The sequence below is a fragment of the Salinivibrio sp. MA351 genome, from assembly GCF_001996065.1.
In the GTDB taxonomy this organism is placed as follows: domain Bacteria; phylum Pseudomonadota; class Gammaproteobacteria; order Enterobacterales; family Vibrionaceae; genus Salinivibrio; species Salinivibrio costicola.
The window spans coordinates 1-57,157 of record NZ_MUFG01000020.1; the positions used below are offsets into that span (position 1 = coordinate 1).

A 57,157-nucleotide genomic window follows, 5' to 3' on the forward strand; every position below is an offset into this window, starting at 1 on the left:
ATTCTCGACGAGTGCCCACACAGATTGCATAGGTCAAATTGTTAAAGAGCGTTGACTGTRCGAAGCTGCGCTTCGCTTGGTCAGGGCTGCGTATCTTACGCGCCTTACCGTTAAAGTCAAGAAGAAATTTTATCTTTTATTTTCAACCCTCAGGCTGGAAACAAAACCTCTTTTTGACTCCCCTAACGCTTGGCGTTAAGTGGACGGCTATCTTAATCTTTTAAAAACTCACGTCAAGCGTTTATTTTTATTTGATTTTTTACGTCAACATGGCGCTGAGCGCTTGCCCTGTGTGCCGTGTCGATGGAGGCGCATTATAGGGAAGCTGATCAGATTGGCAACCCCTTTTTAGTGGTTTTTTAGAAAAAAACTGTCACTCGCTGTTTTTTTGCTCGCTAGGGTGTAAAACTGGTACCAAAGTCAGCGTTATCTGACATTGTATAGCGATATAAAGAGGGATTTGTGATGGCAAAACAGTTGCGCGCTTATAAAGGCATGATGCCTCAGCTGGGCGAACGCGTCTATATTGATGAATCCAGTGTATTGGCTGGCGATATTACGCTAGGGGATGATGTGAGTATTTGGCCGCTGGTTGCGGCACGTGGTGACGTGAACCATATCCAGATTGGCGCACGGACCAATGTGCAAGATGGTTCAGTCCTTCATGTCACCCATAAAAATGCCGAAAACCCACAAGGTTACCCGTTGATCATTGGCAAAGAGGTGACAATCGGCCACAAGGTCATGTTACACGGCTGCCGGATTGGCAACCGAGTCCTCGTGGGAATGGGGACGATTATTCTTGATAACGCTGTCATAGAAGATGAAGTGCTGATTGGCGCTGGCAGTTTAGTCCCGCCCGGAAAACGCTTAGAGAGCGGCTACCTGTATGTTGGCTCACCGGTCAAACAGGTCCGCCCCCTCACTGACAAAGAGCGTGCTTATTTTGCCCGCTCAGCGCAAAATTATGTCGACACCAAAGACATCTACCGCTGCGAGCACTAGATCACCAAGCTGCCATCGGGTTCAAACGCTTCTGATTCGATGGCCGCTTCCATTTGCTCTTCAATATCAAACCAAACCTGTTCGACGATCGCCTGCGCATTATCCGTGTCCACCGCACAGCCGGCGAGCGCAGATAAGGTGGTAAAGCGGACAGCGCATATTAGCAATGCACCATTAAGTTGGCCGTAGAAACAAACACGCGCCTTTGCGGTATCGACCTGCGCTTCGTCCGCAGCCAGAATAAGGGATTGATTCATCGACTAAGTGCCTCTCTTAACTGCTCGCGCACACGTTCGGTTTGCGGCCGACAGCCACGCCATACAGCAAAGCTTTCCGCCGCTTGTTCCACCAGCATGCCCAAGCCGTCTAAACATCGCTCTGCTCCTTGGCGTTGCGCCCATTGGTTGCTGGTTGTACAGCCAGCTTGATACACCATGTCATAGACAGTGGTCGCTGGACCAATCGCTCCTTGCGGGAGAGGGGGATGGCTTTGATGTAAGCTCGCCGAGGTCGCATTAATGATCACATCAACGGGCACCGCCATGGGTTTATCCACGGCATGACTGATGATCGGTCCGGCCTCGCCAAATGCAGCGGCTAATTGCTGGGCTTTTTGCTCGGTGCGATTCACTATCATCAACAATGCTGGCTCTTGCTCCAGTAAAGGAAGCAACACACCCCGTGCGGCACCGCCTGCTCCCACAACCATAATGCGCTTATCGCGCAGTGCCACATGGTGGTAGTGTAAGTCAGTTACCAAACCTGCCCCATCCGTATTATCACCCAGTAGGGAACCATCGCTTTGCTTAACCAGCGTATTCACGGCACCGGCGCGGCGGGCACGATCTGTCAGTGTGTCAGCCCAGTCATACGCTTGCTGTTTAAAAGGCACGGTCACATTAGCGCCACGCCCTCCTTGCGCAAAAAAAGCCTGCATGGTGGTCACAAAGCCTTCAAGCGGCGCCTCAATGGCTTGATAGTCGATGTCTTGTTGGGTTTGCGTCGCAAATGCGGCGTGGATCTGCGGCGACTTACTGTGGCCAATCGGGTGGCCTACCACGCAATAACGATCGGTCATCCGTTACCACTCCCTCGGTTTAAGGTAATCGCGATAGAGTCTCGCTTCCGGCGCATCGTCATCAGGTGACCAGTTATATTCCCAGCGTGCCATCGGCGGCATCGACATCAGAATAGATTCGGTACGCCCACCACTTTGTAAGCCAAATAGCGTGCCTCTGTCATACACCAAGTTAAACTCGACATAGCGTCCGCGGCGATAAAGCTGAAAATCGCGTTCTCGCTCACCATAAGGCATGGCTTTGCGGCGCTGTACTATCGGCAGGTAGGCATCGATAAAGCCTTTTCCAACCGCTTGGGTGTAGGCAAAGCACTGTTTGAATGGCCATTGGTTCAAATCATCAAAGAAAAGCCCGCCGACGCCACGGGTTTCATCGCGATGGGGCAGATAAAAATAGCGATCGCACCATGCTTTGTGATCAGCGTACACGCTATCACCAAAGGGCGCGCACAAGGCTTTGGCGGTCCGATGCCAGTGCTGGCAGTCTTCCTCGAACGGATAGAAAGGTGTTAGGTCAAAGCCGCCGCCAAACCACCACACAGGATCTGCACCTTCTTTTTCGGCAATGAAAAACCGCACGTTTGCGTGCGAGGTCGGCACGTACGGGTTATGAGGATGGATCACTAACGACACCCCCATGGCCTCAAAACAGCGCCCGGCAAGCTCTGGACGGTGCGCGGTCGCCGAGGCAGGCATTTGATCGCCAAATACGTGCGAGAAGTTCACTCCCGCTTGCTCAAATACTTGGCCCTGACGCAGGACGCGACTGCGGCCACCGCCCCCTTTCTCACGCTCCCACGCATCTTCAATAAAACGCGCTTGACCATCTTCTTGCGCAAGCTGTTGGCAAATATCATCTTGAAGCTGGAGGAAAAAAGCCTTCACGGCTTGCTTATCAATTGTCGACTGACCGTGTGCCACGCTCACATCCTTTGTTACTGAGACTATGTGCTTACTTTACCTGATCCACGCACTGGGATCTTGACGGAATTTCATCCCCCACCGCTGACGCAAACGTTTTCCTTGCGATGAAATCTGGGTATAATTCGCGTCACGCTCAGCTTATCTTATTCACGCTTGTCATCAAGAAGGACGTATTATGACTGTCGGTATCATCATGGGCTCGCAATCCGATTGGCCTACCATGACACATGCAGCGGCTATGTTGGATCACTTTGCCATCCCTTACGAAACCCGTATTGTCTCTGCCCACCGCACACCACAGTTACTTGCCGACTACGCCCAACAAGCGGCCGAGCGCGGGATTAAAGTGATTATTGCCGGCGCCGGTGGCGCCGCCCATCTGCCTGGGATGACCGCCGCACACACCAGCCTGCCGGTGCTCGGCGTTCCGGTCCAGTCAAAAGCATTAAAGGGAATGGACTCATTACTTTCTATTGCTCAAATGCCAAAGGGCGTGGCAGTGGGCACGCTCGCTATTGGTGACGCAGGCGCCGCGAATGCAGGCCTCCTTGCAGCACAAATTCTCGCAACGGCCGACCCTGATTTGATGGCAAAAGTGGATGCGTTTCGCCAAGCGCAAACTGAGGCCGTTCTCGCTCAACCCAACCCACAAGGGTAAGGCCATGAATATTCTGGTGTTAGGCGCGGGACAACTGGCCCGGATGATGGCTTTAGCCGGCGCGCCGCTCAATCTTATCGTCAGTGCTTATGATGTGCGCAGCGGCGACATTATCCATCCTTTAACCCAGCAACCACTCGGTCAAGGGCTCGATACCGCGATAGCCGGCGCGGATATTATCACCGCTGAATTTGAACATATTTCTGCCAACATTTTGCATCAATGCGAGCAAAGCGGGAAGTTACGCCCCAGTGCGCAGGCAATTTTAACCGGTGGCGACCGTCAAATAGAAAAAGCCTTATTGATGCAAGCTGGGGTGGCTAACGCGCCATACCGAGTGGTACATACACAGGCGGATTTAGAAAAGGCGGTCGATGCTCTGGGCGCGCCCTTGGTGTTGAAAAGCACGCTCGATGGTTATGACGGCAAAGGGCAATGGCGCTATCGTGATGGTGATGATCTCAGCGCATTATGGGCCGAATTGGACGCCTTTCTTGCCGCGCCCGAGCAGCGCGATGGTCAAGCGATCATTGCTGAGGCCATGATCCCTTTTGAGCGTGAAGTGTCACTAATTGGTGTACGTGGTGCCAATGGCGAATTTGCCAGCTACAGCCTAACCCAAAACCATCACCACAACGGCGTACTGACTTTGTCGGTGGCACGGCCTGACGAACAGGATTTGCAGTTACAAGCGGCTGAAATGGTGAAAAAGATTGCCGACACACTCAATTATGTGGGTGTGCTCGCGGTCGAATTTTTTGATGTTGACGGTCGCTTGCTGGTGAACGAAATCGCACCTCGAGTCCATAACTCGGGCCACTGGACCCAGCAAGGTAGCGCCTGTTGTCAGTTTGAAAACCACTTGCGTGCGGTCAGCGGCTTACCGCTTGGCGCTACCCGTTTAGTTCAGCCCGCTGCGATGATCAATATTTTGGGTCAAGGTAGTGTCCCGCTTGCGACCTATCGCGACGCCCATGTGCATTGGTACAACAAAACGCCTCTCCCAGGGCGCAAAGTGGGCCATATCAATGTCACGGCCACCTCGAACGCCGAGCTTGCCACCACGTTAGCGAGCCTCGCCAGCTACCTGCCCGGCGACACCTTTCACGGTTTACAGTCCGCCGCGTTAGCACTGGCCGCACAAGCCGATTAATCCTCACTCTCCGACTCTGCAGCCGATTCATCTTGAATCGCGCTGCAGGGCTTATCGGCACATTGATGCACGGTTTTCCCACCTTTTTTACGCTCGACCAAGAGTGCAAAACCACATGCCTCGCAGGTACCGGCTATCGGTTGTGCATTCACGGCAAAATGGCACTTAGGGTACTGATCACAGGCAAAAAAGCGCTTTCCGTAACGCGAGGTGCGCTCCACCAGCTCACCTTTGTGGCAGGCTGGGCAGGTTAGAGTGGTGTGATCGGGTTCATCTGGTTTTTCGATATGCGTGCATTGCGGGAACTGATCGCAGCCAATAAACATGCCGAATCGACCTTGACGCAGCACCAACTCTCCCTGCTGACACGCCGGACAGGTCACGCCAAGCGCTTTCACCACATGGCCATCACCATGGTGTAACGCTTTAGTATAGTGGCAGTCTGGATAGGCCGTACAGGCCAGAAACGGGCCTCGTTTGCCCGATTTAAACGCAAGAGCGCTGCCACATTCCGGGCAGCGCTCCTGGGTCTTCGGGGTGTTATCTGTATTCATTCACACCTTTACTGTTATTGATAAGCGTTAATGCACGTACCCCTCTTGTGCGTCGTACAGCATGTCTTCCATTTGCGTATACGCGCGCTCATTACCTGGCACGTTAAACAGCACCATTAGGATCACCCATTTTAGATCATCCAAACCAAACTCTTGCGTTTCTAACTCCATCACCCGATCGATCACCATCTCACGCGTTTCTGGTGACAGCACTCCAGCTTGTTCTAAAAACAATAAAAAACCTCGGCTTTCTTGATCGAGAAAACGGGTTTCTTGCTCGGTGAATACACGAATCGAGCTCTGTGCACTGCCTGTTAGATAGGGCTGTTTATCCGCGTTTTGTAACTGAGCTAATTTTTCCAGCCAGTTTAGGGCCTTATAAATATCATCTTGATGAAAACCCGCACGGGACAATTCATCCGCTAACTCGTCCTGATCGATAATGACCTCGACATCACTGTGGATGTAGGTTTCAAACAGGTACATAAGAATGTCCATCATGGCTAGCCCCTCCTCGTTCTGACATAGCCACCGGGTACTGCTGCTACAAGCCCCTGGAGTTCTAAGTCTAACAACTGCATCATGATTTCGTGAACCGGTTGGTTGCAGCGCTCAGCTAGTACGTCGACACACGTCGCGTTAGTCCCTACGTTAGCCAACAGCGTGGGAAATGGCAATCCTTGATCGGCATCTAACTTGGGCGCATCACTAAATAATTCGCTTTGTTGGCTCACTGCAAACTGAACCAAACTGTCTACTTCACTTAAAATATCATCCACACTGTCCGTCAAGGTTGCGCCCTGCTTGATCAATTGATGGCATCCACGCGCTTGGACCTGATCGATTGGGCCTGGGATCGCAAACACCCCTCGATTTTGCTCAAGTGCGTAGCGCGCGGTAATCAATGAGCCACTTTGCGGTGCAGCCTCCACCACTAATACGCCCGCTGATAAGCCACTGATCAGACGGTTACGACGAGGAAAGTGTTCCGCCCGTGGCGGCGCATCTGGCCAGAACTCGGACACCAACGCCCCTTGCGTAATAATTTGGCTGGCTAAGTCACGGTGACGTGCAGGATAAATACGCCCTAGCCCGCTGCCGAGCACCGCCAATGTTTGTCCATTGCCGTCTAAGGCACCTTTATGCGCCCGCCCATCAATGCCCAAGGCTAAACCGCTGGTAATGGTCAACCCGTAGTCGGCCAACTGTTTGGCAAAGTGATAAGCCGTCGTCAATCCAGACTGGGTGGCATGACGACTGCCAACCATGGCGAGCTGGGGCTTGGCTAAGGCGCTGGGATCACCTTGAACATAGAGAATGAGAGGCGCGCTAGCGATTTCTTTTAGCAAAGAGGGATAAGCGGGATGATCAAAACACAATAAGTGGCAATCGGGCGCCTCGGCCCAGCGCAAGCTCGCATTGATTAACGCCTGATTTGGGCTGCATATCGCCTGGCATTGATCCTCACTTAATCCAATCGCGGCCAACGCCTGCTGAGATTGCTGATGGATAGCCTCGACCGGCCATGTCGATAAGAGTTTTCGACGTTGCCCGGCCCGTAGCCGTGGCACTTGAGCCAAGGTTAACCACGCGTATAACGTCTCATCTTTCATGACTGATCCGAGCGCTTGAAGGCGGAATCGCCTGCATACCCGCTTTAATCGGCTGAGTGGCTTGCTGTACGACAGCCAAACTCATCCATGGATAGGAGCGGATAACCATCAGCTCACCGACTTTGACGTTCGGTAATACAGTGACCTCACGTGGGGTTTTATCGGCTTGTACTTGATACTGGTACTCACCTGGCTGATTCACGACCTGTTTTCCAGGTTGAGTGACTTCAAATACTTGCCCGGCCGAAACCTGCGCCTTTGCCCCTTTATCCAGAACGACTAACTGCCCTTGAGCCACGTATTCACTGCCGTAAAGGTGACCCAATAAGGTCGCTTTGGTTTTCGCTGGATAAGGCCAGAATGGCGCCTGAACACGGTCGGGGGCCGGCAATAGGACGTCATTGGGTCGTATCTCTTGATTGACCTGAGTCAGTGTCATCACGCTATAGTTCGACGCCACGTCGGTGATTGAACCATTGGCCACGTGCGTCAAGCTAACCATTTGTGGGCGATTATCAGCCGTTTGATCTGCGCGTTGATGCGAAAAGGTGTGCGCGACCCGATATACCTGCCAATCGATCGCGTGTAATGCGGCATCGATATACACAGTGTCTGCCGCCGATAAAAGGCGACGCCCCTCAGGCGAGCCCAACACCCTGGGTAACGCGACTAATCGTGCTTTCTCAATCAAGGTATCTTGTGCTAGGTGGGGTAAGAGTAAGGGCGCAACACTGGGCACAGGCGATGCCGGTTCGTCTGCGGCTATCGTGTGAGAGGCTTGGTATGTTAGATGCGGTTTCCCTTGTTGCCACTTAAGCGTCAACGTATCGCCCGGGTAGATAAGGTGTGGATCCTTTATACTTGGGTTGTCGTACCATACCTTTGGCCAACGCCAAGGGTCAGCAAAAAAGGTGGCGGCAATATCCCAAAGCGTATCGCCACGCTCAACGGTATAACGTGTTTCACTCTTTTGTGCCGCCACACTGAACGGGAGTAGCGCTGTCAATAGGACTGCCATAGCAAGCCTACACAGTTTCTTTGTCATCGTCGTCTTCCTTGTCAGACAGAACGCGCTGATGCTGTCAATTGGCTGGCAAAATGTCTAGAATTAACCCAATTATCCCGTGCCGCATTCGGCACAGTTCAATTTTTGCGAGACGTTATGGCTTTACTGAACGTATTAACATTTCCAGATGAGCGCCTTCGCACCGTTGCGAAACCGGTGGATACCGTTACCCCTGAGATCCAGAAAATGGCCGATGACATGATTGAAACCATGTACGACCAAGACGGTATCGGTCTTGCCGCTACTCAGGTTGATTTTCACCAACGCATGGTCGTGATCGATGTATCAGAAACGCGTGACGAGCCTATGGTGCTGATCAACCCTGAAATTATCGAAAAGCGCGGTGAAGACGGTATTGAAGAAGGGTGCCTCTCTGTGCCGAGCTCACGTGCCTTAGTGCCTCGAGCAGCCGAAGTGACGGTCAAAGCACTCGATCGTGACGGCAATCCATTTCAGTTCGATGCAGACGACTTACTGGCGATTTGTATTCAACACGAGCTTGACCACTTAGAAGGCAAGCTATTCGTTGATTATCTATCACCATTGAAGCGCCAACGCATCAAACAAAAAATGGAAAAACTCAAACGCGCTAACCAAAAAGTAAGCTGAGGTCACTTTGAGCAAACCGCTGCGTATAGTATTTGCGGGCACGCCGGACTTTGCCGCGCGCCATTTACAAGCCTTGCTCGACAGTGAGCATGAGGTCATTGCGGTCTATAGCCGCGAAGATAAACCAGCAGGACGGGGCAAAAAGCTCACGGCGAGCCCAGTTAAACAACTGGCGATTGAACATGCACTCCCGGTATACCAGCCTCGCACGTTGCGTGACGAAACGGCACAGGCCGAGTTAGCCGCGCTCGATGCCGACGTTCTGGTGGTGGTCGCCTATGGACTTATTTTGCCGAAAGCCGTGTTAACGATCCCAAGGTTGGGCTGCGTTAATGTGCATGGCTCAATTTTGCCACGTTGGCGGGGTGCCGCACCGATTGAGCGAGCGGTCTGGGCAGGCGACAACGAAACCGGCGTCACCATCATGCAGATGGATGAAGGGCTCGATACCGGTGACATGTTAAAAATCGCCACCTTACCGATTGATGACAAAGAAACCAGCGGCAGTCTGTATGAGCGCTTGGCTGAGCTGGGTCCACAGGCACTGATTGATTGCCTCAATGATATGGCCAACGGCATTATATTGGCTGAACCGCAAAATGACGCCAAAGCCAATTACGCCGAAAAGCTAACCAAGCAAGAAGCTCATATCGATTGGCATCAAGACGCGGCGTTTATCGAACGCTGTGTACGCGCATTCAATCCTCGCCCGGTGAGTTTTTTCACCTTAGGTGAGCAAAATATCAAAGTGTGGGGCGCGAACGCACTCGATATTGATGTTGATGCTGCGCCGGGGACCGTCATTAACACTGATAAACACGGTATTCAAATTGCGACCGGCAAAGGTGTTCTTCAGCTGACACACCTACAGCCACCGGGCAAGAAAGCCATGCAGGCTCACGAGCTGCTCAATGCGCGTCGCGAGTGGTTTGAAACCGGCACCCAATTAGTATAAAGGGTGCGTTTGTGTAGCAACATCGTTTAAGGCCAGTACGCTGGCCTTTTTTAATGTAACAGGCGACGCTATCGTCTGATGCCATTTTGGCCTTTTAATGGGTAAACATATGAATGTAAGAGCCGCGGCTGCCCGCGTTCTATATCAAGTGGTCGATCAAGGCCAATCCCTCTCGCAGCAACTGCCATTTGCGCAGCAGCACATCGCACCACGGGATGCGGCGTTACTGCAAGAGATCTGCTACGGCACCTTACGTTGGTTGCCGCGTTTAGAGCATATCGTGCAAGCTTTGATGGACAAACCATTAAAAGGTAAGCAACGTGTGTTTCATCACCTGTTACTCGTTGGCCTCTATCAACTCGGCTATATGCGTATTCCGGCCCATGCCGCGGTGGCGGAAACAGTCAACGCGACCAAAACACTCAAGCGTCCGCAGTTACGTGGCCTTATTAATGCGATATTGCGTAACTATCAACGCGATCAAGCCTCGCTCGATGATGCCAGTCAAGCCGAGTCCGCCGGGCAACACTGCCATCCCAGCTGGTTATTAACGCGTCTTCAACAGGCCTACCCAAACCAGTGGCAAGAGATTATCGCGGCGAACCATCAAAAAGCCCCCATGTGGTTGCGCGTAAACCGCCAGCATCATACTCAGGCAAGTTACCTTGCTGAACTGCAAGCAGCTGGTATCGCTGGTTCTCCGCACACCCAAGCTTTGGACGCAATCAAGCTCGACGCACCGTGCGACGTAACACGTTTGCCAGGCTTTACCCAAGGTTGGGTATCGGTACAAGATGCCGCCGCACAACTCGCTGTCGACTACCTCCTGCCCGATTCAGCAGAGCACATTCTCGACTGCTGTGCCGCCCCCGGTGGCAAAACCTGTCATATTCTTGAACATCAGCCTGATGCGATCGTCACTGCCATTGATGCCGATGAAAATCGCTTGTCGCGGATCAAAGAGAACCTATCGCGCTTAGGGCTTAATGCTGAGGTGAAACACGCCGATGCTCGCTTGCCGAGCGCTTGGCACACGGGCCCAGCATTTGATCGCATTTTGCTGGATGCGCCCTGCTCGGCCACAGGTGTGATCCGTCGCCATCCGGACATTAAATGGCTAAGACGCGATAGCGATATTCAAGCCTTGGTCACGTTACAAGCGGAGATTTTAGACGCAATGTGGCAGCAATTGGCGCCAGGCGGTACGCTGGTCTACGCGACCTGCTCGGTATTACCGGATGAAAACGCGACACAAATTCGCGCCTTTTTAACTCGCGAGCCAACAGCAATATTGCGCACCGGCACCCACGACCAGCCAGGACGACAAATTCTCCCCGGAGAACACGACATGGACGGCTTCTATTACGCATGCCTAAAAAAGCCAACCGGCAAGTAACGAGGCAGGGAGTAACAACAACATGAAAATCATTATCTTGGGTGCAGGCCAAGTCGGCGGTACCTTGGCAGAAAATCTGGTCGGAGAAAACAATGACATCACCATTGTTGACCGCGCCCCAGAACGGCTTCGCGAACTGCAAGATAAATACGACTTACGTGTTGTACACGGGTTTGCCAGCCATCCGTCGACCTTGCAAGAGGCTGGCGCGCAAGATGCGGATATGCTGGTTGCCGTAACCAACTCCGATGAAACAAACATGATCGCTTGTCAGGTCGCTTTTACCCGCTTTAACACACCCAATCGTGTTGCTCGGATCCGAAGTCCTGAATATCTCGCGGTAAAAGAGCAACTGTTTAACAGTGACGCCTGTCCGGTTGACCACCTTATCGCCCCAGAGGAGCTGGTGACGCATTATATTCGTCGCTTAATTGAATACCCAGGCGCGTTACAAGTGGTCAGCTTTGCCGACAAAAAAGTGGGCCTGGTGGCCGTTAAGGCCTATTACGGCGGGCCTTTGGTCGGCAAAGCGCTCTCAGCACTGCGCGAGCACATGCCGCATGTCGATACCCGTGTTGCCGCTATCTTTCGGCGTGACCGCCCGATTCGCCCCCAAGGCACGACCATTATCGAAGCCGATGATGAAGTCTTTTTCGTCGCCGCCAGCAACCATATCCGCTCAGTGATGAGTGAACTGCAGCGCCTCGAAAAGCCTTACAAACGCATCATGATTGTGGGTGGGGGGAATATTGGTGCTGGCCTAGCCATGGCACTTGAGCGCCAGTACAGCGTGAAGTTAATTGAGCGCAATCCAGCTCGTGCTGAACACCTGGCTGAGCTATTAGAAGAAACCACCGTTTTTTGTGGCGATGCGTCTGACCAGGAATTACTCAGCGAAGAGCACATTGAGCAGATTGATGTCTTTATCGCGGTCACCAACGAAGATGAAGCCAATATTATGTCGGCAATGCTCGCTAAACGCCTAGGGGCAAAAAAAGTCATGGTGCTGATTCAACGCGGTGCTTATGTCGACTTGGTTCAAGGTGGGGTGATTGATATTGCCATCTCCCCCCAACAAGCGACGATTTCGGCGTTGCTCACCCATGTACGCCGCGCCGATATTGTCAATGTGTCGTCATTACGACGCGGCGCCGCTGAAGCAATTGAAGCAATTGCTCACGGTGATGCGTCAACGTCCAAAGTGGTTGGCCGGGCAATTGGCGAGATAAAGTTACCACCGGGCACGACCATAGGTGCGGTTGTACGAGGCGATGAAGTATTGATTGCCCATGATAAAACCGTGATCCAGCAAGATGATCATGTGGTGCTATTCTTGGTGAATAAAAAATACATTCCGGATGTTGAGCGCCTATTCCAACCCAGCCCGTTCTTTCTTTAACACCCGTTCTTGCGCCAACACAAGCCTGCAGACATCCGTGTCTGCAGGCTCACGCTTTTTACCTCAACGCTGCCACTCCTGTCACTTTGGGTATACACTGAACAAAGTGCCTATCTATGTTGCTTAGCAGAAAGGACCGCCATGTCAGACGATCAATTTCAACAATCGACCGTATTTCTCAAAAAAGCGGTCCCTTTGATGATGAAATATAAGGTGCCCACGACACCGACCAACTACGCGCTATGGTACACCTACGTCGCCAATACCGATCCAAAGCTCACTGCTGACGTCGATACTACCGTCCATGAGCATGGCACGTGCAGTCCTCTTCAAAGCGACATCTTGTATCAAAAGCATATGGCGGATAAACACAGCCAGAACATTGGCAGCCTTAAGCAAAGCCTTGAGTCAATGATGACGGAGATGAGTCATTCGATGTCTGACACGCTTCAGGACACAGACGCGTTTCACTCGGTACTCGACAAAACATTCGAACAGCTGTCTCGCGTTGAAAACGAAGGGTTGTCCATTGATGAAACCATCGCCGTTGTCCGTAATGTAGTGAAAGACTCGCAAGCTCTGACTCAATCGACCCGCTACTTTAAACACCAACTGAGTGATGCCCAGCAAGAAATTGCCCAACTAAAACAAAACCTCGCAGAGATGACCGAGCAAGCCACCCATGATGGCTTAACCGGCCTGCTCAATCGGGCCGCCTTTGAGCGCGAGCTCAATGCGTACACCGAAAACGCACAAACCTGGCCGTTTGCTTTAGTCCTCGTCGACCTCGATCACTTTAAACAACTTAACGATACATACGGTCACGTGCTCGGCGATATCGCTTTGAAGCAGGTCGCCAAGCGATTACTCGACTACTGCCGAGAAGGCGTACAAGCGTTCCGCTACGGCGGCGAAGAGTTTGCGCTACTGTTACCTAAAAGACGCCTCAACAGCGCAAAACGGACCGCTGAAACGCTACGTGCCGCTATCGATAGAATGGTGATAAAAGACCGGCGTCGTGGCCAAACATTGGATCATATTACCGTGTCTATGGGCGTCGCAGAGTACGACGAGCATGCTCGCGAATCTGGCGCCGATCTCATTTACCGTGCTGATCAACAACTCTACAAGGCCAAAAACCTCGGGCGTAATCGTGTGATGCCGATAAATTAACTCTCGCCTGAGAGGAATTTGATCTTGGCTAAGTATTCACCGCTCGCCGTCGGGCAAAATGGTATTTTTTACGTGCCACATTAAGGATACCACCATGCACTGCCATCGTATCAACGAGTTGCTCGATCTACTGAACCAATCTTGGCAACAAACGCCCGATCACTCGCTCATGACCATGCTCAATCTGATTGCCCAAGAGGCCGGTCATCGCGATGACTTAACAACGCTATCGGACGACACCTTGATCTATCAACTCAAAATGCGACTAGAAGATAGCAACGCGCCTATTCCTGGCCTTGCAAAAGACAATGAAGACGACTTTAAAGCCGCTATTTTACGGGCGAGAGGCATTACCCCAACAAAAGAGTGAGTCAGTGGCCCTCGCTAATCGTCTGTTATAGCTGGAATTCGTTCAGTTTGTGGCTGTATCGCAAACTATGACTCTGGTAGCGTATTCACGGCGTTTGCTGCGCTACAATCACAGGCACAATGATAATTAGGGCCTGGCAATGCACCATGGACCCGCTATCCCAAGGAAAGCCAATGTCATGAGCGATAAAAAAATTAACGTCAAAGACGTGACTGCAAAAGAATACAATCCCAAAACCCATAAAGGTAACGACGATCGCTTTAATCCGAGTAATCGCATTTATGTGCGCGCGGTGAAAGGCTATTACCAGCGAATGCGCCGTTACATGGGCTGGTTCTTTATGCTGCTGTTTCTGCTAACGCCCTGGATCCCGTATCAAGGCCGACAAGCCATTTTGCTGGATATAGGCAATCAAAAGTTTAATTTTTTCGGCACCACGTTGTGGCCACAAGACCTGACCTTGTTGGCTGCACTTTTGATGCTCGCCGCCTTCGGCCTCTTTTTTATTACCACTTTTCTTGGCCGGGTGTGGTGTGGCTATTTGTGCCCGCAAACAGTATGGACCTTTCTCTTTATCTGGTTTGAAGAAAAGCTGGAGGGGGCGGCCAACAAACGCCGAAAACAAGACTCGCTCAAACTTACGCCGGCATTGGCCGCGCGAAAAGCCGCGAAGCATGCGGCTTGGTGGCTCATATCTCTGGTCACGGGCGCCACGTTTGTCGGTTACTTTGTTCCCGTGCAATCGCTCGCGGTCGATTTAGTCACGTTCGATACTAGCTTTTGGGTCGGCTTTTGGGTGATCTTCTTTGCTGCCTGTACCTACGGGAATGCGGGCTGGATGCGATCGATCATGTGTATTCACATGTGCCCCTACGCGCGCTTTCAGTCCGCAATGTTTGATAAAGACACCTTTATCGTTGGCTATGATGCCAAACGCGGCGAAAAACGCGGGCCTCGCCCACGTAAGAAAGATCCCAAAGCATTAGGATTAGGCGACTGTATTGACTGCAACCTATGTGTGCAAGTGTGTCCGACAGGTATCGATATTCGTGATGGTTTGCAGTATGAATGCATCAACTGTGGTGCCTGTGTCGATGCGTGTGATGAAACCATGGATCGCATGGGGTACGCGCGCGGCCTAATCAGCTACACCACCGAGCACAAGCTCGAAGGAAAGAAAACCGCGGTCATGCGACCAAAACTGGTGGGTTATGGGGCGGTCATGGTTATTGTGACTGCAATGTTTATTTATCTGGCGATGTCGGTCATGCCGATGGAGCTGGATGTGATACGCGACCGTAATCAACTGTATCGCATTAACAACCAAGGACTGGTTGAAAATACCTACACCTTAAAAATCTTAAATAAAACGCAGACAGACGACGTATATCAGCTGTCGGTTAAAGGCTTGGATGAGGTGACATGGCACGGGCCACAAACCGTTAATGTACAAGCGGGTGAGGTTTTCTCACTACCGATTAGTCTAGCAGTCGATACGTACGAGATGGAGCAACGCATTGCCGACATCACCTTTGTGATGGAGCGTGAATCAGGCGACAAACAAAAAAGGGTAACGGCAGAAAGCCGCTTTATCACGGATCTGTAATCGGCCAATTCACCACAACAACCATTCACGACAACTAAACAGGGCGCAGGCAGCGCCCTTTTTATTTGTTACTATAACGTTTCTTTTGTCATTCTCAGGTGGCGTATGACCGAGATAGGCTTTGACTTTCATGCTCTTACTCCCGACGTTCAATTAAATGCGATTGAATCGGTCGGTATTTTTCCTCAATCCGGCCTACTCGCGCTGAACAGCTATGAAAATCGGGTGGCCCAGTTTGTCGCCGATGATGGCCAGCGCTATGTGGTCAAGTTCTATCGGCCCGCTCGCTGGTCCGATGCGCAAATTCATGAAGAACATGCTTTCTGCCGCGAGCTAGCTGACGCAGATATTCCCGTCGTTGCGCCGATTCAACGAGAGGGAACCAGTCTTTTTTACGCGTCAGGCTTTCGCTTTGCCTTATTCCCCAGTGTGGGCGGTCGCGGCTTTGAAGTGGACAATTGGGATCAGCTCGAAGCGGTCGGCCGTTATCTGGGTCGTATCCACCAAATGGGCGCCGCTAAGCCTTTTCAAACTCGCGCTAAATTTGATCTCGACAGCCACCTTTATCAGCCACGCCGCGAGCTAGGAGAAGCCAGCTTGATCCCAGCAAGCCTGCAAGCGACATTCTTCTCTGATCTCGACCGATTAATCGATGCCATCGCGGCGCGATGGCACACGGAGTGGCCCGCGATTCGGCTCCATGGCGATTGTCATCCCAGCAATATTTTGTGGCGAGACGGTCCACTATTTGTCGATTTTGATGACACACGTAACGGTCCCGCGATGCAAGATTTATGGCTATTTTTAAACGGCAGTCGCGCCGATCAGCTCGCGCAACTCGACACCTTGGCGGAGGGTTATCGCGAATTTCGTGAATTCCCTGCCGACCAATTGCAACTGATCGAGCCATTGCGTGGTCTGAGAATGGTGCATTACATGGCCTGGTTGGCAAAACGCTGGCAAGACCCGGCGTTTCCTCGTGCATTTCCTTGGTTTGCTGATGCAAAATACTGGGAAGGTCAGGTACTCGCTTTTAAAGAACAACTTGCCGCCCTTGAAGCACCACCGCTTACACTGTATCCGTAAGCACTCAATCGATAACGGAGAGTCATTCAATCATGTTTAAAAAACTGTTGCCTTTGCTACTGGTCGTAGGCCTAACCGCGTGCTCTGAGCCTGAGAGCGTGACGCAGACATCACCAGACACCACCCCAACAACCGAAACCACGCAGACGCAAACGGAGTCGGCAGAGCCTGCAACACCGATTGAGGTAGCGGATGCTAAACCAGGCCGCTTTAAAGCTGGTGAGGATTACCAGGTGCTAGAGACGCCGGCAACTGATTCCCCAACAGTGACCGAGTTTTTCTCTTTCTATTGCCCACATTGTTATCAGTTTGAACCACTGGTCCAGCAGCTCAAACAACAAGTGCCTGATAATGCGAAAGTGGTAAAACACCATGTGTCTTTTATGGGCGGCGAGATGGGCAGTGTGGTAACACGCGCCTACGCAGCGGCGGTTGTGCTCGATGCACAAAAAACCATTATTCCGGTGATGTTTGATCGCATTCATGCGGCACAAAACCCACCGAAATCACTGGCGGAGGTTCGCCAAATGTTTGTCGATAACGGCATTGATGGCAAAGAATTTGACAGCGCTTACAACAGCTTTGCCGCGAACTCCATGGCCAAGCGTTTCGACCAATCGTTCGAAAAAGCGGGCTTGCGCGGTGTGCCTGCGGTGATCGTCAACGGCAAATATCACGTGACACCCAAAACAGTAGAAACTCCGGAAGAATACTTCCAGTTGATCAACTTTTTACTGACCCAAAAGTAATTAGCTGACTTGGGCGTTGAGATGGCGCAATAAGCCATCCATCGCCCGATATCCCAGCGCTTCCGCTAAATGAGGGCGTGAGATCTGAGCGTCGCCGCCAAGATCGGCAATGGTACGTGCTACCTTGATAATGCGGTGATAAGCCCGAACGGACAACCCCAATCGATGTAAAGCCTGCTCTAAAAACGCCGCATCAGCCTGAACGAGCTGACAATGCAGCTCCATTTCTTGATTACTCAACAACGCATTCACCTTTCCTTGGCGTGCCAGCATACGCTCACGCGCAGCCGCTACCCGCGCTTTTACCGTCGATGTTGACTCACCGCGTTCTCCGCCACTAGAAAGACAGCCTCGTGGCAGTGCGGGAATATCAATGGACATATCAAATCGGTCTAACAGTGGGCCAGATAAACGCGCTAAATAACGCAGAATTTGTTGTGGGTTAGACCGGGCCAATTCACCTTCATGATGACCGGTTGGACTCGGGTTTAATGCACCGATAAGTTGGAAGCGAGCCGGAAACCGGGTTTTACCATTGGCGCGCGAAATCACAATTTCGCCAGACTCAAGCGGCTCGCGCAACGCATCGAGTACGCGACGCTCAAACTCCGGCATTTCATCAAGAAACAATACCCCATGGTGAGACAGCGAAATCTCACCAGGGCGCGGTACGCTGCCGCCTCCGACCAAGGCTGCCATGGAGCTGGAATGGTGGGGGCTACGGAAGGGGCGCTGACGCCAATTTCCCTCATGCAAAGGTTGTTGAGTCAAAGAGGTGACGGCGGCTGAGGCCAACGCTTCATCATCATTCATCGGTGGCAGCAAGTCACATAAACGCGACGCAAGCATGGTTTTTCCAGTGCCGGGAGGACCTACAAAAAGTAAGTTATGAGAGCCACTGGCGGCAATTTCTAACGCCCGCTTGCCTTGTTGCTGACCGATAATGTCGCGTAAGCATCGCGTCACCGCTGGCGTGTCATTCACGGCAGGGACAGCGTTTAAACATAAACTTTGCTGGCCGGCTAGGTGTTGGCTCACGGCAATCAGGTCGGGCGCTGACACATGCCGCTCATTGTCTACCAGCGCCACCTGATTGGCATTATCATCCGGTACCACCAGGGCTCGCTGCGCTTTTTGACTGGCGAGCGCCGCCGGCAATGCGCCTTTAACCGGCCGTAATTGCCCCGACAACGCCAGTTCACCTAAAAACTCAAACGCGTTTAAACGCTTTTCTGGCAACTGTCCCGACGCCACCAAGATCCCCAGCGCAATGGGTAAATCAAATCGTCCCCCTTCTTTAGGTAAGTCGGCTGGGGCCAGGTTGACGGTGATCCGGCGCGAGGGGAACTCAAAATTAGAAGTCACAATCGCACTTCGTACCCGATCACGGGCTTCTTTGACCGTCGTTTCCGGTAAGCCCACCAACGCAAACCCCGGTAAACCATTGGATATATGTACTTCTACGGTCACACTCGGCGCTTCTACACCGACACAGGCTCGACTGTGAACTATCGCCAATGCCATATTTTCCCACTCCGCTTACTGTCATCGCTATGAAACCCAGCTCTTATACTGCCGCGCTAATCTGTGATTGAGAGTAATTTTTTCTTGTCATGCGAGTGAGGTCTGTGATACCACTACAAATGCACAACAATTAAACACGAGACTCGGCGATAGATCGGCTCCGTGACTGACCTGCAACAAGCAGGCATAAACAAAAACATAATTAACAAAACGCTCATACAATGGGCCCAATAAAAGATAAGACAGACAAATGTTAAATTTCGCTATCGTTCTCATTATTCGCCTCATCGTGGTCATTATTCCGCGAGGGGTGTAGGTACGCGAAAGACAGCAGCAACATCGCAACCAAGCCCCCGCAACCCAAAGGTTCGGGGGCTTTTTTCATTCATGTGGCGATGCCACGCGACAACGGAAGCAATCATGATGGAGCGCGCAGAGACAGGTTATTCGCAACCCTGCTCTCCCCGCTTAGACGGGGAGGGGCGACGATGACCGGTGCACAATGGGTGGTAAAAGCGTTACAACAACAAGGGGTGGATACCGTTTTTGGTTATCCTGGGGGCGCCATCATGCCCGTTTACGATGCCCTTTTTGACGGCGGGGTGGAACATATCCTCTGTCGCCACGAGCAAGGCGCCGCCATGGCTGCGATCGGGTATGCCCGAGCCAGTGGCCGTCCTGGGGTATGCATTGCGACATCAGGCCCTGGCGCCACCAATCTCGTGACCGGGCTTGCCGATGCGATGATGGACTCAGTCCCTATTGTGGCCATCACCGGCCAGGTTGCTAGCCCTCTTATCGGTACCGATGCTTTTCAAGAAATCGATGTGCTGGGCTTATCGTTAGCCTGCACCAAACACAGTTTTTTAGTGACCGATCCCGCTGAGCTCACCCCCACACTCGCACAAGCATTTGAAGTGGCACAATCAGGTCGACCGGGCCCCGTGCTCGTCGATATCGCCAAAGACGTACAGCAAGGCTTGATCCCTGAGACTACAGTCCAGATCACCACGCCACATATCGCGCCACTCAACAAGACAGATATCGACCAGGCGAATGCGCTTATCCGAGCCAGTCAGCGCCCTATGGTCTATCTCGGCGGCGGTGTGGTGTTAGGCAAAGCCACTCAAGCAGTGCGCGATTATTTAGCGCGCAGTGAACTGCCTGTGGTCAGTACCTTAAAAGGCTTAGGCACCGTCGCACCGCACTATCCGTATTATCTAGGCATGTTGGGCATGCATGGCACCAAAGCCGCTAACTTGGCGGTGCAAGCGTCCGATTTGCTGATTGTCATCGGCGCACGCTTTGATGACAGAGTCACCGGCAAGCTCGATACATTCGCCCCCCACGCTAACGTGGTGCATATCGATATCGATGCGGCGGAAATCAACAAACTGCGCCGCGCACAAGCACCGGTTTGCGCCCCGCTCAATCTCGTGCTTCCCGCCTTAGAAAACCCTGACACATCGCCTGATTGGCGCGCTCAAATCACCACCTGGCAAACGACGCACTCGTGGCGTTATGACCACCCAGGTGACGCTATCTATGCGCCGGCACTGCTGAATAACCTTTCGCAGCGTATGCCAACCAGTACGGTGGTCGCGACCGATGTCGGCCAGCACCAGATGTGGGTCGCGCAACATGTACTCCCATCACGGCCAGAGAATCTATTAACCTCAGCAGGGCTGGGCACTATGGGCTTTGGTTTACCGGCTGCAATGGGCGCCAAAGTCGCTCGCCCCAATGATGAGGTGGTGTTAGTGACCGGAGATGGCTCGTTTATGATGAATATTCAAGAGCTGGGCACACTCAAACGCCGAGGGATCGCCGTTAAAATCATTCTGCTTGATAACCAGCGTTTAGGCATGGTTCGTCAATGGCAGCAGCTGTTTTTCGATCAACGCTACAGTGAGACCGACCTGTCTGACAATCCGGATTTTCTCACCCTCGCGAGCGCGTTCGATATCCCTGGGCATACCATTAGCTGCAAGCAAGACGTTGAAGAGGGGCTACGCACCCTGATGGCTCACCAGGGGCCTTATTTGCTGCATGTGGCTATCGACGAAATGGAAAATGTATGGCCACTGGTACCGCCTGGGGCAGCCAACCAACAAATGATGGAGCAAAGCTGATGACACAACACCAATTTTCAATTCATGCCACCCACAGCCCTGAGTTGTTGGAGCGCGTGTTGCGCGTGATCCGTCATCGTGGCTTTACCGTCTGCCAGTTTACGATGTCAATGCCTTCGGACTCGGGACAGGTAATTTTTGATGTCACCGTCGAAAGCCAACGCGCGATCGAGACCTTGCGGCCACAACTGACTAAGCTATGGGACGTGGCAGAGGTCATGATGGCCTCTTCGACTACACAGTCCCTACGCGCATAACCAAAAAGGAAGAAAAGAATGTCGACAAATACCGCTGATTATATTTGGTCTAACGGGGAAATGATCGCTTGGCAGGATGCCACTGTGCACGTACTCACCCACGCCATGCACTATGGCACCTCAGTCTTTGAAGGGATACGTTGCTACGACACCCCAAACGGCCCCGTGGTATTTCGCCATCGCGAACACATGCAGCGCCTTAAAGACTCGGCGAAGATTTATCGTTTTCCGATCCCATTTAGCGTGGATGCGCTGATGGAAGGTTGCCGAGAAACCCTGCGCGTGAACCAGCTTCGCTCCGCCTATATTCGTCCGCTTGGCTTTGTCGGCAATGTTGGCCTCGGCGTTTGTCCACCGCCAGACACACAGATGGACATCATCATCGCTGCCTTTAGCTGGGGAAGCTACCTTGGCGAAGACGCCCTCGCACAAGGGGTCGATGCCATGGTCTCGAGCTGGAACCGTGCCGCCCCCAATACCATTCCAACCGCGGCAAAAGCCGGCGGCAACTACTTATCGTCCTTATTAGTGGGTGGAGAAGCCCGCCGTCATGGCTACGCAGAAGGCATTGCATTGGATGTGCGTGGCTACCTATCCGAAGGGGCCGGTGAGAACCTCTTTATTGTCAAAAATGGCGTGATCAGTACCCCACCGGCCACCAGCGCGATTTTACCTGGACTAACACGCGATTCGATCATCACACTCGCCAAAGAACAAGGGCTAACGATTCGCGAAGAGTCGATTGCACGTGAAGCGCTTTATCTGGCCGATGAAGTGTTTATGACGGGAACCGCAGCTGAAATCGTCCCCGTGCGCAGCGTCGACCAAATTACAGTGGGTGAAGGTCAACGAGGCCCGATCACCGCCTCACTACAGCAAGCCTTTTTTGGCCTGTTTGATGGCACTACCGAAGACAAATGGGGCTGGCTTGATCCCGTTCACCCCGACCAGCGCGCATAAGGCAAAGGAGTCGTAATATGCCAACCTATCGTTCCAAAACCACCACCCACGGTCGCAACATGGCAGGCGCACGCGCACTATGGCGTGCCACCGGCGTTAAAGATGATGATTTCGGCAAGCCCATCATCGCGGTGGTGAACTCGTTTACCCAGTTTGTGCCCGGGCACGTCCACCTCAAAGATATGGGCCAGCTGGTGGCGCGAGAAATCGAACAAGCCGGCGGGATTGCCAAAGAATTTAATACCATCGCGGTGGATGATGGCATCGCCATGGGCCACGGCGGCATGCTCTACTCACTGCCCTCGCGTGAGATTATCGCTGACTCGGTCGAGTACATGGTCAACGCCCACTGTGCCGATGCCATGGTCTGTATTTCCAACTGTGACAAAATTACCCCAGGCATGTTAATGGCCGCCATGCGCTTAAATGTGCCCGTTATTTTTGTCTCTGGCGGCCCGATGGAAGCGGGGAAAACCAAGCTTTCCGATCAAATCCTTAAACTCGATCTGGTCGATGCCATGATGCAAGGGGCCAACCCAGATGTGTCTGATGAGCAAAGCGAGCAAATTGAACGCTCAGCGTGCCCCACGTGTGGTTCGTGCTCTGGCATGTTTACCGCCAACTCGATGAACTGTTTAACCGAAGCGCTGGGGCTCAGCCAACCCGGTAATGGATCCATGCTCGCCACTCATGCAGATCGTGAACAACTGTTTCTCAACGCCGGTAAACGGATTGTTTCGCTCGCCAAGCGCTATTACGAGCAAGACGACGACAGCATCCTGCCACGCAATATTGCAAATCGCGCCTCATTTGAAAATGCCATGGCCCTCGATATTGCCATGGGAGGATCAACTAATACCGTGCTGCACTTGCTGGCCGCCTCTCAAGAAGGCGATATCGATTTTGGTATGGATGATATTGATCGCATGTCACGCCAAGTCCCTCATCTTTGCAAAGTGGCACCATCCACCCAGCAGTATCACATGGAAGATGTGCACCGCGCCGGTGGTGTGATGGGGATCCTCGGCGAACTCCAACGCGCCAACTTACTGAATATGGACCAGCAAACTGTGCTGGGCATGAGCCTTAAAGAGCAACTGGCGCAATATGACATTGTACAAACCGATGATGAAGCGATTAAAGCTTTCTATCGCGCCGGGCCGGCGGGCATTCGTACCACCCAAGCCTTCTCGCAAACCTGTCGCTGGGACACTCTGGATGATGACCGTCAATCTGGTTGTATTCGTACCCTCGAGCACGCATTCAGCCAAGACGGTGGCCTTGCCGTGCTGCAAGGTAATATCGCCTTAAATGGCTGTATCGTCAAAACCGCCGGCGTGGATGAGAGCATTCTGACCTTCGAAGGGCCCGCGGTGGTCTTCGAAAGCCAAGACACCGCCGTGGAAGCGATTCTCGGTGGAAAAGTCAAAGCCGGCGATATGGTCGTGATTCGCTATGAAGGACCCAAAGGTGGACCAGGGATGCAAGAAATGCTCTACCCCACCACCTACTTAAAATCGATGGGGCTGGGTAAGTCGTGCGCCCTGCTCACTGATGGCCGTTTTTCTGGCGGCACTTCCGGGCTATCCATTGGTCATGTGTCACCCGAAGCAGCTAACGGCGGCACCATCGCCCTCGTTGAAGACGGTGATCGCATTCACATTGACATCCCGACCCGTGAAATCAGCTTGCGGGTAGATGAAGCCACCCTCACTGCACGCCGAGAAAAGGCGCAGGCAAGAGGGTGGAAACCGAAAGATCGCCAGCGTCAGGTTTCTTACGCCTTAAGAGCCTATGCCACCCTTGCCACCAGTGCTGATAAAGGCGCGGTGCGCGATCGCAGTAAATTGGAGGAGTAAGCATGCAACAGGCGCAATCTTTACCCGCACAACCGATGGACGGTGCTGATTACCTTAGGGATATCTTGCGCGCGCCTGTTTATGAAGTGGCGATCACCTCGCCACTTCAAACCATGAAACGCTTGTCTGAGCGCTTCGATAACCAGGTGCAGCTCAAACGCGAAGACCGTCAACCGGTTCATTCATTTAAACTGCGTGGCGCGCATAATATGATGGCCCAGTTAACCGACGCGCAAAAGCAAGCCGGTGTGATTGCTGCCTCTGCCGGTAATCATGCACAAGGGGTGGCGTTATCTGGAAGCAAGCTTGGCGTGCAAGCAACCATCGTCATGCCACGTACAACACCGGCGATTAAAGTCGATGCGGTACGCGGCTTTGGCGGCAAAGTGGTGCTATATGGTAATAATTTTGATGACGCCAAAGGCAGAGCACAACAGCTTGCCGATGAGCATGGCTATACCTTTGTTCCGCCCTTTGATCACCCACAGGTGATTGCCGGTCAAGGAACTATCGGTCTTGAGCTAGTGCAACAAAATGGTCATCTCGATTATGTCTTCTTACCCGTCGGGGGCGGAGGCATCGCTGCCGGCGTCGCAGTGCTTATCAAACAACTGATGCCTAATATCAAGGTGATCGGTGTCGAAGCGGAAGACTCGGCCTGTCTGCGCGCGGCGTTAGATGCTGGCTTTCCCGTCACCCTCGATCGGGTTGGAACCTTTGCCGATGGCGTTGCAGTCAAGCGCATCGGCGATGAATCCTTTCGGCTATGCCAGCAATACCTTGATGACAGCATCACGGTGTCCAGTGATGCCATTTGCGCGGCGGTACAAGACATTTTTGAAGACACCCGTGCTATTTCCGAGCCGTCAGGCGCGTTAGCACTGGCTGGACTAAAACACTATGTTGAAAAACATCAGCTAAAAGACAAGCAAATGGCGGCGGTGTTATCCGGTGCCAACACCAACTTTCACTCGCTACGCTACGTCTCTGAACGGGCTGAGCTGGGGGAAAAACGCGAAGGCCTACTTGCCGTCACTATCCCTGAACACACTGGCGCTTTTTTCAATTTCTGTCAGATTTTGGGCGATCGCGCCGTGACTGAGTTTAACTATCGATATGGGGATGAAAACCTGGCGAACATTTTCGTCGGGGTGCGGTTGCTGGGAGGCCAAGAAGAGTTGGATCAGATAATCAAGGATCTACGCCAAGCAGGTTATCCGGTAGAAGATTTATCCGACGATGAAATGGCCAAGGTTCATGTGCGTTACATGATTAGCGGGCGTCCCTCAACCCACCTCCATGAACGCCTGTACAGCTTCGAATTTCCTGAATACCCAGGCGCACTATTGCATTTTTTACAAACACTGGGCACCCACTGGAATATTAGCCTGTTTAACTACCGAAACCATGGCTCAGATTACGGACGTGTTTTATGTGGCTTTGAGATCGGCGACCAAGATTTGCTGGCATTTACCGCGCATTTACGCGAGCTCGGCTATGAATGGAAAGATGAAACGTCGAATCCCGCCTTTCGTTTTTTCCTCTCCCACTCGGCGACATAGACGCCAAATAAGCAAAAGCCCGATAACGTTTATCGGGCTTTTTGTTTATTCGTTTCGCGGCTCGGGCGTCATTGATACGACATACTCAGCAATTGATAGTGCGTTATCCATAACGGTTTGACGCGCAACTTGCGGCAACTGACTCAGCAAGCTGGTTAAGGCGGCCAAATCGTCACGATGAGTGAAGGCAATGTCGCGCTCATCAGACTCACCATGCACGAACCAATTAAAAGGGCGACCGGTGATCTCTGCAATCGTGACCAGCGCTAGAATTTTTGGATCGGTTTTTCCCGATTCCATATCTAGATAGGTTTGCCGCGCGACATTCAAACGCTGCGCCATCTCTACCTGAGTGATTTTACTGAATTCCCGTGCTTCACGGATCCGTTGCGCCATATGCGCGGTCGAAATCACCATGATTCATGCCTCATCTCTGCTACCCGAGCTGTATTAAACAAAAGCCCGTCACAACACCAACCCTGCATTATGCATGGCTCGGTAGGCGTATCATGGTAGCGTACATCGATAGTGTGATGCTGCGCTACGGATGCCTACCTCAGTAAGCAAGCACTTACCCGCATATCTAGTCGGTCAGGCAGTGCTCTTATGCGCGCTGAGCGGCCTTTGAATAGTTCACAAGGAACGACGCCATATTCACGCTTTGATTTAAAATGGCCGTGCGCGCTTCATGGGGTAAACGCGAGAAATGCTCGAGCAAGCGGTTCACATCTTGCTTGTATTGAACATCATGCATCTCAACATCTTCGTCGCCATAGACAAACCACACTAATGGACGTTCAGTCAATTCAGCGATATTGGAAAGCATGCGAACGCGAGGCTCAGTTTTACCGTTTTCGATATCCAAATAAGTCTGACGCGCCACATTGAGTAGTTTGGCCATTTTTACTTGAGTGATGCCTTTCCACTCACGCGCTTCTTTGATGCGTTTTGCTACTTGGGTTTTAGAATCAATCATTGCTTCCTCACTACAACTTATCAATATTTGTCGTTATACCCTGAGTATGCACAATGTAGGCCAGGTTATTAGGCAYCAAATAAAGACTTAAAAATCATATACTTAGATACACACACGACATTCTGTTTATATTTCAAGACGCCATGCCTGAGATTGAATGCAAAATGATTTGCATTTTGCAACAAAGCCTATGCAGATCGCATTTTTACAGCAAAGAAGAAGTAACTGATAAATAATCAACCACGCTCCTAGTCAGAGCGTGGTGATTACTAGGCAGGATTATTCCACCGTCACCGCTTTGGCGAGGTTACGAGGTTGGTCAACGTCCGTGCCTTTAATTAAGGCCACATGATACGACAATTGCTGCATTGGGATGGTGTAGAAAACCGGGGCGATGATGTCATCCACGTGTGGCATGGCGATAATTTTCATGCCTTCTTCCGGTGTAAAGCCGGCATCTTGATCGGCAAACACATAGAGCTGGCCACCACGAGCACGTACTTCTTCAATGTTTGATTTGAGCTTTTCCAACAGCTCATTGTTCGGTGCGATCACAATCACCGGCATGTCAGCATCAATCAGCGCCAATGGGCCATGCTTTAGCTCACCAGCGGCATAGGCCTCAGCGTGAATGTAAGAGATTTCTTTTAGCTTGAGCGCGGCTTCAATAGCAATCGGATAATACTCACCACGGCCAAGGAAGAGCGCATGATGCTTGTCAGCAAAGTCCTGAGCGAGCTGCTCAATCGCTTTATCAAACGTGAGTGCCTGCTCAATGCTAGAGGGGAGATGGTGCAAGGCATCGACAACCTCACGCTCTTTATCACGGCCGATACGCCCTTGCATTTTACCCAGCGCGGTGACCAGCATCAGTAGCGCGGACAGCTGGGTAGTAAAAGCTTTGGTCGATGCAACGCCGATTTCCGTCCCTGCTCGCGTCATAAAGGCTAAGTCAGACTCACGAACCAGTGATGAACCTGCCACATTACAAATAGCCATGGTCGCCATATAACCACGCTCTTTCGCTAAGCGCAGCGCCGCTAACGTATCGGCCGTTTCGCCAGATTGCGATAAGGTAATGAGCACACTGTTGGGACGGGTAACAAACTGGCGATAGCGAAACTCAGAAGCAATCTCGACATCACAGCTAATCCCAGCCAACGACTCAAACCAATAACGCGCCACCATGCCCGCATTATAGGACGTGCCACACGCGATGATTTGAATATGCTGCGCTTTGGCCAAAATATCGCTGGCGCCATTGCCAATCGCATCCACAATCACATGGTCGTTGCCCAAACGGCCTTCCATGGTGTTCGTCAATGCCGTGGGTTGCTCATAGATTTCTTTTTGCATGTAGTGGCGATATTGGCCTTTATCGGCGGCATCGTATTGAGCACTGGCTTCATTCACCTCGCGCTCGACCGGTGTGCCCTCCTGATTATAAATTGTCACCTCGCGGCGAGAGATATCAGCCACATCCCCTTCTTCGAGATAGATAAAGCGACGCGTGACATTGAGCAGCGCAAGCTGATCCGAGGCGAGAAAGTTTTCTCCTACCCCAAGGCCAATCACTAATGGACTGCCCGAGCGCGCGGCAATCAACCGTTCAGGTTGGCGTCTATCCATCACTACGGTGCCGTAAGCCCCTTCAAGCTGATCGACGGTGCGTTGAAATGCATTCAGCAAATCACCACCTTGTTGCATCTCCCAGTCAACTAAGTGAGCGATCACTTCGGTATCGGTTTGCGAATCAAATTGATAGCCACGTGCTTGCAGCTGTTCACGCAATGTCTGATGGTTTTCGATAATGCCATTATGGACCACCGCAATATCATTACCGGACATGTGTGGGTGGGCATTGGCTTCGCTGGGTTCTCCATGGGTGGCCCAACGTGTATGCGCAATCCCCGTTCCCCCGGTCGGATGAGACGCTGCAACAGCATCGGAGAGCGCAGCAACCTTACCCAAACGACGAACGCGGGTTAATTGCCCCTGGTCATCCGTGATCGCAATGCCAGCAGAGTCATAACCGCGGTATTCAAGACGACGTAGGCCTTCCACTAAAATTTCAGCCACATCACGCTGCGCCACAGCGCCTACAATTCCACACATAGTCTTTCCTTATTGGGTTTATCAGGTATCGGCACAGATCACATCTGTCCCCGTTTGTTCGATCGCGCGCTTGAGATCGTCGTCGAGTTGGCTATCGGTGATCAAGGTATCGATGCTGGACCAGGCAAGCTCCAAGTTAGGAATACGGCGACTGATCTTGTCAGATTCGATCATCACCACCACTTCACGCGCGACCTCCGCCATCACCCGTGTCAGACCCGTCATTTCATTAAATGTGGTCGTGCCACGCCCGACATCAATGCCGTCGGCGCCAACAAAGAGCTGATCAAAGTCATAGGCACGTAAGGTTTGTTCGGCTACTTGGCCTTGAAAGGACTCAGAATGGGTATCCCACGTTCCCCCCGTCATTAATAAAGTGGGTTCGTGTTCAAGCTCACGAATCGCATTGGCAACCTGCAATGAGTTAGTCATCACCACTAGACCGCGCTTTTTGTCGAGCAAAGGGATTAAAGCCGCAGTCGTGGTGCCACTATCGACGACGATACGGTTATGATCTCGAATACGCGCCGCCGCAGTATCGGCAATACTTTGCTTTTGCTTCGACACTTTCACCGCCTGCTCCGATACCATTTCTTGCGGTACAGGCACAGCTCCGCCATAACGGCGCAGTAGCAGGCCGTTTTTCTCCAGCTCGGCCAAATCTTTACGGATAGTCACTTCGGAGGTTTCAAAGCGTTGAGAGAGGGCATCAACACTCACCTGCCCTTGCTCTGTTAGCAAGGACACAATGGTGTGACGGCGTTGTTGGGTATTTCGTTTCGACATATAACCACTAAAGTTTCGATTCGAAACTTATGATAAACAAAACAAAACAAAGTTCAAGATGAAGTGGCGAAAAGTATTAGAGGGACCGAGAAGTGTGACTGGCAGATAACAAAAACGAAAAAAGCCCACCAGCTGAAGCTAGTGGGCTTAATATGGTGCGGAAGGAGAGACTTGAACTCTCACACCTTGCGGCGCCAGAACCTAAATCTGGTGCGTCTACCAATTCCGCCACTTCCGCATGTTTTTTATGATAACTCAGCGGGCGGGCTAAGTATCAATTGTCTTGGTGCGGGGGGAGGGACTTGAACCCTCACGTCCTTTCGGACACTAGCACCTGAAGCTAGCGCGTCTACCAATTCCGCCACCGCCGCAAACCGGTGTGATTCACTGCATCTGCAATAAATCAGAATAATGGTGGCTACGACGGGATTCGAACCTGTGACCCCATCATTATGAGTGATGTGCTCTAACCAACTGAGCTACGTAGCCGACCTAAAGTGGCTGGGGTACCAGGATTCGAACCTGGGAATGACGAGATCAAAACCCGTTGCCTTACCGCTTGGCGATACCCCAATTTTTCATGCCGCTTTACAGCCACATGTCTTTAATAAATGGTGCGGAAGGAGAGACTTGAACTCTCACACCTTGCGGCGCCAGAACCTAAATCTGGTGCGTCTACCAATTCCGCCACTTCCGCTTTCCAAGTTGTTCATCTCACTTCATGGTAGTCGAAGAAAGATGGCGCGTCCGGGAGGATTCGAACCTCCGACCGCCTGGTTCGTAGCCAGGTACTCTATCCAGCTGAGCTACGGACGCGTTGGCTGGGGTACCAGGATTCGAACCTGGGAATGACGAGATCAAAACCCGTTGCCTTACCGCTTGGCGATACCCCAACTGAGGCGCGCATAATAGGCTGGTTTTTATCGGGAGTCAATACCTGATTTTACCAACCGCACAACTTTTCGCCTATCAAGCTAAAAAGCCGCTGTGCGCGCTCAATAGTCAGTATTCTACTTTTTTTTCGGCCGTTGCCAAGCCTCAATTGTCCTTGGTTTGGCGCGAGTGATGATTAGTTGACCATCCGCGACATCTTTACTGATGGTACTGCCCGCGCCAACGGTGACCCCTTCACCAATCACCACCGGGGCGACGAGCTGAGAGTCCGATCCAATAAAGGCATTATCTTTAATCACGGTTTTATGTTTATTGGCACCATCGTAATTACAGGTGATCACGCCAGCGCCGATATTCACGCCGCATCCCACCTCAGTATCACCAAGATACGTCAGGTGGTTGGCTTTAGAGCCTTCGCCAAGTTGGCTTTTTTTCATTTCCACGAAGTTACCCACATGGGCATTGCGTGCCATTTCAGCGCCGGGACGTAGCCGCGTAAACGGCCCAACCGTGCAGTCTTCCCCGACGCTAGCACCTTCCACCACGCTATAAGGGCGAATTAAGGTGTTGTCATCAATCTCGCAATCAATCAGTACGCTTCCGGCCCCGATAGTGACGTTATCACCCAAGGTCACACTGCCTTCGATGATGACGTTGGCATCAATGGTGACATCTCGGCCACATTGCAACTGGCCGCGTAGATCAAAGCGCGCCGGATCGGTAAGCATGACGCCGCTCAGTAGCAGTTGCTCGGCTTGCATTTTTTGATACTCACGCTCAAGACGAGAGAGCTGCAGGCGGTTATTGACGCCTTCGACTTCGACAGCATTGACGGGGTGAACCGCTTGAATAGCCCGGCCTTGTTGATGCGCCAGCGCAATCACATCCGTAAGGTAAAACTCGCCTTGGGCATTATTATTGTCTAGCTGCGACAACCAATGACGTAGGTCTCGTCCTGTTGCCACCAATACGCCGGTGTTAATTTCGGTGATCGAAAGCTGACTGTCAGTCGCATCTTTTTGCTCGACAATCGCGACCACTTCCCCTTTTTCACGCACAATACGACCGTAACCGGTTGGATCGTCCTGATGCACAGTTAACAGCCCAATCCCGCCCTCTGGCTGCCCTTCTAGCAAACGCGTTAAGGTTTGCTCTGAAATTAAGGGCACATCGCCATAGAGCACCAACACTTGCTCATCATCGGCGAAATGTGGCGCAGCTTGTTGCACTGCATGGCCTGTCCCGAGCTGCTCGGCTTGTAAGCACCAATTCACCGGCGAGTGAGCTAACACACGCTGCATGGTTTCACCACCATGGCCATACACTAAATGAATTTGCGAAGCGCCGAGGCCATGGCAGGTATCAATCACATGTTCAACCATTGGTTTACCAGCCAATGTGTGAAGCACTTTAGGGGTTTGAGAATACATGCGCGTGCCCTTACCGGCCGCGAGAATAACCGCACTGTATTGCATAGTCTTTCCGTGATGAGGGTTGATTTGAATAAATAATGAGGCTCAGTGTAACGCTTTTTGGTGGTAAGACGCACCTAGCAGATATCACGTCGCGCGGCACATAAAAAAAGCGACGCCGAAGCGTCGCTTATATTCTTACCGTAAGTGCCTGATTAACGCTTGTGTTTGGTCAGCTCGATCACTCGAAGCTTCGCAACCGCTTTAGCCAGGTCACTGGCCGCTTGAGCAAAGTCGACGTCTTTATGCTGATTATGGATTTTATCCTCAGCGCGACGCTTCGCTTCTTCTGCCTTGGCTTGGTCTAGCTCTTCACCACGAATTGCCGTATCAGCCAGTACAGTGACTGTACTAGGCTGAACTTCAAGCGTGCCGCCAGAAAGATAAATGATCTCTTCGCTACCGCCTTGCTTGACGATACGCACCATGCCCGGCGTGATAGCGGTCAGCAGCGGTGTGTGTCCTGCGTGAATACCCAGTTCACCTTCGCTACCGGTCACCTGAATATGCTCGGCACGGCCAGAGAACAATCGTCGCTCTGCACTGACCACATCCAGATGGAAGGTTATCGCTGCCATATCGCCTCCTACTCAAGCCTTACAGGTTTTTCGCTTTTTCGAGTACTTCGTCGATGCTACCGCAGTACAGGAAAGCCTGCTCTGGAATATCATCGTACTCGCCACTGAGCAGGCCTTTGAAGCTTGCAATAGTATCTTTCAGCGAAACATAAACACCTGGTTGGCCGGTGAACACTTCAGCGACGTGGTAAGGTTGAGTCAAGAAACGTTCAATCTTACGTGCACGTGCAACCGTTAGCTTATCTTCTTCAGATAGCTCATCCATACCCAGAATAGCAATAATGTCTTTCAGCTCTTTATAGCGCTGAAGCACAGATTGCACACCACGTGCCATATCATAGTGGTCTTGACCTACCACCAAGGGGTCCAACATACGTGATGTCGAATCCAATGGGTCGATCGCTGGGTACATACCCATAGACGCGATGTTACGTGACAATACAACCGTTGCATCCAAGTGGGCAAAGGTGGTGGCTGGTGACGGGTCAGTCAAGTCATCCGCTGGCACGTAAACCGCCTGTACGGAAGTAATCGAACCAGTACGGGTAGACGTGATCCGCTCTTGCAATACACCCATCTCTTCAGCGAGCGTTGGCTGATAACCTACTGCTGATGGCATACGACCCAACAGTGCAGATACCTCAGTACCGGCAAGGGTATAGCGATAGATGTTGTCGATGAACAGTAGAACATCACGGCCATCATCACGGAATTTTTCCGCCATGGTTAGACCGGTCAGTGCGACACGCAGGCGGTTACCTGGTGGCTCGTTCATCTGACCATACACCATGGCCACTTTTGACTCTTCAGGGTTTTCGATATTAACAACACCCGCTTCCTGCATTTCGTAGTAGAAGTCGTTACCCTCACGAGTACGCTCCCCTACACCAGCAAATACAGACAGACCTGAGTGTTGCAGTGCGATGTTGTTGATAAGCTCCATCATGTTGACGGTTTTACCAACACCCGCACCACCGAACAAACCGATTTTACCGCCTTTCGCAAACGGGCAGATAAGGTCGATAACCTTAACACCGGTTTCCAAAAGCTCAGTGGAATTCGATTGTTCTTCGTAAGTTGGCGCTTCACGGTGAATCGAGTAGCGCTCTTTTTCACCAAGATCGCCACGCTCATCAATTGCATCACCCAGAACGTTGACGATACGTCCTAGCGTTGCTTCCCCAACAGGGACTTGGATTGCAGCCCCTGAGTTTTCTACTTCGATTCCACGACGCAGACCATCAGATGAGCCCATAGCGATAGCACGAATTACGCCACCACCTAGCTGCTGCTGAACTTCCAACACCAGACGCTCGCCTTCACGTTTCACATTCAACGCATCATATACCTTAGGCACTGCGTCTTGTGGAAACTCTACGTCGACTACCGCACCGATGATCTGAACGATCTTACCTGTAGCCATCGTTATTCCTCTAAACTAGTTCGTTAACCTTTGCCTTTACACCGCACTTGCGCCAGAAACAATCTCTGACAGCTCTTGGGTGATCGCAGCCTGACGGGCTTTGTTGTACACCAACTGCAGATCATCAATCAGATTACCTGCATTGTCGGTCGCAGCTTTCATCGCCACCATACGCGCCGCTTGCTCACTGGCGAGGTTTTCCACCACACCTTGATACACTTGTGACTCGGCATAGCGAACCAACAAAGTATCGAGCAAGGGCTTCGGCTCAGGCTCATAGATATAATCCCAAGCGTGGCTAGTCTGCATATCCTCGTCGTCTGACTTGGGCAAAGGCAGCAATTGATCGATCACTGGGGTCTGCACCATGGTGTTCTCAAATTTATTGAAAACAACATATAAGCGGTCCAGCTCACCTTCATTGTATTTTTTCAGCATCACCCCGACCGTACCGATCAGGTCTTCCAGTACGGGGGTATCCCCCAAACCAGAGGTTTGTGCGACTACATTTCCGCCGTAATTGTTAAAGAAAGCGGTCGCTTTCGCCCCGACCAATGCCATATCGATCTCAGCACCTTTGTGGGTCCAGCTTTCCATATCTGTGATGACATTTTTGAACAGGTTAATGTTCAAGCCACCACACAATCCGCGGTCAGTAGAAATGATGATGTAACCAACGCGCTTGGCTTCCCGCTCTTCCAAATAAGGATGACGGTACTCCAAGTTACCCAGTGCAAGATGACCGATCACTTTGCGCATAGTGACAGCATATGGACGTGACGACTCCATGGCTTCTTGCGTTTTACGCATTTTGGAGGCTGCCACCATTTCCATCGCTTTAGTGATCTTCTGTGTGTTTTTCACACTTCCGATCTTAGTACGAATCTCTTTTGCGCCGGCCATAGTTACTCTCCGTTAGTGGGTGACCACCTAAGTGGCCACCTACAATGTTACCAAGTCTGGGTCGCTTTGAAGTCGTCCAACAGCTTTTTCAGCTGTGCTTCAACGTCATCGTTGTAAGCACCAGACTCATCAATCTGAGCAGCTAGGTCGGCATACTGCGCCTTCGCAAAGGCGAGCAGAGATTGCTCAAAGTCACCGATCTTGTTCAGCTCAACGTCTTCCAAGTAGCCTTTTTCAGCCGCAAAAATAACCATGGCCTGCTCAAAGACAGACATTGGCGCATATTGCATCTGCTTCATCAGCTCGGTCACTTTCTGACCGTGATCCAATTGCTTCTTGGTTGCGTCATCCAGATCCGATGAGAACTGAGCAAATGCAGCAAGCTCACGATATTGTGCCAAGGCTGTACGAATACCGCCTGACAGTTTTTTCATGATCTTAGTTTGCGCAGAGCCACCGACACGAGAGACCGAGATACCTGGGTCAACCGCGGGACGGATACCGGCGTTGAACAGCTCAGTTTGCAGGAAGATCTGACCATCGGTGATCGAGATAACGTTGGTCGGTACGAATGCAGACACGTCACCCGCTTGGGTTTCAATGATAGGCAAGGCGGTTAATGAACCGGTTTTACCTTTCACTTCACCTTTGGTGAACTCTTCGACATAGTGCGCGTTTACACGTGCAGCTCGCTCAAGAAGACGTGAGTGCAAGTAGAAAACGTCACCCGGGAAGGCTTCACGGCCTGGTGGACGACGTAGCAGCAGCGAGATCTGACGATATGCAACAGCCTGCTTAGACAGGTCATCGTAAACAATCAGCGCATCTTCACCGCGGTCACGGAAATACTCGCCCATTGCACAACCTGAGTAAGGCGCAAGGTATTGCAATGCTGCCGCTTCAGACGCTGAAGCCACCACGACAATGGTGTTTTTCAGTGCATCATGCTCTTCCAACTTGCGAACTACGTTGGCAATGGTTGAGGCTTTTTGACCAATCGCGACATAAATAGAGTAGATACCAGAGTTTTTCTGGTTAATGATCGCATCGATCGCCAACGCGGTTTTACCGGTTTGGCGGTCACCGATGATCAGCTCACGCTGGCCTCGGCCGATAGGGATCATTGAGTCAACCGCTTTATAGCCGGTTTGAACAGGTTGATCGACCGATTGACGAGCGATAACGCCCGGCGCAATCACTTCGACAGGCGAAGTGGTTTCGGTTTCGATCGGTCCTTTACCGTCGATTGGCTCACCCAAGGTGTTCACCACACGACCTAACAGTTCAGGACCCGTCGGTACTTCAAGAATGCGACCAGTACCGGTGACTTTCATGCCTTCTTGTAGATCCGAATACGGACCCATCACAACCGCACCTACAGAGTCACGCTCAAGGTTTAATGCTAGCGCATAACGGTTACCAGGCAGTTCAATCATTTCCCCTTGCATCGCATCAGCAAGGCCATGGATACGAATAATACCGTCGCTGACTGACACGATGGTACCTTCGTTACGCGCTTCACTCACAACGTCGAATTTTTCGATGCGTTGTTTGATCAGATCGCTAATTTCCGTGGAATTAAGTTGCATGCTCCAATTCCCCAAATCAAGACTGCAATGCATCGCTCAGGCGGCGCATACGGCCACTTACTGAGTTATCGATGACCAAGTCTCCAGCTCGAATAATAACCCCGGCAACCAGGGCTTCGTCTACACTACAGTTCAGCTTTACTTTGCGCTCAAAACGCGTCATTAGCTTTTCACTGATGGCTTGTTGTTGCTCTTCGGAAAGAGCCGTCGCTGACGTGACTTGCACATCAACTTCTTTTTCCAATTCCGCGCGCATGGCGAGAAACTGTTCACAAACCTCAGGAAGCGCTTTTAGACGCTTGTTTTCCGCCATCATTTTAATCAAATTTTGGCCGAAATCGTTGAGCTGATCGCCACCCACTGTGATGAAAATATCTGCTAATTTCTCGGCAGAGTAGGACGCGTCTAACATATGTTTTACGCGCTCATCACGGGCAATCTCAGCAGTAAAGGCAAGCATTTCAGCCCATTGGACTAACTCGCCTTTTTCTACCGCAAAATCAAAGGCTGCTTTCGCGTAGGGGCGAGCGAGTGTTGTCAGTTCAGACATTGCTGCCCCTCCTTGTTACAGTTCTGCAGTGATTTTATCGAGAAGATCTTTATGCGCGTTCTGGTCAATAGAACGCTCAATAATTTTCTCGGCACCAATAACAGCGAGCGATGCGACTTGCTTACGCAGCTCATCGCGTGCACGGTTACGCTCTGCTTCCAACTCGGCCTTACCCTGGTTTAGGATATTGTCGCGCTCAGCAGCCGCTTCGACACGTGCCTCATCGAGGATTTGTGCTTTGCGTTTGTTGGCCTGCTCGATAATGTCAGTTGCATTGCGCTTCGCTTCTTTCAATTGATCAGAAGCGTTCGCCTGGGCTAAATCCAGGTCTTTGGCGGCGCGATCAGCCGCCGCGAGACCGTCAGCGATTTTTTTCTGACGCTCTTCAATCGCTTGCATCAATGGTGGCCATACATATTTCATGCAGAACCACACAAAGATAGTGAACGCGATTGCCTGGCCTAGCAGAGTTGCGTTGATATTCACAACGGCGCCTCCTTAATCATAAGCTAAAGGGTCTGTTCAGCTATTAGCCAGTTTACAGTTGACCTACGAATGGGTTCGCGAACGTGAACAGCAGTGCAATTACGATACCGATCATTGGAACCGCATCAAGAAGACCCGCGATGATGAACATCTTAACTTGCAGCATAGGAGCCATCTCAGGTTGACGTGCTGCACCTTCAAGGAATTTACCACCCAGCAGGGCGAAACCAATCGCAGTACCAAGGGAAGCAAGACCTACAATGATGCCCACGGCAATTGCAGAAAAGCTCAATAAAGTTTCCATCACTATCTCCAGTTTTCGTTGTCGGCTATAAGCCAATAATGACTAACAAATTGCTTTCTAAAAAATGTCATCAATGATCTGAGTCTTCGTGCGCCTGCGAGAGATACACGACGGTCAACATCATAAAGACAAAGGCTTGAATCGTAATGACTAGAATGTGGAAAATTGCCCACGGCACAGAACCCAGCCATTGCGCCCACCACGGCAGTAACGCCGCGATAAGAATAAATACCACCTCACCGGCAAACATGTTACCGAACAGACGCATCCCAAGAGAAATAGGCTTCGCCAGTAACGAAACTATCTCCAACAGGAGGTTGAACGGAATCATGATCGGGTGATTAAACGGGTGTAACGCTAGCTCTTTAGCAAAGCCACCGATACCCTTTATCTTGATGCTGTAAAAAATCATCAAGAAGAACACGCCCAGCGCCATTGCAAGGGTGATATTTACGTCTGCAGTTGGAACCACTTTTAAATATGGAATACCCAACCAGTGTTCCGCCGGATAAGGAAGAAAATCGATAGGAATTAAGTCCATCGTATTCATCAGGAATATCCAGACGAAGATAGTCAGGGCCAAAGGTGCGATCAGCGGATTGCGTCCATGGAAGGTTTCGCGGACATTGTCATCAACGAATTCAACCAAGATTTCGACAAAACACTGAAGCTTACCCGGGACACCTGTCGATGCTTTCTTTGCCACTGATCGGAAAATGCCTAAGAAGACGATACCGATGAGGACAGAGAAAAACAGGCTATCAATATGAACCGCCCAAAACCCCTCACCGCTTGACAAGTGTGTCAGGTGGTGAGTGATGTAGCTAGACGGTGTAAGCGCATCACCTGACGCAGCCATAACTCATCCTATTTGTTGTTGTTAATGAATAAAACTGGCGCAAAGATATTAATCCCTAATGCCAGCAAATAGGCCAGTTTGAGGGGAACAAGTTCCACCTCGACATACAGGTAAGCAAGGACAAACAGGACGACGGTCAGTGAAATTTTTAAGACTTCACCGCCAAAGAAGGACGCGACCACAAATTTTGCAGCTCTTGCCCCACTAAAGAGGAAAGCACACGACGCAAACACAGCATTGGCTATCACAAAGATACCCCCACCGATTAACGCGGATTTTCCCCAGTCGACATTGATAGCAAGTGCCATCAAGATTGCCGTTGCTAATACGACGCCAGCCTGCAAAAGCACCAATTTTGTCGCGATTTCACGACCCGGCCGCGCGAGCGTCGATACCATGTATTTGTTCCTCGATTCCGTTCCACTTAGCACTGTTGCCGTGCTGGGAAAACAGCAAAAATTATACGTTTCGCCCCGACTAATGCAATCGCATCAATGTAAAAAAGCAGGGAAAATTTTACAACAGCGTAACCTGATCACAGTAAGCACTTTTATGTAACAAAAAGCGACTGGCATAAGTCACATTTCTTCGTCGAAAATTGCAAGAATTTGCGCTAACTTTTCAGATTCTTCGAAATTAATCACTAATTTCCCACTGCCGTTTTTCTGTTGTGTTAAAGCGACACTCACGCCAAATTTATCGCCTAGGCGTTGCTGAAGGGCTTCAACTTCAGGTGATAATTTAGGCTTTTTCGCTTCAACTGGTGGCGAAAGCATTTTTTTTACCAGTTTTTCTATTTGGCGAACCGTCATTTTCTTATTGACCGCAGTCAAAGCTGCATCAATTTGTACGTCGCCTTCCAGTGCCAGCAAGGCACGTGCGTGGCCCATTTCGAGTTGTTTGTTAAGCAGCAATTGCCGCACCCCGGATTCCAAACCATTTAACCGAAGTAGGTTACTAATAGTGGTCCGAGACTTTCCCAGTGACTCAGCAAGCTGTTGGTGAGTCAGTTCAAATTCATCCACTAAGCGCGCCAATGCCTGCGCTTCTTCCATGGCATTCAAGTTTTCGCGTTGAATGTTTTCAATTAAAGCGACCGCGCTCGCGACCTTATTGCTCATTTCTCGTACCAAACAAGGGACTTGCTTTAATCCTGCTTGTTTAGCGGCTCGCCAACGACGTTCACCGGCGATGATCTCATAGCGTCCCGCCGCGATCTGACGCACGACTAAAGGTTGAATCACACCTTGAGCGCGAATTGACTCCGTCAGTTCTTCCAGTGCGTCTTCAGCCATGCCTTGGCGCGGCTGATACTGACCCGGCTCCAGCACGGTGACCGATAACTGTTGTAATTCGCTATTGCTGGTATCGGTCGATTCAGGGACCACTGTTTGTGAAGACTGTGCCTGTGCACTGGTCGCCAATAGGGCGTCGAGGCCCTTTCCAAGCCCGCGTTTCGCTGAATTCATTGTTTTCCTCAGGCATTGACAGCGTCTGGCGAGGAGCGAGCTTGCTCTTCGCGACGCAGAATTTCACCCGCAAGGGCGAGGTAGGCTTTAGCACCGCTCGATAGTTTGTCGTAGTACATGGCGGGTCGGCCATGACTTGGCGCTTCCGCGAGCCGCACATTGCGGGGAATCACTGTACGATACACCTTATCACCGAAGTGTTTTTTGATCTGATCCGATACTTCGGTCGCTAATCGGTTTCTTGGGTCGTACATAGTGCGCAAGACACCTTCAACGTGAAGGTCGGCGTTCACCACGCTTGCCAGCTTGCTAATGGTATCCATTAAAGCAGTCAGTCCTTCCAGGGCAAAGTACTCACATTGCATCGGGACAAGAACGGAATTAGCCGCAGTCATCGCATTGATGGTCAGAAGGTTCAGGGAAGGGGGACAGTCAATAAAAATATAATCATAACGGTCAACGACAGTCTCGAGCATCGTGCGTAGACGAACCTCTCGAGCGAACACTTCCATGAGTTTTATTTCTGCTGCTGTCACATCACCGTTGGCAGCGACAAGGTGATAACTTCCCGCCGTATTTTCAACCACAACTTGTTCGAACGGTGTTTCTTCAATGAGTAGGTCATAGGCCGTTGCATGGACATCGTACTTATCGATGCCACTCGCCATGGTCGCATTGCCTTGTGGGTCCAAATCGATCAGTAGTACCTTGCGATTGGTGGCAGCCAGTGATGCTGCGAGATTGACACTCGTGGTGGTTTTACCCACGCCGCCCTTTTGGTTTGCTACCGCGATAACTTTACCCACGTGCTTTCGACCTCTACTCGTTACTCTTAGCTCTCAAGATTACTAGATGACGCGCCCCTTCCAATCCCGGTACCTTCAAAGCTTTGATATCGGTCACAGAACAATCAGCAGGAAGCGCATCAATTTCTTGTTGGTCCACTTGTCCTTTCAACGCATAGAAGCATCCTTGCGCATGCGGTAAGTGGTGACACCAGCTCACCATGTCGCTCATCGATGCAAAGGCGCGACTGAGTACAGCATCAAATCCATGCTCAGGGGTAAAGTCTTCCACCCGACTTTGGACCGGGGTCACATTTGTCAGCCCAAGTTCGTGAAGAACTTGGCGAATAAAACGAATCCGTTTACCCAAACTGTCCAATAGGGTGAACTGTTTGTCCGGATTAGCAATGGCCAATGGGATGCCTGGTAGTCCCGGTCCTGTGCCGACATCGATAAACTGTTGGCCTTTGAGGTGGGGCGAGACAACGAGACTATCAAGAATATGTTTCACCACCATGTCGTCAGGATGACGGACCGAGGTTAAATTGTAAGCTTTATTCCATTTGTGCAGCAGACGCACGTAGTCCAGTAACTGCTGTTGCTGTTGTGCTGACAGGACAAGGCCAGCTTGCGCCAGCCCATATTCGAGTTGTTGTTCCATTTTATGCCCCTTTTTTCAGCATGCCTTGCTTTTTCAAATGGACAAGCAAAATGGAGATCGCCGCCGGCGTGACGCCAGAGATACGTGAAGCTTTACCCACGGTTTCAGGGCGCGCATCGGCGAGCTTACCTTTCACTTCGTTCGATAAACCTTTTATGTGGTCGTAATCGAGATCAGTGGGTAATTCGGTATTTTCATGACGTTGTGATTTAGCAATTTCATCTTGCTGACGGTCAATATATCCCGCATATTTCACCTGAATTTCCACCTGTTCACTGGCTTGCTGATCCGCATGAGCCGGTTCAAAACTTGGCAATGTCACAATATCGCGATACCGCAACTCAGGACGACGCAGGAGATCTTCGCCATTCGCTTCGCGTGTTAACGGTGTTTTGAGCATCGCGTTCAGTGCTGCCACATCGTCAGAATGGGGATGGATCCATGTGCCACGTAACCGTTGACGCTCTTGCTCCATGTTTTCCATTTTCTGGTTAAAACGCGCCCAGCGCGTATCATCGACCAAACCGAGCTCACGGCCTTTTTCCGTCAAACGCATATCCGCATTATCTTCACGCAGCAATAGGCGATACTCAGCACGCGACGTAAACATACGGTAGGGCTCTTGCGTGCCCATGGTAGAGAGATCATCAATCAATACGCCCATATACGCTTGGTCGCGACGCGGGCTCCAACCGTCTTTGCCTTGTGCTTGCAGCGCCGCGTTACATCCTGCCAGCAACCCTTGAGCCCCCGCTTCTTCATAGCCGGTGGTGCCGTTGATTTGTCCGGCAAAGAATAACCCGCTAATAAATTTGGTTTCTAGTGTTTGCTTAAGATCGCGAGGATCGAAAAAGTCATACTCGATCGCATAACCTGGGCGGATCACTTTGGCGTTTTCAAAGCCTTTGATCGATTGAATGATCCCCATCTGCACATCAAACGGTAAGCTGGTGGAAATACCATTTGGATACAGCTCATTGCTGGTTAGCCCTTCAGGTTCAACAAAGATCTGATGTTTGTCTTTGTCGGCAAAGCGCATCACTTTGTCTTCAATCGATGGGCAATAGCGTGGACCAATCCCTTCAATGACACCGGCATACATTGGGCTTCGAGATAAGTTTTCTCGAATCACGTCATGGGTTTTTTCATTGGTATACGTGATATAGCAAGGCATTTGTTGAGGATGTTGACTGACATCGCCCATAAACGAAAAGACCGGACGTGGTGTATCACCATGTTGGGTTTGCATCACAGAGAAATCGACTGAACGCGCATCGATACGCGGTGGCGTTCCCGTTTTTAAACGATCGACGCGAAACGGCAGTGCACGTAGGCGATCGGCGAGCTTGTTCGACGGTGGATCTCCAGCGCGCCCTCCGGAGTAGTTATCCATACCAATATGGATTTTTCCACCTAAAAAGGTACCGACAGTCAACACCACAGTGGTTGCGCTGAATTTCAGTCCCATTTCTGTTTCTACCCCAGTGACGCGATCCTGATCGACGATCAAATCCACCACGGCTTGTTGGAAAAGGGATAGGTGTGGCGTGTTTTCCAGGGTATGGCGGATTGCCGCTTTGTACAACGCACGATCAGCTTGTGCTCGTGTTGCTCGTACTGCGGGTCCTTTCGACGCGTTCAGGGTTCTAAACTGGATCCCGCCTTTGTCGATAGCTTGCGCCATCGCACCGCCTAGGGCATCAATTTCTTTTACCAGGTGTCCTTTCCCGATCCCGCCAATCGCAGGGTTACACGACATTTGTCCCAAAGTGTCGATATTATGGGTTAATAACAACGTTCTTTGATTCATTCGAGCGGCGGCTAGTGCTGCCTCGGTACCAGCATGGCCACCACCCACAACGATGACGTCAAAGTGATCCTGGTAAAACATGATTAAAGCCTCAACCTGGTTAAGTGTTTGCGCATGAACTAAGCAAAAGGGGCGACATTCTAGCGCTTTTTCTCTCAACAAGGAACCAAACCTTGATCCTGATCWTCTTAAGGCTTTCGCTTTATATATATAAGATCTTTATATAGATCCTTTATTAGATCTACTACTAAGGAAGCGGATCTCAGTGGATAAGCGGTAAAAGATCATTGAGATCAAGGATCTTGGAACGATCACTTTCTGTGGGTGGCCTTGGATCGGATCCTGTATCACCTGGGATCAAAATGCCCTTTTATCCACAGGGCGATCGGAAAGAAAAACTATCAAATGGATAACTAAAGGAAGATCACTGGGTTATTCCTTAGTTATCCACAGTCTGTTTGATTAATTATTGTTCACTTAGATGCCTGAAGTAATGGCTCCCAATCGGTTAACCAGCGTTCCGCTTCATCTTCAGGCACCGGATGAGCTTGAATATCGATGTCGATTCGTTCGCCAATTTTGACGGCCCCGAGATCTTGTAATAGGGCGTCTGCTTTCATGCCAGCTTCACAAAAGGTGTCATAACTAGAATCGCCAATGCCAACCACCCCGTATTTCAACGCACGTAGCATCGGACGTTCGGTCATTAGCTGTTCCATCAAAGGGGCAATGCTCTCGGGGAAGTCGCCAGCGCCATGAGTCGATGTGACGACTAAGAGCGTGCTGGCGCCCAATACATCATCGAGGATCCCCTCATTGATAACCGCTGTTTGGTACCCCTTTGCCTGTAGTTGATCTGACAGGTGATCGCCAACATATTCCGCGCCGCCCAAGGTACTGCCTGTAATAATTGTTATATTCGCCATATTATCCTCACGATTAAGAGTCTCTTGCCTAGTATTGAGACCTTGTTGCTGGGAGTCAATTCTTGCTGAATATTGCGGGTATCTTCGGGGATGCAGTCGAGGGGATCATGGTGAAAACTATGGGGATAACTTATGATCTTATAACAAGGATAACCGCGATCAACACAGTAGGATAAAGGGATCCTTTGTGTAAGGATCCCGTGATCAGGTTGGGGATAATTATTTGCCGATACAAAATGAGGAGAAGATTTTTCCTAATAAGTCATCGGCACTAAATTCGCCAGTAATGGTGTTGAGGTACTGCTGGGTCAAGCGTAACTCTTCCGCCAATATTTCACCGGCCATGTAACCTTCTAGTTGTGTTTGACCAATGTCCAGGTGTGCGGCTGCACTGGCGAGTGCGTCTAAGTGGCGGCGACGTGCCATAAAACCCCCTTCACTGCCTCCTGCATAGCCCATACAGGCTTTGAGGTGTTGGCGGAGTGCATTGACGCCTTGGCCTGTTTTAGCGCTAAGGCGGATAAGCGCTGGGTGGTTGGTATCGCAGTGGCCCATAGGCTCGCCCGTCATGTCGGCTTTATTACGGATCACCGTCATGCCCATATCTTGAGGTAAACGGGAGACAAAGTCCGGCCAGATATCATGTGGATCGGTAGCGTCAGTGGTGGTGCCATCCACCATAAATAAAACGCGGTCTGCTTGTTCTATTTCGTCCCACGCTCTTTCCACGCCGATGCGTTCGACCTCGTCGGTAGCGTCACGTAGGCCTGCGGTATCAATAATATGCAAAGGCATACCGTCGAGATGAATGTGTTCACGCAGCACATCGCGAGTAGTCCCGGCAATATCGGTGACGATGGCACTGTCTTTCCCCGACAAGGCATTGAGTAAGCTCGATTTACCTGCATTTGGGCGGCCAGCGATTACCACTTTCATTCCTTCACGCATGATGGCGCCTTGGTTGGCCTCTTTACGCAGTGTGGCGAGGTGCTCAATAATGTGATTGAGATCGCTGGCGACCTTACCATCGGAGAGAAAATCGATTTCTTCATCGGGAAAATCAATTGCGGCTTCGACGTAAATGCGCAGGTGAATGACCTTTTCCACCAGCGCGTTCACCTGGCTAGAGAAGGCGCCTTGTAGCGACTGTAGCGCCGAACGTGCGGCTTGCTCAGAGCTGGCATCAATCAAGTCAGCAATGGCTTCTGCTTGCGCGAGATCCAACTTATCATTTAAAAAAGCGCGTTCAGAGAATTCTCCCGGGCGAGCGGCTCGTACCCCGTCAAAGGCGCTAATCCTTTGGATGAGCATATCCATGATAACGGGGCCACCGTGGCCTTGCAGTTCAAGCACGTCTTCGCCCGTGAATGAATGAGGGCCTTTAAAGAATAGCGCGATGCCTTGATCGATAGGCTGACCATCCTGGTCGAGAAAGGGGAGGTAGTCAGCACGACGAGGCACCAGCTCACGTCCGGTCATATTTTTGCCAATCTCATGGGCGAGGGGGCCAGACACGCGAACGATTCCCACGCCGCCCCGGCCAGTTGCTGTGGCTTGCGCCACGATAGTGTCTGTTTGAGCCATAATGCACACTCTATGATTGCAGTGACAGGCCTGTGGGCCATTAACGTGAAAAAGGCGACCGCCAGGTCGCCTTTTTATTATTGCTTGACGCGGCCTGAGTTACGAGCGCGAATGCAGGCCTTTTTTCTCCAACGACTTGTAGATTAACGTCTGTTGGAGCAGCGTGACCACGTTCGATACCAACCAGTATAGAACCAGACCGGATGGGAAGAACAAGAAGAAGAAGGTGAAGACCACGGGCATAAAGGTCATGATCTTCTGCTGCATCGGATCGGTGACCGTGGTTGGACTCATCTTCTGAATCAGGAACATAGACGCCCCCATCAACAGGGGTAGCACATAGAAAGGGTCTTGTGCTGACAAGTCTTGAATCCAACCAAAGAAAGGTGCGTGACGTAGTTCGACCGATTCCATCAATGCCCAATAGAGCGCAATGAAGATCGGCATTTGCAGCACTAGCGGTAGGCAGCCACCCAGTGGGTTAACTTTTTCGCGCTTGTACAGCTCCATCATTTCTTGGCTCATGCGCTGACGGTCGTCACCAATACGCTCTTTCATTTCTTGCAGTTTAGGCTGCAGCATGCGCATTTTCGCCATCGAGGTGTACTGCGCTTTGGTAAGCGGGTACATAGCACCACGGACGATAAAGGTCAGCATAATGATTGATAGACCCCAGTTACCGACAAAGGTCTGAATGGTTGATAGCAACCAATGCAAAGGCTTGGCGATAAACCAGAGCCAGCCATAGTCGACCACAAGATCCAAGCTTGGCGCCACGGCGGCCATTTGTTCTTGCAGTTTCGGGCCAACCCATAGAGTTGCCGTTAGGGTCTTACTGGTACCAGCAGGAATGGTGTCACTGGTTTTGGTCTGAATATAACCGTATTGCGAGGTGGTACGTGTGCTCAACACATTATTGTCGGCTCGTGGGATCCACGCGGTGGCAAAGTAGTGTTGAATCATGGCCGCCCAACCTTGATCAAAGGTTACGCTGAGATTTTTGCTTTCCATGTCATCAAAGCTGTACTTCTCGTAACGCTTGTCGTCCGTTGAGTAAGCGCTGCCGCGATAAGTCGGCATGGTTAGGCTACCACCATCATCCAGCAAGTTTTGTTTGAGCTGGGTGTACATAGTGACGCTGGCATTCGCATCGGTTTGGTTATTGATTGTATGCTCAACGTCTACCGCATAACTACCACGTTTAAATACAAAGGTTTTGGTATAACTGATCCCTTCTTTTTCGACTGTCATCGGGACGCGCAAAGTGTCTTGATCGTCTGAGAGAGAGAAGTCGTTCTGGGTCACCTGGTATTGTGCGCGGCCTTCAGCGGTATCAATGCCATTGGCACCAATTAAACCACTTTGGGCGACAAAGGTATGATCCGGCTTAGTATGTAGCAGGGTGAAGGCATTATCAGAGTCCAGCTCAGCATCGTATTGTGGAAGCTCGGCATGGACAACATCACCGCCTTGCGTATCAATTTTCAGTGTTAATACGTCGGTTTTGATGGTGACGAGCTTGTCAGAGACAGGCTGTGCATCAAGAGACGTGGTATCGTTACCGTCATTGCTGCTTGGCACGTCACTGTGAGTCGTTTGCTGCTGCTCAACGCCCTGTCCCTGCGGCTGCGGGGATTCTGGTTTGCTCCATTCCATGTATAGCATGAAAGAAACGAACAATAGGGCAATCAACAGGATATTGCGTTGGGAATCCATTGTTAATTGTCTCTGTTATGGTGGTCGCAAGGCGGTACAGGATCGTAGCCGCCATCATTCAAAGGGTGGCATTTTAATAGACGTTTGCCTGCCAACCAACACCCTTTTATCACACCATGGGATTGAATCGCCATGATGGCGTAATGGGAGCAGGTTGGTGTGAACCGGCATCGTGGCCCAATTAATGGGCTAATCACCAGTTGGTATCCCCGAATCAGCGCGATGAGCGCTTTTTGCGCGGCGGTCGCGACAAACGTTGCCATAACTTGTCCAATTCGTCTCGCAGCGCTTGATTACTCAGGTTGTTGGCACTTTTTTTCGCGATAACCACAAAGTCTTTCGCCGGCAGTTGATGCTGACGTAAACGAAAACTCTCGCGAACCACACGTTTAAAGCGGTTGCGATCAACGGCAAGTTTGATTTGCTTTTTCGGGACAGCTTGACCGAGACGTGGGTGTTCGAGCGCGGTGTTTCTGGCGAGTATAGTCAAGTGCGGCGAACCTGCGCGATGAGGTTGCTGAAAGACGGCACTGAAATGTTCGGGAGTTAGCAGACGTAACTCCCGAGGATAAGCGAGCTTATTCACAAATCACTACGGATTATTTAGAAAGCTGCTTGCGGCCTTTCGCACGGCGAGCGGCAATGACCTTACGGCCGTTCTTAGTCGCCATGCGCGCACGGAAACCGTGAGTGCGCTTACGCTTTAGAACTGAAGGTTGAAAAGTGCGTTTCATGGTTTCTACCTTTATTACTGATCAGTGTTAGGTTTGTTAACCCGACGTGGGAGGATAGCAGTATGCTTGTCTCCGACGCCTCTCAACAAAGAGGGCGGATTGTAGCCATTGACTAACGATTAGTCAATCACAAAACCCACGCCACTTCGGGCCGTGAATTATAAGCGCTTAGTCGCAGATCGCAAGGATCCTTGCCAACTGATCGCAAATTAAGCGGTGATCCCGACTTGATTCAAAAACTTATGCAATCGGGGATCATCACAGTGATTAAACAGCCAATCCGGTGTGCCCTGAGCGATAATATTGCCATCGTTCATAAATACCACACGATCAGCAACATCACGCGCAAACTGCATCTCGTGGGTCACCACCAGCATGGTTTGGTGGCGAGTGGCGAGCTTTTTCATTAGCGCTAACACCTCGCCTACCCATTCTGGATCGAGCGCGGATGTTGGCTCATCGAAAAGCAGTAGCTCGGCTTTCAGCGCCATCGCACGGCCAATCCCTACGCGTTGTTGTTGGCCACCCGATAAAGAGGCCGGATAGTGGTCGCCTTTATCGCCAAGCCCGATATCGTCCAAAATCTGTTGCGCGCGCTGGCGGGCTTTAGCTTTTTGCCATCCTTTTACAGTGCGCAGGCCTTCAGCAATGTTATCGCGTGCGCTCAGGTGGGCAAACAAGGCATAGTTTTGGAATACAAACCCAGTTTGACGCCGCAACGCCAGAATGTCCTTTTTTGGAGTGGCTGAATTGCCGCTATCGACGCGTTGTTCGCCGATTGTTATCACGCCTTGTTCTGCACGCTCTAGGAAATTAATGCAGCGCAATAAAGTAGATTTCCCAGTACCACTTGGACCAATAATACAAACGATTTCGCCACGTTCGATAGTCAAATCAATCCCATCGAGAACAGCGATGCCCTGATAGACTTTTTTCAACTTTTCTATTTTTATCATCGTTGATACGCCTTATTGAGGTGTGCTTCGGCCCAATATTGCACGCGGGTGAGTGCGACCACGATCGCCCAGTAAATGAGCGCGACGGCCAAGTAGGCTTCAAAAAACTTGAAACTGGATGAGGCTTCCATTTGCGCTTGTGCCATGATTTCGGTCACGCCTAGTGTAAAAGCGAGAGAGGTGGCTTTAATCATATCGATGAAATAGTTCATCAACGACGGCAGAGCAATGCGCACGGCTTGCGGTAAAATAATGCGTTGCATGGCTTGTCGCGTCGTCATGCCGATGGCTAAGCTTGCTTCCATCTGACTGCGATCGACCCCGAGAATTGCGGCACGAATCGATTCGGCCATATAGGCAGAAAAGTGCAAACTGATCCCAATCACGGCTGCAGTAAAGGCATCCATCCCCACTAAACTGGGGATCACCTGTGGTAAGCCATAATAGAGCAAAAACAACTGCACCAATAAAGGGGTGCCGCGAAAGAAACTAATGAAGATTTGCGCTAAGCCATTTAACCCAGGGACACGAAAGACGCGAATTAAGGCGATGGCGACGGCTAAGGCGAGGGAGAAAAGTAGCCCCAAAAAGGCCATTTCCATGGTGATCCCTAAATAGCTAAGCAATAGAGGGAACAGCGAGACCATATAATCGAAATCAAACGCCATGAGAGTCCTTTAAACAAAAAAGCCCGCCAACGCGGGCTTTTTAATGTTGGTGAATACTTACTTTTGGGTGACGTCAGCACCAAACCACTTGATCGAAATATCGGCTAACGTGCCGTCATCACGCATGTTGACGAGTGTTGTGTTCACCTCATCACGTAAGCGCTGGCCGCGGTCGTTGTCAACAAATGGCCAGGCGTTGGCAATGGTTTCAAAAGGCTGACCCGCTAATTGTAGAGGCAAGCCCGACTCTTTGATCAATTGTAGTGCGGAGAGGCGGTCCATAATAAACGCATCGGCACGGCCCAGGGCCACATCGTGCTCAATACCGGTTTCGTAGGTTTTGATATGGATATCATCGGACGCTGAATGATCGCGAAGGAGTTGCTCAAAGTTAGAGCCCAAGTTCACCGCGACCGTCTTATCTTTTAAATCTGCGACGGACTGAATCGCGTCATTGCCCTTACGAACCGTGATTTGCGCCCCATCGACGACATACGGGTTGGTAAACAAATATTTCGCTTGGCGCTCATCGGTGATAGTGATTTGGTTTGAAATCGTATCAATACGACCAGTTTGTAAAAGCCCAAATAAGCCCGAGAAGTTAGCCGTTACATACTCGATATCGTAGTCATTACGCTGACCAATCTCATCCCAAAGGTCGACTTCAAACCCTTGTAGTTGGTCTTGTTTGACAAAGGTAAAAGGAAAGTATCGGCCAGACATGCCCACTTTGACGGTGTCTGATGCAAAAGCGGGGACTGAAATCACCATGCTCAGGCTGAGCAGGGCGTTGAGGATCCATTTAGTCATGAAAAACTCCGTAATAACCACATCAATATTGATAGGAAACGTAATATAGAGGGGCGAAGAGGGGACTAGAAATACCTTGTTGTTATGAGTAATAACGTATTAACAGGCGTGAGTCGGATCGATGCGGGACATGGCCTCGAATTCTCGGACTGGTCACGACGACCATGTGCGTAATGTTGTGAGTAAAAAGCGGGTAGGCTGTGGCGATCTCTGGGTTATCTGTGGGATCTATGTGCATAAGTCGGATCTTATTCACTGATTTCGGGATCTTGTGGGTAGCGATCTGGGCGCGACAGGAGTACCATTATGACCTTTTCCTTTTCGGTATAACTGCGTGGAGTCAAACGTGTCATCATCGCTTTGGTTGCAGTGTCTTGAACGGCTTCAAGATGATTTACCTGCAACAGAATTTAGTATGTGGGTACGGCCACTTCAAGCCGAACTCAATGACAATACGTTGACCCTGTTTGCCCCTAACCGTTTTGTGCTTGATTGGGTGCGGGATAAATATTTGCATCAGATTAATCAACTGCTGAATGAGTTTTGTGGTGTCGACGTGCCTATGCTGCGCTTTGAAGTGGGCAGTAAACCGGTTGCTGCTGCGCCGCAATCTGCGCCAGCTGGCCCGGCGTCAGCCCCTGCGCCTCAACAAGCGGCCCCTGCCCCCACTCGTGGACGCGTTTGGGAGCCCGCACCGTCACCGGTGCAATCGGATGTCAATCATCGCTCCAACGTGAATCCGAAACACAAGTTTAATAACTTTGTGGAAGGTAAATCGAACCAGCTTGCACTCGCGGCGGCACGGCAGGTCTCGGGAAACCCGGGAGCGGCATATAATCCGCTGTTTTTGTATGGTGGGACGGGGCTGGGTAAAACGCACTTGCTCCATGCGGTGGGGAATGCTATTTCCGATCGAAAGGCAGATGCTCGCGTGGTTTACATGCACTCTGAGCGGTTTGTGCAAGACATGGTCAAAGCACTGCAGAACAACGCCATCGAAGAGTTTAAGCGCTACTACCGTAGCGTGGATGCACTCTTGATCGATGATATTCAGTTTTTTGCCAATAAAGAGCGCTCACAAGAAGAGTTTTTCCATACCTTTAATGCCTTGCTTGAGGGGAATCAGCAGATCATTTTGACCTCCGATCGCTACCCAAAAGAAATCAATGGGGTTGAGGATCGCTTGAAATCACGCTTTGGTTGGGGCCTGACGGTTGCTATCGAACCGCCTGAATTGGAAACGCGTGTGGCGATCTTGATGAAAAAGGCAGAAGACCACGCGATTCGTTTGCCGGATGAAGTTGCCTTCTTTATTGCTAAGCGGTTGCGGTCGAATGTCCGTGAACTGGAAGGGGCGCTTAATCGTGTCATTGCCAACGCCAACTTTACCGGCCGCGCGATCACCATTGATTTCGTTCGGGAAGCGTTGCGCGATTTGTTGGCGCTACAAGAAAAGCTGGTCACTATCGATAATATTCAGAAAACCGTGGCAGAATATTATAAAATCAAGATGGCGGATTTGTTATCTAAGCGCCGGTCTCGCTCGGTTGCACGCCCTCGTCAAATGGCGATGGCCTTATCGAAAGAGCTGACCAACCACAGCTTGCCAGAAATTGGTGATGCCTTTGGCGGTCGTGACCATACAACCGTATTGCATGCATGCCGTAAAATTGAGCAACTGCGTGAAGAAAGTCACGATATTAAAGAAGATTACTCTAACCTGATTCGAACATTGTCGTCCTAATTATGAAATTTATTCTTACGCGTGAGCAGCTACTTCAACCGCTGCAACAAGTTTCTGGGGCTTTAGGTGGGCGCAGTACCTTACCGATCTTAAGCAATCTTCTGATTGAAGTCGCCGAGCAGCAACTTAAGCTCACCGCCACTGATATGGAGGTGGAGCTTAATGCAACGGCACCGTTGGAGGGAGAGCATCAAGATGGGGCGATAACGGTTCCCTCGCGTAAGTTCATGGATATTATCAAAGGCTTGAACAGTGAAGCCCGTATTACGGTTGCTCAAGAAGGTGATCGTGTCGTGGTGCGAGCGGGTCGAAGCCGGTTCACCTTGTCCACCTTGCCGGCTAGCGATTATCCCAACATCGATGATTGGCAAGCGGATGTAAGCCTGCAGCTGCCACAAAATAAACTGAATCACCTGATTGATGCGACTCAGTTTTCAATGGCAAACCAAGATGTGCGGTATTATCTCAATGGCTTGCTGTTCGAAACCGATGGACAAACGCTACGTACGGTAGGGACCGATGGTCACCGTATGGCAGTGTGCCACCTGACCATGGATGAAAGCGCGCCAGCGCAACAAGTGATTGTGCCGCGTAAAGGCGTCAGTGAGCTAGCGCGTTTGTTGGATGATAGTGAGAACCCGGTCAATATTCAGATTGGTGCTTCCAATATTCGTGCGGTAGTCGGCAACGTGACCTTTACTTCGAAGTTAGTCGATGGACGATTTCCTGACTATCGCCGAGTGCTGCCGCAATCGACGTCTCGGACACTTGAGGTTAATTGCGCGGAGCTCAAGCAAGCCTTGTCGTTAGCCGCGGTGCTGTCGAACGAGAAATTCCGTGGTGTTCGGATGAATATTGATGGCAGTGAGCTGCGCATCTCTGCCAATAACCCCGAGCAAGAAGAAGCCGAAGAATTTTTGGAAGTGAATTATCAAGGCGAGGCCATCGAGATTGGTTTTAACGTCAGTTATGTTTTAGATGTGCTCAACGTTTTGCGCTGTAACACTGTCCGTTTTTCAATGACAGACGCGGTCGGCAGTACTTTGATTGAGGACTGTGATCGCGATGATGCCATGTATGTCGTGATGCCCATTCGCCTCTAGATTATGGCGCTCACTCGACTGGTCATTCATGACTTCAGAAATATTGAAGCCTGCGATATCGAACTGTCGTCAGGCTTTAACTTTTTAATTGGCCCCAACGGCAGTGGAAAAACCAGTGTCTTGGAGGCGATTCATTTTCTTGGCCACGGGCGCTCATTTCGCAGCGCACTGAACAGCCGTGTGATCCGTCATCAACAACCGAGCTTAACGGTCCATGGCCGGGTGAAAACGCAAGATGGGATCTTGCTTCCGGTCGGCATTCAAAAGCGCCGAGACGGCAGTGCCGATGTTAAAATAGGTCAAGAAAAAGGGCAAAAGCTAGTGGCACTGGCCAAAGTCTTGCCCTTGCAGCTGATTACCCCTGAAGGGTTTGAGCTATTAACAGATGGTCCTAAATTTCGCCGTGCGTATATTGACTGGGGGGTGTTTCATTCCCAACCCGGTTTTTTTGAAGCGTGGACGCGGGTCAAGCGGCTCACCAAGCAACGGAACGCCGCGCTTAAAACTGCGCGCAATTACCGTGATATACAAGTGTGGGATGCAGAACTTGCTAGCTTGGCCGAGCAAATTAGTGTTTGGCGACAAGCTTATGTTAATGCTGTGGCCGAGCGCGCAACGGCGTTATGCCAGGCATTTTTACCCGAGTTCTCGATTCAGTTTCGGTTCTCCCAAGGCTGGGAGCGCGGTGCAGATTACCAGGCTTTGTTGGCGACTAACTTCGAACGCGATCAGCAAATGGGCTACACGGTGTCTGGACCACACAAAGCCGATTTACGCATCAAGGTGGCCGGTACCCCGGTCGATGATGTGCTCTCTCGAGGGCAACTAAAATTGATGGTTTGTGCGCTTCGGCTTGCACAAGGACAGCTATATAGCGAAGAGCAAGGCATCGCCTGTATTTACCTGATCGATGACTTTGCCTCAGAATTAGACAGCCGCCGCCGGGCACTGCTCGCCAGTGAATTGACCCGGATCGGGGCGCAGGTTTTTGTCAGCGCCATTAGTGCCGATCAAGTCGCGGAAATTTGCGACGAAAATAGTAAGATGTTTCATGTGGAACATGGCAAAATTAACGCAGGATAAATAAGCGAGAGTAACTCAATGTCCAACGAATACGATTCATCGAGTATCAAGGTACTGAAGGGCTTGGATGCCGTCCGTAAGCGTCCGGGAATGTATATCGGCGACACCGACGACGGTACCGGCCTACACCATATGGTGTTTGAGGTGGTCGATAACTCGATCGATGAAGCACTGGCCGGACATTGTAACGATATCGTGACCACCATTCACGAAGACGGCTCTGTGTCGGTCCGCGACGACGGTCGTGGTATCCCTGTCGATATTCACGAAGAAGAGGGTGTTTCAGCTGCTCAAGTTATCATGACCGTGCTGCAYGCCGGGGGTAAATTTGATGATAACTCGTATAAAGTGTCGGGCGGCCTACACGGTGTCGGTGTCTCTGTGGTTAACGCACTGTCAGAAAAGCTTGAATTGACAATTTGGCGTAACGGTTATGCCCACCAACTCAATTTTTCTCATGGTGAGCCACTGGGTCCCTTGGTTCAACTGGGCGAAACCGATCAAACCGGTACCCGCATTCGTTTTTGGCCGAGTGAAGAAACCTTCACGGATATTCACTTCAACTACGAGATCCTCGCCAAGCGCTTACGTGAATTGTCTTTCCTTAACTCGGGTGTGTCGATTCGATTGATTGACGAGCGCGAGGAAGACAAATCGGATCACTTTAAATATGAAGGCGGTATCCGTGCGTTCGTTGAGCATTTGAATAAAAAGAAAACCGCGATTCATCCATCGGTGTTCCATTTTGAACATATGCGTGATGATGGCGTTAGCGTCGAAGTCTCAATGCAGTGGAATGATGGCTACCAAGAGAACATCTACTGTTTTACCAACAATATTCCACAGCGCGACGGTGGTACGCATTTGGCTGGGTTCCGCGGTGCACTGACGCGAACCTTAAACAGCTTTATGGACAAAGAAGGCTACTCGAAAAAAGCTAAAGCAGCGACGTCTGGCGATGATGCCCGTGAAGGTTTGACGGCGGTGGTATCGGTCAAAGTCCCTGATCCTAAGTTTTCGAGCCAAACCAAAGACAAACTGGTGTCATCGGAAGTGAAATCGGCGGTTGAGTCGGCGATGAGCAGCCACTTGTCTGACTTTTTAATTGAACATCCAGCCGATGCCAAAGTGGTGTGCTCCAAGATTATTGATGCCGCACGTGCACGTGATGCAGCGCGTAAAGCGCGTGAAATGACACGTCGTAAAGGGGCACTGGACTTAGCTGGCTTGCCTGGTAAATTGGCCGACTGCCAAGAAAAAGATCCCGCCCTGTCTGAGCTCTACATTGTGGAGGGTGACTCAGCCGGTGGCTCAGCGAAACAAGGGCGTAATCGCAAAAACCAAGCGATATTGCCGCTTAAAGGTAAGATCTTAAACGTGGAAAAAGCCCGTTTTGATAAGATGTTATCGTCGCAAGAAGTGGCGACTCTGATCACCGCCATGGGCTGTGGGATTGGTCGCGAAGAGTACAACCCCGATAAGTTACGCTACCACAGCATCATTATCATGACGGATGCTGACGTTGATGGCTCTCACATTCGTACCTTGTTATTAACCTTCTTCTATCGTCAAATGCCTGAGTTGATTGAGCGTGGTTATATTTACATCGCTCAGCCACCCCTTTATAAAGTGAAGAAGGGTAAGCAAGAGCAGTACATCAAAGACGATGAAGCGATGGAGCAATATCAGGTCGCGCTGGCACTGGAAAATGCCTCATTATTTGTGAACCCTGATGCGCCAGCGATGCATGGTGAATCGCTTGAAAAGCTGGTCAAAGAGTACAATGGTGTGCTTAAACTGATTCAGCGTATGAAGCGTCGTTATCCTGCGGCATTGCTGAATGAGCTACTGTACCAACCGCGTTTAGCGGTCGAGGAACTTCGTGACGAATGGGCCGCGAAGAAGTGGGTTGAGAACATTGTCGACATCCTTAATCGCAAATCGACCGGTGAAAGCCACTATAAAGCGTCTTGTCGCTTTGATGAAGATCATCAAGTTTGGGTGCCTGAGTTGGTGGTGCGAACCCATGGTGTTGATTACAAGTACCAGGTCAGCTATGACTTCCTGAATTCGAAAGAATATGGGCGTATTGCGAGCTTATCGGAAACACTCGATCAGCTACTTGACGAGGGTGCTTACGTGAAGCGTGGGGAACGGACCCAAAAAGTGGAGACCTTTGAGCAGGCGCTAAACTGGTTGGTTAAAGAATCCATGCGTGGTGTCTCGCGTCAGCGTTATAAAGGTTTGGGGGAGATGAATCCTGATCAACTTTGGGAGACCACCATGGATCCTGAAGGGCGCCGTATGATGCAGGTGACTATCCACGATGCGGTTGCGGCAGATGAGCTGTTTACCACCTTGATGGGTGATCAAGTTGAGCCTCGTCGGGCCTTTATTGAAAACAACGCGCTGAAAGTGGAAAACCTCGACGTGTAAACTACTGATCTGTTAGTTGTCTCTATTAAGGCCAGCAGTATTGCTGGCC

Annotated in this window: 56 protein-coding genes and 7 tRNA genes; 21 read left to right on the forward strand and 42 right to left on the reverse strand. The window is 51.0% G+C overall.

All coding sequences use genetic code 11. The features are described from left to right. The first annotated feature begins 465 nt into the window (after positions 1-465). Positions 466-1,005: a gamma carbonic anhydrase family protein gene (locus BZG78_RS11100; RefSeq protein ID WP_077661243.1), complete on the forward strand. Its 540-nt coding sequence runs from the start codon at positions 466-468 to the stop codon at positions 1,003-1,005. Here BZG78_RS11100 and BZG78_RS11105 read toward each other — a convergent pair. Genes BZG78_RS11105 through hemF form a run of 3 tightly spaced genes read right to left on the reverse strand, consistent with a single transcriptional unit; the run spans position 1,002 to position 3,004 of the window. Continuing rightward, complete coding sequence (locus BZG78_RS11105) at positions 1,002-1,262, reverse strand: DUF1488 family protein (protein WP_077661244.1); 261 nt, start codon at positions 1,260-1,262, stop codon at positions 1,002-1,004. The two genes, BZG78_RS11100 and BZG78_RS11105, sit on opposite strands and share 4 nt — an antisense overlap. After that, on the reverse strand, positions 1,259-2,083 hold the full coding sequence (aroE, locus tag BZG78_RS11110) for a shikimate dehydrogenase (protein ID WP_077661245.1): 825 nt from the start codon (positions 2,081-2,083) through the stop codon (positions 1,259-1,261). Before aroE ends, BZG78_RS11105 begins: the two co-directional genes overlap by 4 nt. Before the next feature lie 3 nt (positions 2,084-2,086). Further along, positions 2,087-3,004: an oxygen-dependent coproporphyrinogen oxidase gene (gene hemF, locus BZG78_RS11115; RefSeq protein ID WP_077661246.1), complete on the reverse strand. Its 918-nt coding sequence runs from the start codon at positions 3,002-3,004 to the stop codon at positions 2,087-2,089. A gap of 178 nt (positions 3,005-3,182) precedes the next feature. On the opposite strand from hemF, the gene purE reads away from it, so the two are divergent. Then, positions 3,183-3,665: a 5-(carboxyamino)imidazole ribonucleotide mutase gene (gene purE, locus BZG78_RS11120; RefSeq protein ID WP_069362358.1), complete on the forward strand. Its 483-nt coding sequence runs from the start codon at positions 3,183-3,185 to the stop codon at positions 3,663-3,665. A 4-nt stretch (positions 3,666-3,669) separates the two neighbouring features. Continuing rightward, positions 3,670-4,818, forward strand: a complete 1,149-nt coding sequence (locus BZG78_RS11125; protein ID WP_077661247.1) for a 5-(carboxyamino)imidazole ribonucleotide synthase — start codon at positions 3,670-3,672, stop codon at positions 4,816-4,818. Here BZG78_RS11125 and BZG78_RS11130 read toward each other — a convergent pair. The 4 genes from BZG78_RS11130 to BZG78_RS11145 are packed head-to-tail and all read right to left on the reverse strand — an operon-like array spanning position 4,815 to position 8,030. Beyond that, a complete protein-coding gene (locus BZG78_RS11130; RefSeq protein WP_021022721.1) occupies positions 4,815-5,372 on the reverse strand; it encodes a type I DNA topoisomerase in 558 nt (185 codons plus the stop codon). The two genes, BZG78_RS11125 and BZG78_RS11130, sit on opposite strands and share 4 nt — an antisense overlap. 27 nt (positions 5,373-5,399) lie before the next feature. Further along, positions 5,400-5,873: a DUF494 family protein gene (locus BZG78_RS11135; protein ID WP_021022722.1), complete on the reverse strand. Its 474-nt coding sequence runs from the start codon at positions 5,871-5,873 to the stop codon at positions 5,400-5,402. A gap of 2 nt (positions 5,874-5,875) precedes the next feature. Further along, entirely contained in the window at positions 5,876-6,985 is a 1,110-nt protein-coding gene (gene dprA, locus BZG78_RS11140; RefSeq protein WP_077661248.1) for a DNA-processing protein DprA, read from the reverse strand. Beyond that, positions 6,975-8,030 (reverse strand): LysM peptidoglycan-binding domain-containing protein, encoded by a 1,056-nt coding sequence (locus BZG78_RS11145; RefSeq protein WP_077661249.1) that lies wholly within the window; start codon positions 8,028-8,030, stop codon positions 6,975-6,977. Before BZG78_RS11145 ends, dprA begins: the two co-directional genes overlap by 11 nt. Before the next feature lie 117 nt (positions 8,031-8,147). Here BZG78_RS11145 and def point away from each other — a divergent pair, with 117 nt between their 5' ends. From def to BZG78_RS11190, 9 genes are all read left to right on the forward strand, one after another. Then, positions 8,148-8,660, forward strand: a complete 513-nt coding sequence (gene def, locus BZG78_RS11150) for a peptide deformylase (RefSeq protein ID WP_077461770.1) — start codon at positions 8,148-8,150, stop codon at positions 8,658-8,660. A 7-nt stretch (positions 8,661-8,667) separates the two neighbouring features. Beyond that, positions 8,668-9,615, forward strand: a complete 948-nt coding sequence (gene fmt / locus BZG78_RS11155) for a methionyl-tRNA formyltransferase (RefSeq protein ID WP_021022726.1) — start codon at positions 8,668-8,670, stop codon at positions 9,613-9,615. A gap of 109 nt (positions 9,616-9,724) precedes the next feature. Next, positions 9,725-11,011, forward strand: a complete 1,287-nt coding sequence (rsmB, locus tag BZG78_RS11160; RefSeq protein ID WP_077661261.1) for a 16S rRNA (cytosine(967)-C(5))-methyltransferase RsmB — start codon at positions 9,725-9,727, stop codon at positions 11,009-11,011. 22 nt (positions 11,012-11,033) lie between these two features. After that, positions 11,034-12,410 (forward strand): Trk system potassium transporter TrkA, encoded by a 1,377-nt coding sequence (trkA, locus tag BZG78_RS11165; protein ID WP_077461772.1) that lies wholly within the window; start codon positions 11,034-11,036, stop codon positions 12,408-12,410. A 141-nt stretch (positions 12,411-12,551) separates the two neighbouring features. Continuing rightward, positions 12,552-13,583: a diguanylate cyclase gene (locus BZG78_RS11170; RefSeq protein WP_077576864.1), complete on the forward strand. Its 1,032-nt coding sequence runs from the start codon at positions 12,552-12,554 to the stop codon at positions 13,581-13,583. Between the two features lie 94 nt (positions 13,584-13,677). Next, complete coding sequence (locus BZG78_RS11175) at positions 13,678-13,953, forward strand: YihD family protein (RefSeq protein WP_077576863.1); 276 nt, start codon at positions 13,678-13,680, stop codon at positions 13,951-13,953. A 178-nt stretch (positions 13,954-14,131) separates the two neighbouring features. Next, positions 14,132-15,559, forward strand: coding sequence for a cytochrome c oxidase accessory protein CcoG (gene ccoG / locus BZG78_RS11180; RefSeq protein ID WP_077461774.1), 1,428 nt, complete (start codon positions 14,132-14,134; stop codon positions 15,557-15,559). 105 nt (positions 15,560-15,664) lie between these two features. After that, positions 15,665-16,645, forward strand: a complete 981-nt coding sequence (locus BZG78_RS11185) for a serine/threonine protein kinase (protein WP_021022732.1) — start codon at positions 15,665-15,667, stop codon at positions 16,643-16,645. A gap of 32 nt (positions 16,646-16,677) precedes the next feature. Continuing rightward, positions 16,678-17,394 (forward strand): thiol:disulfide interchange protein DsbA/DsbL, encoded by a 717-nt coding sequence (locus BZG78_RS11190; RefSeq protein WP_021022733.1) that lies wholly within the window; start codon positions 16,678-16,680, stop codon positions 17,392-17,394. Here the strand turns inward: BZG78_RS11190 and BZG78_RS11195 are convergent, their stop codons facing one another. After that, positions 17,395-18,918, reverse strand: coding sequence for a YifB family Mg chelatase-like AAA ATPase (locus BZG78_RS11195; protein ID WP_077661250.1), 1,524 nt, complete (start codon positions 18,916-18,918; stop codon positions 17,395-17,397). A 488-nt stretch (positions 18,919-19,406) separates the two neighbouring features. Here BZG78_RS11195 and ilvG point away from each other — a divergent pair, with 488 nt between their 5' ends. Genes ilvG through ilvA form a run of 5 tightly spaced genes read left to right on the forward strand, consistent with a single transcriptional unit; the run spans position 19,407 to position 25,688 of the window. After that, positions 19,407-21,050, forward strand: a complete 1,644-nt coding sequence (gene ilvG, locus BZG78_RS11200; RefSeq protein WP_077661251.1) for an acetolactate synthase 2 catalytic subunit — start codon at positions 19,407-19,409, stop codon at positions 21,048-21,050. Next, complete coding sequence (ilvM, locus tag BZG78_RS11205; RefSeq protein ID WP_021022736.1) at positions 21,050-21,307, forward strand: acetolactate synthase 2 small subunit; 258 nt, start codon at positions 21,050-21,052, stop codon at positions 21,305-21,307. The genes ilvG and ilvM overlap by 1 nt, the downstream gene beginning before the upstream one ends. A gap of 18 nt (positions 21,308-21,325) precedes the next feature. Continuing rightward, on the forward strand, positions 21,326-22,267 hold the full coding sequence (gene ilvE / locus BZG78_RS11210; protein ID WP_077647464.1) for a branched-chain-amino-acid transaminase: 942 nt from the start codon (positions 21,326-21,328) through the stop codon (positions 22,265-22,267). A gap of 17 nt (positions 22,268-22,284) precedes the next feature. Then, positions 22,285-24,126, forward strand: a complete 1,842-nt coding sequence (ilvD, locus tag BZG78_RS11215) for a dihydroxy-acid dehydratase (RefSeq protein ID WP_077661252.1) — start codon at positions 22,285-22,287, stop codon at positions 24,124-24,126. 2 nt (positions 24,127-24,128) lie between these two features. Next, positions 24,129-25,688: a threonine ammonia-lyase, biosynthetic gene (gene ilvA, locus BZG78_RS11220; protein ID WP_077661253.1), complete on the forward strand. Its 1,560-nt coding sequence runs from the start codon at positions 24,129-24,131 to the stop codon at positions 25,686-25,688. 45 nt (positions 25,689-25,733) lie between these two features. Here ilvA and BZG78_RS11225 read toward each other — a convergent pair whose 3' ends face one another. The 34 genes from BZG78_RS11225 to BZG78_RS11390 form a co-directional block, all read right to left on the reverse strand. Continuing rightward, positions 25,734-26,105, reverse strand: coding sequence for a helix-turn-helix transcriptional regulator (locus tag BZG78_RS11225; protein ID WP_021022740.1), 372 nt, complete (start codon positions 26,103-26,105; stop codon positions 25,734-25,736). A 187-nt stretch (positions 26,106-26,292) separates the two neighbouring features. After that, positions 26,293-26,664, reverse strand: coding sequence for a helix-turn-helix transcriptional regulator (locus tag BZG78_RS11230; RefSeq protein ID WP_021022741.1), 372 nt, complete (start codon positions 26,662-26,664; stop codon positions 26,293-26,295). Positions 26,665-26,943: 279 nt separating this feature from the next. Beyond that, complete coding sequence (gene glmS, locus BZG78_RS11235) at positions 26,944-28,779, reverse strand: glutamine--fructose-6-phosphate transaminase (isomerizing) (protein WP_077661254.1); 1,836 nt, start codon at positions 28,777-28,779, stop codon at positions 26,944-26,946. Between the two features lie 21 nt (positions 28,780-28,800). Next, positions 28,801-29,565, reverse strand: a complete 765-nt coding sequence (locus BZG78_RS11240; RefSeq protein ID WP_021022743.1) for a DeoR family transcriptional regulator — start codon at positions 29,563-29,565, stop codon at positions 28,801-28,803. 153 nt (positions 29,566-29,718) lie between these two features. Next, positions 29,719-29,803: transfer RNA gene (locus tag BZG78_RS11245), tRNA-Leu, on the reverse strand. 46 nt (positions 29,804-29,849) lie between these two features. Then, positions 29,850-29,936: transfer RNA gene (locus tag BZG78_RS11250), tRNA-Leu, on the reverse strand. Between the two features lie 41 nt (positions 29,937-29,977). Next, positions 29,978-30,054 (reverse strand) — tRNA-Met (locus BZG78_RS11255). Positions 30,055-30,063: 9 nt separating this feature from the next. Further along, positions 30,064-30,138 (reverse strand) — tRNA-Gln (locus BZG78_RS11260). Positions 30,139-30,177: 39 nt separating this feature from the next. Next, positions 30,178-30,262 (reverse strand) — tRNA-Leu (locus BZG78_RS11265). 42 nt (positions 30,263-30,304) lie between these two features. Next, positions 30,305-30,381 (reverse strand) — tRNA-Arg (locus BZG78_RS11270). 2 nt (positions 30,382-30,383) lie between these two features. Continuing rightward, a tRNA-Gln gene (locus BZG78_RS11275) sits at positions 30,384-30,458 on the reverse strand. Positions 30,459-30,575: 117 nt separating this feature from the next. Then, positions 30,576-31,934, reverse strand: a complete 1,359-nt coding sequence (gene glmU / locus BZG78_RS11280; RefSeq protein ID WP_077661255.1) for a bifunctional UDP-N-acetylglucosamine diphosphorylase/glucosamine-1-phosphate N-acetyltransferase GlmU — start codon at positions 31,932-31,934, stop codon at positions 30,576-30,578. 152 nt (positions 31,935-32,086) lie between these two features. After that, positions 32,087-32,509, reverse strand: a complete 423-nt coding sequence (locus BZG78_RS11285) for a F0F1 ATP synthase subunit epsilon (protein ID WP_077661256.1) — start codon at positions 32,507-32,509, stop codon at positions 32,087-32,089. 19 nt (positions 32,510-32,528) lie between these two features. Then, positions 32,529-33,932: a F0F1 ATP synthase subunit beta gene (atpD, locus tag BZG78_RS11290; protein WP_025744735.1), complete on the reverse strand. Its 1,404-nt coding sequence runs from the start codon at positions 33,930-33,932 to the stop codon at positions 32,529-32,531. Positions 33,933-33,968: 36 nt separating this feature from the next. Further along, positions 33,969-34,835, reverse strand: a complete 867-nt coding sequence (gene atpG / locus BZG78_RS11295) for a F0F1 ATP synthase subunit gamma (protein WP_025744734.1) — start codon at positions 34,833-34,835, stop codon at positions 33,969-33,971. Positions 34,836-34,882: 47 nt separating this feature from the next. Then, the gene (gene atpA, locus BZG78_RS11300) at positions 34,883-36,424 is read right to left on the reverse strand and encodes a F0F1 ATP synthase subunit alpha (protein ID WP_077461783.1); all 1,542 of its coding nucleotides are present in this window, start codon (positions 36,422-36,424) and stop codon (positions 34,883-34,885) included. Between the two features lie 16 nt (positions 36,425-36,440). Further along, positions 36,441-36,974 (reverse strand): F0F1 ATP synthase subunit delta, encoded by a 534-nt coding sequence (gene atpH / locus BZG78_RS11305; RefSeq protein ID WP_077461784.1) that lies wholly within the window; start codon positions 36,972-36,974, stop codon positions 36,441-36,443. 15 nt (positions 36,975-36,989) lie between these two features. After that, positions 36,990-37,460 carry a F0F1 ATP synthase subunit B gene (gene atpF / locus BZG78_RS11310; RefSeq protein ID WP_077461785.1) on the reverse strand — a complete coding sequence of 157 codons (471 nt, stop codon included), beginning with the start codon at positions 37,458-37,460 and terminating at the stop codon, positions 36,990-36,992. Positions 37,461-37,512: 52 nt separating this feature from the next. Beyond that, on the reverse strand, positions 37,513-37,764 hold the full coding sequence (gene atpE / locus BZG78_RS11315; protein ID WP_025672872.1) for a F0F1 ATP synthase subunit C: 252 nt from the start codon (positions 37,762-37,764) through the stop codon (positions 37,513-37,515). A 70-nt stretch (positions 37,765-37,834) separates the two neighbouring features. Beyond that, the gene (gene atpB, locus BZG78_RS11320; RefSeq protein WP_025744730.1) at positions 37,835-38,623 is read right to left on the reverse strand and encodes a F0F1 ATP synthase subunit A; all 789 of its coding nucleotides are present in this window, start codon (positions 38,621-38,623) and stop codon (positions 37,835-37,837) included. A gap of 8 nt (positions 38,624-38,631) precedes the next feature. Beyond that, positions 38,632-39,021 (reverse strand): F0F1 ATP synthase subunit I, encoded by a 390-nt coding sequence (locus BZG78_RS11325; protein ID WP_077461786.1) that lies wholly within the window; start codon positions 39,019-39,021, stop codon positions 38,632-38,634. A gap of 180 nt (positions 39,022-39,201) precedes the next feature. After that, the gene (locus tag BZG78_RS11330; RefSeq protein ID WP_077661257.1) at positions 39,202-40,092 is read right to left on the reverse strand and encodes a ParB/RepB/Spo0J family partition protein; all 891 of its coding nucleotides are present in this window, start codon (positions 40,090-40,092) and stop codon (positions 39,202-39,204) included. Positions 40,093-40,100: 8 nt separating this feature from the next. Continuing rightward, complete coding sequence (locus BZG78_RS11335) at positions 40,101-40,898, reverse strand: ParA family protein (RefSeq protein WP_025744729.1); 798 nt, start codon at positions 40,896-40,898, stop codon at positions 40,101-40,103. Positions 40,899-40,911: 13 nt separating this feature from the next. After that, positions 40,912-41,538: a 16S rRNA (guanine(527)-N(7))-methyltransferase RsmG gene (gene rsmG, locus BZG78_RS11340; RefSeq protein ID WP_077647289.1), complete on the reverse strand. Its 627-nt coding sequence runs from the start codon at positions 41,536-41,538 to the stop codon at positions 40,912-40,914. Position 41,539: 1 nt separating this feature from the next. Continuing rightward, on the reverse strand, positions 41,540-43,429 hold the full coding sequence (gene mnmG, locus BZG78_RS11345) for a tRNA uridine-5-carboxymethylaminomethyl(34) synthesis enzyme MnmG (protein ID WP_077576850.1): 1,890 nt from the start codon (positions 43,427-43,429) through the stop codon (positions 41,540-41,542). A 392-nt stretch (positions 43,430-43,821) separates the two neighbouring features. Next, positions 43,822-44,274 carry an FMN-binding protein MioC gene (gene mioC / locus BZG78_RS11350; protein ID WP_077661258.1) on the reverse strand — a complete coding sequence of 151 codons (453 nt, stop codon included), beginning with the start codon at positions 44,272-44,274 and terminating at the stop codon, positions 43,822-43,824. A 219-nt stretch (positions 44,275-44,493) separates the two neighbouring features. Next, positions 44,494-45,858 carry a tRNA uridine-5-carboxymethylaminomethyl(34) synthesis GTPase MnmE gene (gene mnmE, locus BZG78_RS11355; RefSeq protein ID WP_077661259.1) on the reverse strand — a complete coding sequence of 455 codons (1,365 nt, stop codon included), beginning with the start codon at positions 45,856-45,858 and terminating at the stop codon, positions 44,494-44,496. A gap of 99 nt (positions 45,859-45,957) precedes the next feature. Then, the gene (gene yidC / locus BZG78_RS11360; protein WP_077461792.1) at positions 45,958-47,574 is read right to left on the reverse strand and encodes a membrane protein insertase YidC; all 1,617 of its coding nucleotides are present in this window, start codon (positions 47,572-47,574) and stop codon (positions 45,958-45,960) included. Between the two features lie 2 nt (positions 47,575-47,576). Then, positions 47,577-47,837, reverse strand: coding sequence for a membrane protein insertion efficiency factor YidD (yidD, locus tag BZG78_RS11365; protein WP_077456636.1), 261 nt, complete (start codon positions 47,835-47,837; stop codon positions 47,577-47,579). Then, complete coding sequence (gene rnpA / locus BZG78_RS11370; protein WP_025744540.1) at positions 47,789-48,160, reverse strand: ribonuclease P protein component; 372 nt, start codon at positions 48,158-48,160, stop codon at positions 47,789-47,791. The genes yidD and rnpA overlap by 49 nt, the downstream gene beginning before the upstream one ends. Before the next feature lie 13 nt (positions 48,161-48,173). Further along, entirely contained in the window at positions 48,174-48,308 is a 135-nt protein-coding gene (gene rpmH, locus BZG78_RS11375) for a 50S ribosomal protein L34 (RefSeq protein ID WP_025672864.1), read from the reverse strand. 209 nt (positions 48,309-48,517) lie between these two features. Continuing rightward, positions 48,518-49,264, reverse strand: a complete 747-nt coding sequence (locus BZG78_RS11380) for an amino acid ABC transporter ATP-binding protein (RefSeq protein ID WP_077661260.1) — start codon at positions 49,262-49,264, stop codon at positions 48,518-48,520. After that, positions 49,261-49,932 (reverse strand): amino acid ABC transporter permease, encoded by a 672-nt coding sequence (locus BZG78_RS11385; RefSeq protein WP_077461794.1) that lies wholly within the window; start codon positions 49,930-49,932, stop codon positions 49,261-49,263. Before BZG78_RS11385 ends, BZG78_RS11380 begins: the two co-directional genes overlap by 4 nt. A gap of 57 nt (positions 49,933-49,989) precedes the next feature. Further along, complete coding sequence (locus BZG78_RS11390; RefSeq protein WP_025744541.1) at positions 49,990-50,742, reverse strand: transporter substrate-binding domain-containing protein; 753 nt, start codon at positions 50,740-50,742, stop codon at positions 49,990-49,992. A 346-nt stretch (positions 50,743-51,088) separates the two neighbouring features. Here BZG78_RS11390 and dnaA point away from each other — a divergent pair, with 346 nt between their 5' ends. Genes dnaA through gyrB form a run of 4 tightly spaced genes read left to right on the forward strand, consistent with a single transcriptional unit; the run spans position 51,089 to position 57,108 of the window. Further along, a complete protein-coding gene (dnaA, locus tag BZG78_RS11395) occupies positions 51,089-52,486 on the forward strand; it encodes a chromosomal replication initiator protein DnaA (protein WP_025744542.1) in 1,398 nt (465 codons plus the stop codon). Positions 52,487-52,488: 2 nt separating this feature from the next. Then, positions 52,489-53,589, forward strand: a complete 1,101-nt coding sequence (gene dnaN / locus BZG78_RS11400) for a DNA polymerase III subunit beta (protein WP_025744543.1) — start codon at positions 52,489-52,491, stop codon at positions 53,587-53,589. A gap of 3 nt (positions 53,590-53,592) precedes the next feature. Continuing rightward, entirely contained in the window at positions 53,593-54,672 is a 1,080-nt protein-coding gene (recF, locus tag BZG78_RS11405; RefSeq protein WP_077647285.1) for a DNA replication/repair protein RecF, read from the forward strand. Between the two features lie 18 nt (positions 54,673-54,690). Beyond that, on the forward strand, positions 54,691-57,108 hold the full coding sequence (gene gyrB / locus BZG78_RS11410) for a DNA topoisomerase (ATP-hydrolyzing) subunit B (RefSeq protein ID WP_077576845.1): 2,418 nt from the start codon (positions 54,691-54,693) through the stop codon (positions 57,106-57,108). Positions 57,109-57,157: the final 49 nt, after the last annotated feature.

Bases quoted from the DNA above. Each gene is read 5' to 3' on its own strand.
- ilvM (WP_021022736.1), top strand. From the start codon at position 21,050: ATGACACAACACCAATTTTCAATTCATGCCACCCACAGCCCTGAGTTG.
- dprA (WP_077661248.1), bottom strand. From the start codon at position 6,985: ATGAAAGATGAGACGTTATACGCGTGGTTAACCTTGGCTCAAGTGCCA.
- BZG78_RS11185 (WP_021022732.1), top strand. From the start codon at position 15,665: ATGACCGAGATAGGCTTTGACTTTCATGCTCTTACTCCCGACGTTCAA.
- BZG78_RS11390 (WP_025744541.1), bottom strand. From the start codon at position 50,742: ATGACTAAATGGATCCTCAACGCCCTGCTCAGCCTGAGCATGGTGATT.
- yidD (WP_077456636.1), bottom strand. From the start codon at position 47,837: ATGGCAACGTTTGTCGCGACCGCCGCGCAAAAAGCGCTCATCGCGCTG.
- atpB (WP_025744730.1), bottom strand. From the start codon at position 38,623: ATGGCTGCGTCAGGTGATGCGCTTACACCGTCTAGCTACATCACTCAC.
- BZG78_RS11330 (WP_077661257.1), bottom strand. From the start codon at position 40,092: ATGAATTCAGCGAAACGCGGGCTTGGAAAGGGCCTCGACGCCCTATTG.
- ccoG (WP_077461774.1), top strand. From the start codon at position 14,132: ATGAGCGATAAAAAAATTAACGTCAAAGACGTGACTGCAAAAGAATAC.
- rsmG (WP_077647289.1), bottom strand. From the start codon at position 41,538: ATGGAACAACAACTCGAATATGGGCTGGCGCAAGCTGGCCTTGTCCTG.
- recF (WP_077647285.1), top strand. From the start codon at position 53,593: ATGGCGCTCACTCGACTGGTCATTCATGACTTCAGAAATATTGAAGCC.
- BZG78_RS11100 (WP_077661243.1), top strand. From the start codon at position 466: ATGGCAAAACAGTTGCGCGCTTATAAAGGCATGATGCCTCAGCTGGGC.
- BZG78_RS11130 (WP_021022721.1), bottom strand. From the start codon at position 5,372: ATGAATACAGATAACACCCCGAAGACCCAGGAGCGCTGCCCGGAATGT.
- yidC (WP_077461792.1), bottom strand. From the start codon at position 47,574: ATGGATTCCCAACGCAATATCCTGTTGATTGCCCTATTGTTCGTTTCT.
- ilvA (WP_077661253.1), top strand. From the start codon at position 24,129: ATGCAACAGGCGCAATCTTTACCCGCACAACCGATGGACGGTGCTGAT.
- glmS (WP_077661254.1), bottom strand. From the start codon at position 28,779: ATGTGTGGAATTGTAGGCGCTGTGGCGCAGCGTGATGTGGCTGAAATT.
- rsmB (WP_077661261.1), top strand. From the start codon at position 9,725: ATGAATGTAAGAGCCGCGGCTGCCCGCGTTCTATATCAAGTGGTCGAT.
- BZG78_RS11125 (WP_077661247.1), top strand. From the start codon at position 3,670: ATGAATATTCTGGTGTTAGGCGCGGGACAACTGGCCCGGATGATGGCT.
- BZG78_RS11170 (WP_077576864.1), top strand. From the start codon at position 12,552: ATGTCAGACGATCAATTTCAACAATCGACCGTATTTCTCAAAAAAGCG.
- BZG78_RS11380 (WP_077661260.1), bottom strand. From the start codon at position 49,264: ATGATAAAAATAGAAAAGTTGAAAAAAGTCTATCAGGGCATCGCTGTT.
- atpD (WP_025744735.1), bottom strand. From the start codon at position 33,932: ATGGCTACAGGTAAGATCGTTCAGATCATCGGTGCGGTAGTCGACGTA.
- BZG78_RS11325 (WP_077461786.1), bottom strand. From the start codon at position 39,021: ATGGTATCGACGCTCGCGCGGCCGGGTCGTGAAATCGCGACAAAATTG.
- ilvE (WP_077647464.1), top strand. From the start codon at position 21,326: ATGTCGACAAATACCGCTGATTATATTTGGTCTAACGGGGAAATGATC.
- glmU (WP_077661255.1), bottom strand. From the start codon at position 31,934: ATGCAATACAGTGCGGTTATTCTCGCGGCCGGTAAGGGCACGCGCATG.
- BZG78_RS11105 (WP_077661244.1), bottom strand. From the start codon at position 1,262: ATGAATCAATCCCTTATTCTGGCTGCGGACGAAGCGCAGGTCGATACC.
- mioC (WP_077661258.1), bottom strand. From the start codon at position 44,274: ATGGCGAATATAACAATTATTACAGGCAGTACCTTGGGCGGCGCGGAA.
- purE (WP_069362358.1), top strand. From the start codon at position 3,183: ATGACTGTCGGTATCATCATGGGCTCGCAATCCGATTGGCCTACCATG.
- atpH (WP_077461784.1), bottom strand. From the start codon at position 36,974: ATGTCTGAACTGACAACACTCGCTCGCCCCTACGCGAAAGCAGCCTTT.
- ilvG (WP_077661251.1), top strand. From the start codon at position 19,407: ATGACCGGTGCACAATGGGTGGTAAAAGCGTTACAACAACAAGGGGTG.
- atpA (WP_077461783.1), bottom strand. From the start codon at position 36,424: ATGCAACTTAATTCCACGGAAATTAGCGATCTGATCAAACAACGCATC.
- def (WP_077461770.1), top strand. From the start codon at position 8,148: ATGGCTTTACTGAACGTATTAACATTTCCAGATGAGCGCCTTCGCACC.
- BZG78_RS11385 (WP_077461794.1), bottom strand. From the start codon at position 49,932: ATGGCGTTTGATTTCGATTATATGGTCTCGCTGTTCCCTCTATTGCTT.
- mnmE (WP_077661259.1), bottom strand. From the start codon at position 45,858: ATGGCTCAAACAGACACTATCGTGGCGCAAGCCACAGCAACTGGCCGG.
- BZG78_RS11240 (WP_021022743.1), bottom strand. From the start codon at position 29,565: ATGTCGAAACGAAATACCCAACAACGCCGTCACACCATTGTGTCCTTG.
- atpG (WP_025744734.1), bottom strand. From the start codon at position 34,835: ATGGCCGGCGCAAAAGAGATTCGTACTAAGATCGGAAGTGTGAAAAAC.
- aroE (WP_077661245.1), bottom strand. From the start codon at position 2,083: ATGACCGATCGTTATTGCGTGGTAGGCCACCCGATTGGCCACAGTAAG.
- mnmG (WP_077576850.1), bottom strand. From the start codon at position 43,429: ATGTTTTACCAGGATCACTTTGACGTCATCGTTGTGGGTGGTGGCCAT.
- BZG78_RS11285 (WP_077661256.1), bottom strand. From the start codon at position 32,509: ATGGCAGCGATAACCTTCCATCTGGATGTGGTCAGTGCAGAGCGACGA.
- ilvD (WP_077661252.1), top strand. From the start codon at position 22,285: ATGCCAACCTATCGTTCCAAAACCACCACCCACGGTCGCAACATGGCA.
- BZG78_RS11230 (WP_021022741.1), bottom strand. From the start codon at position 26,664: ATGATTGATTCTAAAACCCAAGTAGCAAAACGCATCAAAGAAGCGCGT.
- dnaN (WP_025744543.1), top strand. From the start codon at position 52,489: ATGAAATTTATTCTTACGCGTGAGCAGCTACTTCAACCGCTGCAACAA.
- BZG78_RS11195 (WP_077661250.1), bottom strand. From the start codon at position 18,918: ATGGCATTGGCGATAGTTCACAGTCGAGCCTGTGTCGGTGTAGAAGCG.
- BZG78_RS11175 (WP_077576863.1), top strand. From the start codon at position 13,678: ATGCACTGCCATCGTATCAACGAGTTGCTCGATCTACTGAACCAATCT.
- rpmH (WP_025672864.1), bottom strand. From the start codon at position 48,308: ATGAAACGCACTTTTCAACCTTCAGTTCTAAAGCGTAAGCGCACTCAC.
- BZG78_RS11135 (WP_021022722.1), bottom strand. From the start codon at position 5,873: ATGATGGACATTCTTATGTACCTGTTTGAAACCTACATCCACAGTGAT.
- BZG78_RS11225 (WP_021022740.1), bottom strand. From the start codon at position 26,105: ATGGTGATTTCGACCGCGCATATGGCGCAACGGATCCGTGAAGCACGG.
- trkA (WP_077461772.1), top strand. From the start codon at position 11,034: ATGAAAATCATTATCTTGGGTGCAGGCCAAGTCGGCGGTACCTTGGCA.
- BZG78_RS11190 (WP_021022733.1), top strand. From the start codon at position 16,678: ATGTTTAAAAAACTGTTGCCTTTGCTACTGGTCGTAGGCCTAACCGCG.
- BZG78_RS11145 (WP_077661249.1), bottom strand. From the start codon at position 8,030: ATGACAAAGAAACTGTGTAGGCTTGCTATGGCAGTCCTATTGACAGCG.
- atpE (WP_025672872.1), bottom strand. From the start codon at position 37,764: ATGGAAACTTTATTGAGCTTTTCTGCAATTGCCGTGGGCATCATTGTA.